At 71.0% G+C, this 54,900-nt stretch carries 52 protein-coding genes and 1 tRNA gene (1 of these 53 only partly in view); 16 read left to right on the top strand and 37 right to left on the bottom strand.

All coding sequences use genetic code 11. The annotated features are described in order from the left end of the window. On the top strand, window positions 1-520 hold the 3' portion of the coding sequence (locus J5Y10_RS07580) for a dipeptidase (protein ID WP_209372361.1). The gene continues 497 nt to the left of window position 1, outside the view; 520 of the gene's 1,017 nt are visible here — the last part of the coding sequence; its start codon lies off the left edge, out of view; the stop codon is at window positions 518-520. Window positions 521-709: 189 nt separating this feature from the next. Here J5Y10_RS07580 and J5Y10_RS07575 read toward each other — a convergent pair whose 3' ends face one another. The 3 genes from J5Y10_RS07575 to J5Y10_RS07565 form a co-directional block, all read right to left on the bottom strand. Further along, a complete protein-coding gene (locus J5Y10_RS07575) occupies window positions 710-3,304 on the bottom strand; it encodes a hybrid sensor histidine kinase/response regulator (protein WP_209372359.1) in 2,595 nt (864 codons plus the stop codon). A 12-nt stretch (window positions 3,305-3,316) separates the two neighbouring features. Beyond that, a complete protein-coding gene (locus J5Y10_RS07570) occupies window positions 3,317-4,441 on the bottom strand; it encodes a TRAP transporter substrate-binding protein (RefSeq protein WP_209372358.1) in 1,125 nt (374 codons plus the stop codon). A gap of 155 nt (window positions 4,442-4,596) precedes the next feature. Continuing rightward, window positions 4,597-5,784: an endo-1,4-beta-xylanase gene (locus J5Y10_RS07565; protein ID WP_209372357.1), complete on the bottom strand. Its 1,188-nt coding sequence runs from the start codon at window positions 5,782-5,784 to the stop codon at window positions 4,597-4,599. Between J5Y10_RS07565 and J5Y10_RS07560 the strand changes: the two genes are divergently transcribed. After that, on the top strand, window positions 5,783-7,117 hold the full coding sequence (locus tag J5Y10_RS07560; RefSeq protein ID WP_209372356.1) for a hypothetical protein: 1,335 nt from the start codon (window positions 5,783-5,785) through the stop codon (window positions 7,115-7,117). The genes J5Y10_RS07565 and J5Y10_RS07560 overlap by 2 nt on opposite strands. A 3-nt stretch (window positions 7,118-7,120) precedes the next feature. On the opposite strand, the gene J5Y10_RS07555 is transcribed toward J5Y10_RS07560, so the two are convergent. The 4 genes from J5Y10_RS07555 to J5Y10_RS07540 are packed head-to-tail and all read right to left on the bottom strand — an operon-like array spanning window position 7,121 to window position 12,015. Then, window positions 7,121-8,473 carry a hypothetical protein gene (locus tag J5Y10_RS07555; RefSeq protein ID WP_209372355.1) on the bottom strand — a complete coding sequence of 451 codons (1,353 nt, stop codon included), beginning with the start codon at window positions 8,471-8,473 and terminating at the stop codon, window positions 7,121-7,123. Next, window positions 8,362-9,108, bottom strand: coding sequence for a WecB/TagA/CpsF family glycosyltransferase (locus J5Y10_RS07550; RefSeq protein WP_209372354.1), 747 nt, complete (start codon window positions 9,106-9,108; stop codon window positions 8,362-8,364). Before J5Y10_RS07550 ends, J5Y10_RS07555 begins: the two co-directional genes overlap by 112 nt. 16 nt (window positions 9,109-9,124) lie before the next feature. After that, a complete protein-coding gene (locus tag J5Y10_RS07545; RefSeq protein WP_209372353.1) occupies window positions 9,125-9,853 on the bottom strand; it encodes a polysaccharide biosynthesis/export family protein in 729 nt (242 codons plus the stop codon). Beyond that, a complete protein-coding gene (locus tag J5Y10_RS07540; protein ID WP_209372352.1) occupies window positions 9,853-12,015 on the bottom strand; it encodes a GumC family protein in 2,163 nt (720 codons plus the stop codon). The genes J5Y10_RS07545 and J5Y10_RS07540 overlap by 1 nt, the downstream gene beginning before the upstream one ends. A 206-nt stretch (window positions 12,016-12,221) precedes the next feature. On the opposite strand from J5Y10_RS07540, the gene J5Y10_RS07535 reads away from it, so the two are divergent. After that, window positions 12,222-13,196: an NAD-dependent epimerase/dehydratase family protein gene (locus J5Y10_RS07535; RefSeq protein ID WP_209372351.1), complete on the top strand. Its 975-nt coding sequence runs from the start codon at window positions 12,222-12,224 to the stop codon at window positions 13,194-13,196. A 5-nt stretch (window positions 13,197-13,201) separates the two neighbouring features. On the opposite strand, the gene J5Y10_RS07530 is transcribed toward J5Y10_RS07535, so the two are convergent. Further along, window positions 13,202-14,875 (bottom strand): GMC oxidoreductase, encoded by a 1,674-nt coding sequence (locus J5Y10_RS07530; RefSeq protein ID WP_209372350.1) that lies wholly within the window; start codon window positions 14,873-14,875, stop codon window positions 13,202-13,204. Window positions 14,876-15,147: 272 nt separating this feature from the next. Here J5Y10_RS07530 and J5Y10_RS07525 point away from each other — a divergent pair, with 272 nt between their 5' ends. Together J5Y10_RS07525 and J5Y10_RS07520 are read left to right on the top strand one after the other, a co-directional pair. Beyond that, window positions 15,148-16,113, top strand: a complete 966-nt coding sequence (locus J5Y10_RS07525) for a hypothetical protein (protein WP_209372348.1) — start codon at window positions 15,148-15,150, stop codon at window positions 16,111-16,113. A 157-nt stretch (window positions 16,114-16,270) separates the two neighbouring features. Beyond that, window positions 16,271-17,662 (top strand): exopolysaccharide biosynthesis polyprenyl glycosylphosphotransferase, encoded by a 1,392-nt coding sequence (locus J5Y10_RS07520; protein WP_209372346.1) that lies wholly within the window; start codon window positions 16,271-16,273, stop codon window positions 17,660-17,662. 37 nt (window positions 17,663-17,699) lie between these two features. Here the strand turns inward: J5Y10_RS07520 and J5Y10_RS07515 are convergent, their stop codons facing one another. The 5 genes from J5Y10_RS07515 to kdpF form a co-directional block, all read right to left on the bottom strand. Further along, a complete protein-coding gene (locus J5Y10_RS07515; RefSeq protein ID WP_209372344.1) occupies window positions 17,700-18,716 on the bottom strand; it encodes a LysR substrate-binding domain-containing protein in 1,017 nt (338 codons plus the stop codon). 128 nt (window positions 18,717-18,844) lie between these two features. Next, window positions 18,845-19,429: a potassium-transporting ATPase subunit KdpC gene (gene kdpC, locus J5Y10_RS07510; protein WP_209372342.1), complete on the bottom strand. Its 585-nt coding sequence runs from the start codon at window positions 19,427-19,429 to the stop codon at window positions 18,845-18,847. Window positions 19,430-19,432: 3 nt separating this feature from the next. Continuing rightward, the gene (kdpB, locus tag J5Y10_RS07505; RefSeq protein WP_408901576.1) at window positions 19,433-21,496 is read right to left on the bottom strand and encodes a potassium-transporting ATPase subunit KdpB; all 2,064 of its coding nucleotides are present in this window, start codon (window positions 21,494-21,496) and stop codon (window positions 19,433-19,435) included. 8 nt (window positions 21,497-21,504) lie between these two features. Then, entirely contained in the window at window positions 21,505-23,202 is a 1,698-nt protein-coding gene (gene kdpA / locus J5Y10_RS07500; RefSeq protein WP_209372340.1) for a potassium-transporting ATPase subunit KdpA, read from the bottom strand. A 16-nt stretch (window positions 23,203-23,218) separates the two neighbouring features. After that, entirely contained in the window at window positions 23,219-23,305 is an 87-nt protein-coding gene (gene kdpF, locus J5Y10_RS28875; protein ID WP_209372964.1) for a K(+)-transporting ATPase subunit F, read from the bottom strand. A 313-nt stretch (window positions 23,306-23,618) separates the two neighbouring features. Between kdpF and J5Y10_RS07490 the strand changes: the two genes are divergently transcribed. From J5Y10_RS07490 to J5Y10_RS07480, 3 genes are read left to right on the top strand one after another with little or no spacing between them, the layout of a single operon-like run. Then, window positions 23,619-23,891: a hypothetical protein gene (locus J5Y10_RS07490; RefSeq protein WP_209372338.1), complete on the top strand. Its 273-nt coding sequence runs from the start codon at window positions 23,619-23,621 to the stop codon at window positions 23,889-23,891. A gap of 48 nt (window positions 23,892-23,939) precedes the next feature. Further along, window positions 23,940-26,654, top strand: a complete 2,715-nt coding sequence (locus J5Y10_RS07485) for a sensor histidine kinase (RefSeq protein WP_209372336.1) — start codon at window positions 23,940-23,942, stop codon at window positions 26,652-26,654. Then, entirely contained in the window at window positions 26,651-27,355 is a 705-nt protein-coding gene (locus tag J5Y10_RS07480) for a response regulator (RefSeq protein WP_209372334.1), read from the top strand. The genes J5Y10_RS07485 and J5Y10_RS07480 overlap by 4 nt, the downstream gene beginning before the upstream one ends. 45 nt (window positions 27,356-27,400) lie before the next feature. Here the strand turns inward: J5Y10_RS07480 and J5Y10_RS28390 are convergent, their stop codons facing one another. The 8 genes from J5Y10_RS28390 to J5Y10_RS07445 all read right to left on the bottom strand — a co-directional run bounded on the left by J5Y10_RS28390 (window position 27,401) and on the right by J5Y10_RS07445 (window position 33,957). Then, window positions 27,401-27,529 carry a hypothetical protein gene (locus J5Y10_RS28390; protein WP_280855171.1) on the bottom strand — a complete coding sequence of 43 codons (129 nt, stop codon included), beginning with the start codon at window positions 27,527-27,529 and terminating at the stop codon, window positions 27,401-27,403. 32 nt (window positions 27,530-27,561) lie between these two features. After that, entirely contained in the window at window positions 27,562-27,783 is a 222-nt protein-coding gene (locus tag J5Y10_RS07475; RefSeq protein ID WP_245214437.1) for a transcriptional regulator, read from the bottom strand. Between the two features lie 300 nt (window positions 27,784-28,083). After that, window positions 28,084-28,159 (bottom strand) — tRNA-Lys (locus J5Y10_RS07470). A 141-nt stretch (window positions 28,160-28,300) separates the two neighbouring features. Continuing rightward, the gene (gene rodA, locus J5Y10_RS07465; protein WP_209372330.1) at window positions 28,301-29,464 is read right to left on the bottom strand and encodes a rod shape-determining protein RodA; all 1,164 of its coding nucleotides are present in this window, start codon (window positions 29,462-29,464) and stop codon (window positions 28,301-28,303) included. A gap of 16 nt (window positions 29,465-29,480) precedes the next feature. After that, a complete protein-coding gene (gene mrdA / locus J5Y10_RS07460) occupies window positions 29,481-31,361 on the bottom strand; it encodes a penicillin-binding protein 2 (RefSeq protein ID WP_209372329.1) in 1,881 nt (626 codons plus the stop codon). After that, entirely contained in the window at window positions 31,358-31,897 is a 540-nt protein-coding gene (mreD, locus tag J5Y10_RS07455; RefSeq protein ID WP_245214436.1) for a rod shape-determining protein MreD, read from the bottom strand. Before mreD ends, mrdA begins: the two co-directional genes overlap by 4 nt. An 18-nt stretch (window positions 31,898-31,915) precedes the next feature. After that, window positions 31,916-32,785 carry a rod shape-determining protein MreC gene (gene mreC, locus J5Y10_RS07450; RefSeq protein ID WP_209372325.1) on the bottom strand — a complete coding sequence of 290 codons (870 nt, stop codon included), beginning with the start codon at window positions 32,783-32,785 and terminating at the stop codon, window positions 31,916-31,918. 128 nt (window positions 32,786-32,913) lie between these two features. Continuing rightward, on the bottom strand, window positions 32,914-33,957 hold the full coding sequence (locus J5Y10_RS07445) for a rod shape-determining protein (protein WP_209372323.1): 1,044 nt from the start codon (window positions 33,955-33,957) through the stop codon (window positions 32,914-32,916). A gap of 226 nt (window positions 33,958-34,183) precedes the next feature. Here J5Y10_RS07445 and J5Y10_RS07440 point away from each other — a divergent pair, with 226 nt between their 5' ends. Beyond that, window positions 34,184-34,426, top strand: a complete 243-nt coding sequence (locus J5Y10_RS07440; RefSeq protein ID WP_209372321.1) for a YMGG-like glycine zipper-containing protein — start codon at window positions 34,184-34,186, stop codon at window positions 34,424-34,426. Between the two features lie 169 nt (window positions 34,427-34,595). Next, a complete protein-coding gene (locus J5Y10_RS07435) occupies window positions 34,596-35,675 on the top strand; it encodes an amidohydrolase family protein (RefSeq protein ID WP_209372319.1) in 1,080 nt (359 codons plus the stop codon). A 35-nt stretch (window positions 35,676-35,710) separates the two neighbouring features. Here the strand turns inward: J5Y10_RS07435 and J5Y10_RS07430 are convergent, their stop codons facing one another. Further along, window positions 35,711-37,324, bottom strand: coding sequence for a 2-isopropylmalate synthase (locus tag J5Y10_RS07430; RefSeq protein ID WP_209372317.1), 1,614 nt, complete (start codon window positions 37,322-37,324; stop codon window positions 35,711-35,713). Between the two features lie 330 nt (window positions 37,325-37,654). Between J5Y10_RS07430 and J5Y10_RS07425 the strand changes: the two genes are divergently transcribed. Beyond that, a complete protein-coding gene (locus J5Y10_RS07425; RefSeq protein WP_209372315.1) occupies window positions 37,655-38,632 on the top strand; it encodes a CHAD domain-containing protein in 978 nt (325 codons plus the stop codon). Between the two features lie 203 nt (window positions 38,633-38,835). Next, window positions 38,836-39,417, top strand: a complete 582-nt coding sequence (locus J5Y10_RS07420; RefSeq protein WP_209372313.1) for a hypothetical protein — start codon at window positions 38,836-38,838, stop codon at window positions 39,415-39,417. Between the two features lie 45 nt (window positions 39,418-39,462). On the opposite strand, the gene ilvC is transcribed toward J5Y10_RS07420, so the two are convergent. From ilvC to miaA, 4 genes are read right to left on the bottom strand one after another with little or no spacing between them, the layout of a single operon-like run. Then, window positions 39,463-40,479: a ketol-acid reductoisomerase gene (gene ilvC, locus J5Y10_RS07415; protein ID WP_209372311.1), complete on the bottom strand. Its 1,017-nt coding sequence runs from the start codon at window positions 40,477-40,479 to the stop codon at window positions 39,463-39,465. A 44-nt stretch (window positions 40,480-40,523) separates the two neighbouring features. Further along, window positions 40,524-41,039: an acetolactate synthase small subunit gene (gene ilvN / locus J5Y10_RS07410; protein ID WP_209372309.1), complete on the bottom strand. Its 516-nt coding sequence runs from the start codon at window positions 41,037-41,039 to the stop codon at window positions 40,524-40,526. Window positions 41,040-41,041: 2 nt separating this feature from the next. Further along, the gene (locus tag J5Y10_RS07405; protein ID WP_209372307.1) at window positions 41,042-42,835 is read right to left on the bottom strand and encodes an acetolactate synthase 3 large subunit; all 1,794 of its coding nucleotides are present in this window, start codon (window positions 42,833-42,835) and stop codon (window positions 41,042-41,044) included. A 60-nt stretch (window positions 42,836-42,895) separates the two neighbouring features. Further along, complete coding sequence (gene miaA / locus J5Y10_RS07400) at window positions 42,896-43,858, bottom strand: tRNA (adenosine(37)-N6)-dimethylallyltransferase MiaA (RefSeq protein ID WP_209372306.1); 963 nt, start codon at window positions 43,856-43,858, stop codon at window positions 42,896-42,898. A 28-nt stretch (window positions 43,859-43,886) separates the two neighbouring features. On the opposite strand from miaA, the gene serB reads away from it, so the two are divergent. After that, window positions 43,887-44,780, top strand: a complete 894-nt coding sequence (gene serB, locus J5Y10_RS07395; protein WP_209372304.1) for a phosphoserine phosphatase SerB — start codon at window positions 43,887-43,889, stop codon at window positions 44,778-44,780. Here serB and J5Y10_RS07390 read toward each other — a convergent pair. Further along, window positions 44,750-45,469: an ArsR/SmtB family transcription factor gene (locus tag J5Y10_RS07390; protein WP_209372301.1), complete on the bottom strand. Its 720-nt coding sequence runs from the start codon at window positions 45,467-45,469 to the stop codon at window positions 44,750-44,752. The two genes, serB and J5Y10_RS07390, sit on opposite strands and share 31 nt — an antisense overlap. 122 nt (window positions 45,470-45,591) lie before the next feature. Between J5Y10_RS07390 and J5Y10_RS07385 the strand changes: the two genes are divergently transcribed. Next, window positions 45,592-46,335, top strand: a complete 744-nt coding sequence (locus J5Y10_RS07385) for a sulfite exporter TauE/SafE family protein (protein ID WP_209372299.1) — start codon at window positions 45,592-45,594, stop codon at window positions 46,333-46,335. 4 nt (window positions 46,336-46,339) lie between these two features. Here J5Y10_RS07385 and J5Y10_RS07380 read toward each other — a convergent pair whose 3' ends face one another. The 5 genes from J5Y10_RS07380 to J5Y10_RS07360 all read right to left on the bottom strand — a co-directional run bounded on the left by J5Y10_RS07380 (window position 46,340) and on the right by J5Y10_RS07360 (window position 50,188). Then, on the bottom strand, window positions 46,340-47,488 hold the full coding sequence (locus J5Y10_RS07380) for a DegT/DnrJ/EryC1/StrS family aminotransferase (RefSeq protein ID WP_209372297.1): 1,149 nt from the start codon (window positions 47,486-47,488) through the stop codon (window positions 46,340-46,342). A gap of 10 nt (window positions 47,489-47,498) precedes the next feature. Continuing rightward, the gene (locus J5Y10_RS07375) at window positions 47,499-48,500 is read right to left on the bottom strand and encodes an NAD-dependent epimerase/dehydratase family protein (protein ID WP_209372295.1); all 1,002 of its coding nucleotides are present in this window, start codon (window positions 48,498-48,500) and stop codon (window positions 47,499-47,501) included. A 97-nt stretch (window positions 48,501-48,597) separates the two neighbouring features. After that, complete coding sequence (locus tag J5Y10_RS28705) at window positions 48,598-49,527, bottom strand: potassium channel family protein (protein ID WP_209372293.1); 930 nt, start codon at window positions 49,525-49,527, stop codon at window positions 48,598-48,600. A 10-nt stretch (window positions 49,528-49,537) separates the two neighbouring features. After that, a complete protein-coding gene (locus J5Y10_RS07365; protein WP_209372291.1) occupies window positions 49,538-49,888 on the bottom strand; it encodes a RidA family protein in 351 nt (116 codons plus the stop codon). An 81-nt stretch (window positions 49,889-49,969) separates the two neighbouring features. Next, window positions 49,970-50,188, bottom strand: a complete 219-nt coding sequence (locus tag J5Y10_RS07360) for a hypothetical protein (protein ID WP_209372289.1) — start codon at window positions 50,186-50,188, stop codon at window positions 49,970-49,972. A gap of 93 nt (window positions 50,189-50,281) precedes the next feature. Here J5Y10_RS07360 and J5Y10_RS07355 point away from each other — a divergent pair, with 93 nt between their 5' ends. Further along, window positions 50,282-50,887, top strand: a complete 606-nt coding sequence (locus J5Y10_RS07355; RefSeq protein ID WP_209372287.1) for a YqhA family protein — start codon at window positions 50,282-50,284, stop codon at window positions 50,885-50,887. A gap of 40 nt (window positions 50,888-50,927) precedes the next feature. Here the strand turns inward: J5Y10_RS07355 and J5Y10_RS07350 are convergent, their stop codons facing one another. From J5Y10_RS07350 to J5Y10_RS28385, 3 genes are read right to left on the bottom strand one after another with little or no spacing between them, the layout of a single operon-like run. After that, window positions 50,928-51,797, bottom strand: coding sequence for a metal ABC transporter permease (locus J5Y10_RS07350; protein ID WP_209372285.1), 870 nt, complete (start codon window positions 51,795-51,797; stop codon window positions 50,928-50,930). 4 nt (window positions 51,798-51,801) lie between these two features. Beyond that, the gene (locus J5Y10_RS07345; protein ID WP_209372283.1) at window positions 51,802-52,530 is read right to left on the bottom strand and encodes a metal ABC transporter ATP-binding protein; all 729 of its coding nucleotides are present in this window, start codon (window positions 52,528-52,530) and stop codon (window positions 51,802-51,804) included. Further along, window positions 52,527-52,652, bottom strand: a complete 126-nt coding sequence (locus tag J5Y10_RS28385) for a hypothetical protein (RefSeq protein ID WP_280855156.1) — start codon at window positions 52,650-52,652, stop codon at window positions 52,527-52,529. The genes J5Y10_RS07345 and J5Y10_RS28385 overlap by 4 nt, the downstream gene beginning before the upstream one ends. Window positions 52,653-52,750: 98 nt before the next feature. On the opposite strand from J5Y10_RS28385, the gene J5Y10_RS07340 reads away from it, so the two are divergent. Beyond that, complete coding sequence (locus tag J5Y10_RS07340) at window positions 52,751-54,055, top strand: DUF445 domain-containing protein (RefSeq protein ID WP_209372281.1); 1,305 nt, start codon at window positions 52,751-52,753, stop codon at window positions 54,053-54,055. A gap of 19 nt (window positions 54,056-54,074) precedes the next feature. Here the strand turns inward: J5Y10_RS07340 and mscL are convergent, their stop codons facing one another. After that, complete coding sequence (gene mscL / locus J5Y10_RS07335; protein WP_209372962.1) at window positions 54,075-54,542, bottom strand: large conductance mechanosensitive channel protein MscL; 468 nt, start codon at window positions 54,540-54,542, stop codon at window positions 54,075-54,077. A 111-nt stretch (window positions 54,543-54,653) separates the two neighbouring features. Next, a partial coding sequence (locus J5Y10_RS07330) for a hypothetical protein (protein ID WP_209372279.1) occupies window positions 54,654-54,900 on the bottom strand: 247 nt, incomplete at its 5' end.

The raw sequence follows: 54,900 nt of genomic DNA, 5'->3' as shown, positions 1-54,900 counted from the left end.
CGCCCTCGGCCGCCGCGCGGTTGAGGAGATGAACCGGCTGGGGATGCTGGTGGACGTCTCCCACGCCTCCCGCGACTCCATGATGCAGGCCGTCGAGTGTTCCCGCGCGCCCATCGTGGCCACCCATGCCTGCTGTGCCGCGCTGCGGCCGCATCCGCGCAACCTGGACGACGCCCAGCTGGACGCATTGCGGGACTCAGACGGGCTGATCCAGATCACCGCCGTGCCCGCTTTCCTGCGAGCCCCCGGCCCGGACGGCCGCTACAGCGCAACGGTCGAGGACATGGCGGATCACGTGGACCACGCCGTGCGCCGCATCGGCCTGCGCCATGTCGGCCTCTCCTCCGACTTCGACGGCGGCGGCGGCGTGACGGGCTGGATGCACGCCGGCGAGACGGGCGGACTGACGGAGGCGCTGCACCGCCGGGGCTACGACCGCGAGGCGATCGGCCTCCTCTGGGCCGGCAACTTCCTCCGCGTCTGGCGCCGAGCCGAGGAGGTGGCGGCAGAGGGGTTCTGATCCGGGCGCGCTCCGAACTCGATCTTCCACAGATCGAAACGACCGCCAAGGGAAATCAGAACCGCTCGAAGCGGGCCCGCAGGTCAGTCTTGCGGGTGCCTGGATCAGGTCCGGGGAGGCAAGCTTCCCGCCCGCGATAGGTCCTTCCTGTCTGCCCGGAGATCGCTCGCCCTTGAGGTGGGCGATCTCCTACTCCGCTGCCGGAGCCGGCGCCTGCGCCGTCCTGAGGCGGGCGGAGCAGGCCCGCTCCAATTCCGCGACCAGCGCCTCCCTGGTCACGGGCTTCGCCAAGTACCCCGACATCCCCGCCTCCCGGCAGGCCGCGTTGTCGCGGTCGAAGACGCCGGCGGTCAGCGCCACCACGGGCACGGAGCGGGCCGCATCCTCCGGCAGGGCGCGCAGGCGACGGGTCGCCTCCAGCCCGTCCATGCCGGGCATTGCCAGATCCATCAGCACAAGGTCGAAGGGCCGGCCGGCCCGGCAGGCAGCCGAAACGGCGTCCAAAGCCTCTGCGCCGCCCGAGGCCAGTTCCGCATCGTGCCCGGCTCGCTCGAGCAGGGCGCGGGCAACGAGCCGGTTGGTCGGCACATCATCCACCACCAGAACCCGCAGCCGTTCCGTCCCCGTGCAGACGGCGGGCGCGACAGGGACCGGGGTGGGCAGCTCCGCGCGCTCCAGCGGGAGTTCGACCCAGAAGCGCGCGCCGGTCCGGCCCTGCTCCACCGCCTCAGGATTGTCGTCCACGCCGATCTTCCCGCCCATCGCCTCCGCGATGCCGGTGGAGATAGCGAGGCCCAGGCCAAAGCCCTCCGCCATCGGGACGTCGGACCCTGGCCGTTCCAGACGCACGAAGTCGCGGAAGATATTGCCGCGCTGGTCGGGCGGAATGCCCGGGCCGGTGTCCAGCACCTCCAGCCACAGCCTCTCGACGCCCTGCTCCACCTTCCGCCGGGAGTTCAGCATCACCCGCCCACCCGCCGGCGTGAACTTCACGGCGTTGGAGAGAAGGTTCAGCACGAGCTGCCGCACGCGCGTCGAGTCCAGCATCATGCCCGGCGGCAGGGTCAAGTCGTGTTGCACCGAGACGGAGATATCCCGTGCGGCAGCGGCCGGGCGGATCAGGTCCACGCAGGTGTCCAGCAAAGGCGCCAGCCCCGCGGGGGCGCGGCGCAGCGGCATGCGCCCGGCCTCCACATGGGCAAGGTCCAGCACGTCGTTCGCCACCCCCAGCAGGTGCCGTCCCGCTGCCTCCAGCATGGCCGCCCTGCCCCGCTGCTCCGGCGTCAGGTTCGGGTCGCTCGCCAGCGCCTGCGCCATGCCGAGCACACCGTTGAGCGGGGTCCGCAGCTCGTGGCTCATCCGCGCGAGGAAGCGGCCCTTGGCGGCGCCGGCGGCAGCGGCCTGATCGCGCGCTTCCGCCAGGTCGGCCGCGGCGCGCTTCTGCTGGGTGATGTCGGTGCGGATGCCGACCGAGCCGCCCCCCGGCACCTGCCGTTCCGTCACAAGAACCCAGCGCCCGTCCGGCAATAGGCGCTCCACCGGTGCCGTGTTCCAGGGGTGGCGGTAATGCGCCACTGCCTCGGCAACGAAGGCCTCCTTGTCCGGCCCGGACTGGGGATACTGCCCGTGCTCCGCGCCGTAGCGCATGATCTCCGTCAGCGTCGCGCCCGCTCGGATGGCCGGTGCGCTCTCGCGGTAGAAGTCGCGGTAGCGGTCGTTGCAGACGATCAGCCGGTCCTCCTCGTCCCACATGACGAAGCCGTCCGACATCGCCTCGATGGAGGATTCCAGCAGCTGTCGACCCCGTGCCCGCTCCGCCTCGGCGGTGTCGCGCTGCCGCAGCATGGCCCAGAGCAGGGCGGCGATCGCGACGGTCAGCCCGGCCAGCCCAGTGGCGGCGTAGAGGATCCGGTTCTCGTTCGCTTCCCAGTCGCGCAGCGCCGGGCCGCTGTCCTGCACCGTGACCACGTGGATACCGGAGTACAGGGTGCGCCGCAGCGCGGTGAAGCGGCCGGGCTCCGTCCCCTCAGTGAGCGGGCGGGCCACGGGGCGGCCGATCCGCGCCTCGTCGTGCGGGGCGCTGGCCAGCAGCACGCGGTCCTCGCTGCGGATCAGCAGGATGCGGAGACCTTCCGTCTCACCCCGGGCGCCGTAGCCGGCCAGCCCGGCCGCCACCACGGGCACGGGAACCTCGGCCACGGCGAGCAGCGGCGGCATTCCCGCCAGCGTCACGGGCCGCGCGAGGAACAGGGCCCATTCCCCCGTGGCCGGATTGGGCACCGGGCCGGCGATGGTGACGCCGCCCCGCGCCCCCGCCACGGCCTGTGGCGGGGCGACCAGGGCCGAGTGCGGCAGCGGCGGCGGCCGGCGTCGGGAGCCCGGCACGGCGGCGGCCAGGGGAGACCCGCCCTCGATTGGCAGAAGAATAAGGTCGCGGAAGCCAAGGCTGCTGTCGCTCAGCCCCATCAGCACGCGGGAGAGCGCGGCGGAACGGGCCGCCGGCGTCATGTCCGGCGCCATGCCGGAAAGGGCGGGGGCGAGCAGGTTCGGCAGGCCGGCCAGGGCGCTGTCCACCGCAAGGAAGCTGCGGTTGATGGAAGCCGCCGCGGTATCCGCCGCATCGGCCACCGCTTCCCCGGCGCTCTGCACCGCCGCGTCACGCCCCTGCCGCACGATGACCTGCGCCACGCCGGCATAGATCGCCAGGAGGACGAGCGTGCCGACCAGGACCGAGAGGCCGATGGAACGGGACTGGACGGAGCGGATCAGGCGGCGGGCGGGCATGGCGTGCCGGGCTTACCGTGTCGCCGTCACGGCAACGCCGAGCGCGTCGCCGGCCCGGTCGTTCCACCCCTCCGCGCAGCCCGGTCCGCAATGGTCGGCCCAGCGCGGCAGGATCACCTCCCGCACGAGCCGACGCCGCAGCGCATCGTCCTCAGGCGTGACCTGCACCAGCGTCATGCGCCCCCGGGAGCGCGGAGAGCCCGATCCGGCAAGGCCCGTCATCTGCTCCGGCGGGCATGTCGGTTGCCCGGTGTTGCAGGCCAGCCCCAGCCCCGTCTCCGCCTCCGAGGCGTCCCAGATCCGCTGTTCCAACTCGCCCAGTTCCTGCCGCAGCGTCTCCTGCAGCGGCGCGGGCAGGCCTTCCCAATAGGCTCGGTTCGCCCCGAAAAGGGAGACGCCCCAGGTCAGCGCCATGGCATGCACGTGGCTGGTCACCTCGTTCAACCCGATCTGCCACCCCGAGAGGGTTCCGGTGATCGCGCATTCCACCACACCTGCGCGGATGGAGGGAACGATATCTGCGAAGGGGATGACGACGGGCACCGCCCCAAGCGCGGCGACCCATTCGGACTGCGCCGCGGAAGATGTGCGGATCCGCCGGCCGCGGAGGTCCAGCAGGCTCGCGAAGGGGCGCGCGCAGAAAAAGACCTGGGCGGGGTAGACGTAGACGGCCAGCAGCTCCGTCTCGTGCCGTTCCCGCAGCATGGATTGCAGCCAGGGCCGGTTGGAGGCGATCACCCGGCGCAGCGTCGCCATGTCCGGGGAGACACCCGGCGTATCGAGGGCGGAGAGCTCAGGCTCCTCCGCCGCGACGAGGTTGAGAAGGGCCGTTCCGAAAGGCGTGACGCCCAGGCGCAGAAGCCGCAGCGCCTCCTGACCGCGGATGCCACTGCGGTCGAAGGGCGCGACATCGGCCGTGACCCGCCCACCGGTGATCTCGGGCAGGCGCTTGGTCCAGAAGGGCTCTTCGAAGCGCGTGTACTGGCTGACGCCCGCCAGCCCGCCGACCACCTGCAGCCGGACGGGACCATCCCCCTGTGGCGCGGCGACGGCCATGGCGGGAAGCAGCGCCGCCGCCCCGGCCAGTCGGACCCCGGCCCGCAGCGCGCGGCGGACGAGATCCAGGAGGGCTCCCATATGATGACTCCGGTTCTGCGCGGACCGGCCCCGGCGAGTCCGGCCCCGCATGTCTCTTATCGCAGAATATTTGGGTCTGCTGCACCTAACGCAACCTGAACGCGAGAAAATCTCCGTCTCCTCCCGCCCCTGGCACGCCAGGTCGAGAGCCTGAATCACCGCGGCGGCGCGGCGCGAAAGGCGTCCGCCATGGCGTGCCATGCCGGCTTCGGGCGGAAGTCCTGGTCGTAGGGGTGTGCCCGAACGGGAAGGCCGTCCTCCCGCCGCGCATTCGGGCTGTCGTTCATCCAGGTGTAGCGGTCGCTGATTCCCCAGACCACCACGACCCGCACGGCGGTTTCCGCCAGCACCGCGTCGAGGAAGGCGCGGTAGCATCGCGCGACCGCCGCGTCCCGCGCGGGGATCTCCGGCGGCAGGCCGCGATCGGTGACGTCGAGTTCCGTGACGTAGACCTCCAGCCCCAGAGCCGCCACATCGCGGATGAAGTTACGCAGGACGGACGGGTCGAAGCTCCGGGCATTGGCGGCCGAGAGATGCGCCTGGATGCCCAGCGCGTGCACGGGCACGCCCCGCGCCCGCATGCCCCGCAGCAGCGCGAGCACCGCCGCGCGGCGGGCAGCGTTGTCCTCTGTCGGCATCTCCAGCCCGTACTCGTTCAGCACCAGCCGGGCGGCCGGGTCCGCCTCGTGCGCGAGGCGAAAGGCCAGGTCGATGTAGCCGGGCCCGAGCGCCCGGAGAAAGGGCGTGTCCCGCAGCCCGTCCGGGCGGCGGTACCAGGGCTCCACCGGCTCGTTGACCACGTCCCAGGAATGCATCCGCCCGGCATAGCGGCCAGCGACGGTGCGGATGTGCCGCTCCAGCAGGGCGCGCATCCCCGCGGCATCGGTCGGCGCGCCGGCGAACCAGGGCGGCAGCGCCTCGTGCCAGACCAGGGCGTGGCCGCGCAGCGCCTTCCTCTGCTCCTCGGCGAAACGGACCATGACGTCGGCATCCCGGAAGTCGAAGCCTTCCGGCGAGGGACGGTGGCCAGCCCATTTCAGCTCAAGCCCCGGCACGACCATGCCGGCATCGGCCTCCACGATCCGGCGCATCTCCGGCGATTCCTCAACCTGCCCACGCGTCAGGGTGGTGCCGAAAACGATGCCGCACGCCGCCGCCAGGGCGCCCAGGCCTTGCGTTTCGGCCACAGCACCTGGAAAGCGCGCAGTAAGGCTTGGCAGGACGGACAAAGGGGCCGCAAGGAGGGGCGCCGCGATCAGCGCCCGGCGGGTGGGCCGCCCTTCCGGCTTGCCGGCGGTGTCGGGGCGGACGAGCTTCGCCCTTCCAGGATCGAGGACAGGCATGCGCAGCCCCTTAGCCCAGAGCGCCGGCCTCGGCGAATTGCCGGCCCGTCCGGCGGCCGGCGCAGGGCGCGCGGGCCCGCCCTGGCCCTGGTTCCTGCTTCTGCCGATGTTCTTCCAGATCTTCTACTACAAGGCGGAGACCAGCCTGCTCTATCCGCTCTCCAAGGGCTGGGCCGTGCTGATGGCACCCCTGCTGCTCTACGGCGCGACGGCGCTGCGCCTGCCGGATGGGCCTCTCTACCTGCTGCTCTGCGCCTACTCGCTGGCGGTCACGCCCTTCCTCTCGATGATCTACCTGCCGAATTCTCTCGTGGATGCCCTGCTCTCCACGATCCGGGCTTGGCCCCTTACCTTCTATTTCTCCTTTGCCGCCACGCTGCTGCTGCTCCGCCCTTCCGAGGAGGCGCTCAAGCGCGGCGCCCTCGCCTTCGGCCTCGCCACCTTCGGGTCGATGGTGCTGCTCTGGTTCACGGTCCCGGAGGCCTGGTACCAGCCCGGCGCCTTCGGGGCGAACCTGTTCTCCTGGGATGACGGGCGCGGGAACTACATCCGCATGCCGATGATGCTGGGCGAACTGGCGCTGTTCTGGATGTGGCGGCGCTTCCTGCTGGAATGGCGGCCCTGGCAGTTCCTTGTCTCCGTCGCCGCCGTCGTCGCGCTCGCCACGATGTACAAGGCCCGGCTCCCGATCGGCGTCTCCGTTCTCATCATGACGGCGACCCTCGTCCTGCGCCTCCCGTCGCGCTGGCTCTGGGGCCTGGGCGCCCTCGCGATGCTGCCGGTGGCCGGGGCGGCCATGGTGTACGGGCCCGGCCTGCCCGAGTTGCTGGGCCACATCTTCGACGAGTCCCTTTTCATCCGGCTCCGCTCCTCCGTCATCGCCTGGGACTGGATCACCTCGGACCCGCTGAAGCTCCTCTTCGGCAGCGGATCCACCTCCTCCTATTCCGAGATCACCATGGCCGATTTCTTCGGCTACGCGGATTTCTGGCTCACCGACATCGGCTGGCTCGGCGTGCTGATGGAGTATGGCGCGATCGGCTTCGCGATGATCGCCGCGATCCATGCCCGCGCCCTGATCACCGCCCGCGCCGCGCGGAACGGCACGGCCTTCCGGTCGGCGCTGATGGATTACGTCGCCTTCGAACTGCTCTGCTCCGTCGTCTATTCCGTGATGTACGCGCCAGGGCCGGTGGTCACCGTCGCCGTGATCGCCTGGTGGCTGCGGATGCGGGACGCGGCGGGGATGGCCGCCGACCAGCCGGGATGGCCCGACACCGCCACGCCGGTCCCGCAAGGCGGACGCATCGGGCTGGAGCAGCCGGCGGGGTAGGCCCTACCGCGCGCCGGCTGCCGCCAGGCCGCGCCGCACGCCCCGCGCCATGAGGGACACCTGCACCACCCCGCCCAGTGCGATGGCCGGAAGGGCACCGGGGGGCCCGAGGAGGTGCAGCAGGAGCGGCATGGCGGCCGCTGCAGTCAGTGCCCCGCCCGTCTCGGCCGCCGCCAGGGCCCGCAGCCGGCCCAGCACGTGCAGCGCCGAAAGTCCGGCCATCCAGAAGCAGCTGATCGCCATCACCACGGCCCAGAGCAGCACCACTCCATCAAGCCCCTCGTAGCGGCCGCCGAAGACATGTTGCGCGACGAAGGGCCAGAGCAGCGCCATGCCCGCGCCGAGCAACAGGGTGACGAGGGCCGGCCCCGTGGCGCCGATCGCCAGCAGCCGCCAGAAGCCCCGGGCATCCCCCTCGTGCCGGCGGGCCGCCAGCGGTGCCCGTGCCGCGGCGCCGAAGGCCCCGGCCAGGAGGGTGGCCGGACGCAGCATCGCCTGCGCGGCCGCAAGCCCTGCCAGCGCAACCGGCCCGAACCATGCCGCGACGAGGAAGATGTAGAGACGGGTGAAGGTCTCGTTCGCCGCCCCCGCCAGCAAGGCCCAGCCGGACCGCCGCGCCATCGCCCGCCAGCGCCGACGCGCCCCCGCCCCGAAATCCGCGGCCCCCTTCCCGGCCAGGCGCAGGATGACGGCCGCCCCGGCAAGCCCCTGCGCCAGCCCGTTCGCGGCAAGCAGGAGCGGCACCGAAGGGGGATCGCCGAGGGCGGACTCCGCCGCCAGCACCGCCGCGACGGCGAGAAAGGCGACGGCGGAGACGGCGGCCGAGAGCCCTAACGCTCCGCGCGAGGCCGCGAGGGAGCGGGCGTGCAGCCCGAGCACCGTCCCTGGCACGAGCAGGACGGCCGTCCAGATCCCGAGGGGCGGCCCGAGCACGGACACCAGCGCCGCCGCGGCCAGCCCGGACAGTGCCGCGAGGAGAAGGTTGGCGGAAAGGATCGCCCGCTCCGACTGCCATCGCCCGCCCGGGCCGGGCGGCAATCGGTAGAGGTGCACGGACGTGAAGGCCGCGACCAGCGTGCCCGCCACGAGCACGAGGTTTGCCCAGAAGACGTAGCTGCCGAGCTGTTCCGCCGTGCCGCGGCGGATCAGCCAGAGCGTGACGCCAAGGGACAGGAGCGACGTCAGCCCTTGCTCGGCGAAGGCAAGGGCGTAACGGAGAAGGCCCGGCCGGAGCAGCCGCCCGATCAGGACCGGCGCCCCCGCCGTGCGGCCAGGGCCATCCGTGCCAGGGGCAGCATGTCCGCCACGTAGCGGCGGCCGAGGCGGCGCGGCTCTGTCCAGGCCCGGTGCAGCCATTCCAGCCCGTGACGCCGCATCCAGGCCGGGGCGCGGGGCGTGAGGTCCACGGCGAAGAGAAGCCCGCTGCCTACGGCGATCCCCACCCCCGTCGCGCGGCCGCGCGCGGCGACGGCCTGCATCAGCCGCTCCGAGCGCGGCGCGCCGGTCGCGACGAAGGTGATGCGCGCAGGGTTCTCCTCGATGAAGCGGATCGCCGCCTCGCGCGCCGCGGCATTGTCGATGTAGCCCATGGGCGGCTCGTGCTGTGCGACGTGCAGAAGGCCGAAGCGCGCCTTCAAAGCCGGCACGAGAAGCGGTCCGCCGCCGATGATCGCGATCGGATCCTCCGGCCGGATCACCCGGTTCAGCAGCGCGGCGCAGAGATCGCTGCCCGCGGCCATCGGCACCCCCTCATCCAGCGCCCAGCGGTGCAGGCGGGCGAGGATGCCGCTGTCGTTCAGCCGGAGCCACGCGCCCGCATGCGCGGCGCGCAGGCCGCTGCGCGGGTCCTCCGCCAGCAGCAGGATTTGCGCGTTGATCGTGACGACATAGGCGAAGGGTTCCGCCGGATCGCGCGCCGCGATCGCCGCCTCGGCCGCGGCCAGGTCCAGCGGCGCCACCGGCGCGCGGCCGAGAAGCGCGATCTCCCGCATCAGCGCAGCCCGCCCATCAGAACAGGTTCCCGGGCGTGTTCTTGTTGATGGCGTAGGAGAAGGACCGGGAGAAGGGGATGATGCGGTTGATCGCCTGGTCTACCCAAAGCCCCACCTCGGACAGGCGGTTGCGCGGCACGAAGACGATGTCGCCCGCCATCAGCGGCACGTCGCCCGTAGGATCGGCGCCGGAGACGAAGGCCTGCAGGTTCACCACCCGCAGCATCGGCCGGTCCTCCGGAGAGCGGCGGATGAGGACGATCTGGTCCATCCGCGCCGCGTCCTCCAGCCCGCCGGCCTGGGCGATCACCTCCGCGATGCCGCGCCGCCCGGTGACGGGATAGGCGCCGGACCGCCGCACCTGCCCGCCGACGAAGGCGACGGAGGAACCGGCCTCGTCCAGCCCTACCGTCACGATCGGATTTGTCAGGATCCGGCGGGAGGCAGCGGCGACCGCCCGCTCCAACTCCGCCGTGGTGCGCCCGGCGGTCTCCACCCGGCCCGCGACGCGGAGAGAGATGGTGCCGTCCGGCGCCACGAGGGAGGTCTCGTTCACCTCCGGCGTCAGCAGGAACTGCACCTTCACCCGATCCCCGGCGCCAAAGCGGTAGGGGGCGGGCGCGTCGGTCCAGGCCGCGAATCCCTCGGGCATCCGCTCCTGCACCCGCACGGACTGGGTGGTGCCGAGATTGTCGGTTCCCGTCGCGCAGGCGGCGAGGAGGAACAGCAGCAGGAGAGCACGCATCAGGCCACCAGTCGTGCCAGCCGGCGCGGCAGCACCGGCCGCTCGCCGCTCATGACGAAGCCCACCAGCCGACCGCCGGCCGAGAGCACGGAATCCCGCGCGGCGCGGACCACGGACTTGTCCGTCCGCTGCGCGCGCAGCGCGAGCACGTTCGCGTCCACCAGCGCGGTGAGACGCCGCATGGCGTAGTCCTCCGCCTCGGTGGGCGCGACGATTACCACCACGTCCAGGTCCCGCCGCAGCCTCGCCAGCAGCGCGACGGTGCGCTCGATCCCGGCATGTGCGTCCCCAAGGATGCTCTGCCGCGCGCCATAGGCGACCCAGAGGCTGGGGATGGCGGTGTTGAAGGCCATCAGGTTGTCGGGATCCGCCGGCTCGTGCACGGGGTGGGAGCCCATGGCCGCCAGATAGGACCGCCCATCCGTCTCCAGGTCCACCAGCAGCGTCCGCAGCCCGCGGGAGCGCGCCATCTCCGCCGCGACGGTAAGCGCGATGGCGCTGCGCCCGTCCTCCTCGTCGGTGGCGACGAACTGGATGACGGCGAGCCTTTCCCCGCCGGAGCGCGCGTCCAGCAGCATCGCGGCCAGGTCCGTGACCTGCGGCGTGGTGGAGCCGCCGACCAGCTTCACGTTCGGCGGGATGGAGGCCAGGCCGGGCAGGCCCAGGCCGCGCGCCGCCTCATCCGTGGTGGCGAAGCTGCGGCGGAACAGGGTGAGCAGCACGGCCGCAGAGGCCGCCGCGATGATCCCGCCGAGCACGCCCGCGACCACGAAGGCAGGGCGCAAGTCCCGCGGCTGCGATGCCGCCACGGGGGCCTGGGCCACGATCACCGAAGGCGAGCGGGAACGGCGGGCGTCCTCCGCGATGCGCGCGCCCGTCTCACGGTTGGCGATCTGCCGGAAGGAGGCCTCCATCGCGTCCCGCCGCCGGCCGAGGTCGCGCAGTTGCGCCTCAACCCGCAGCAGCGATTCCGCACGGGCCCGCGCCTCGGCACGCTGGCTTTCCAACTCCGCCATCTGCTTGCCGGCAGCGTCCGATTCCACTTCAAGCGTCGCGATCCGGAGGGAGACCTGCTCCACCGCGGGGTTCCGCACCTCGCGCACCGTCTCGAAGCGGGTGTTGCGGTTGCCGGCGATGCTCTGCTGCAGGGTGGCGATCCGCTGGTCCAGCTCCCGCAGCGGCGGCCAGTCCGGCGCGTACTGCAGCGCCATCCGGCGCCGCTCCAGGGTCAGCCGCGTCAACTCGTTCCGGCTGTCGTCATTCGGGGCGAGGTTCGTCGTCTCTGCCGCCGCGACGACGCGGGCCGGATAGGCGGCCAAGCGGGACCGCGCGGCGTCGAGTTGCGCGTCGGTGGAAGCCTTGCGCTCGCGAAGCGCGTCGATCCGGGTGGTCGCGCTGTCCAGCCGCGTGTTGGCGATCTGGATATCCTGTGGCAGGTCGAGCACCCGCGCCTCGGACCGCACCCGGGCGATCTCATCGTCCAGGGAGCGCAGGTCGGAGGCCATCCTGTCCGTCTCGACGGAGAGCACCGCCGCGTCGGTCTGGGCGTAGATCTCCCGTCGCTGCGCGACATAGGCGTCGAACACCGCCCGCAGCGCCGCGATGGACCGCTCCCGAGACGGCAGGGCGGCGGAGACGCGGATGAGGTTGGAGGTGGCGGAGGTGAGCGCCATCATCGACTGGCGCAGGCGCTGCGCCGCCCTCGGGATGGAATCCTCCGCCGGCGGCAGCAGGCCGAAGAAGCGGCGCTCCCCCGTGCCCGGCAGGATGGAGCCGGGTGGGGCCGATTCCAGGGCGCGCCGCAACACCACGTCGGAGAGGAGGATCTCCAGCTCCGACTGGACGACCTTCGGCATCTCTACGCTCACCACCGTCGGTCCGGTGCCCGTCAGGTCGGCCGCGCCCACGTTCTCGCGGCTCACCTGCACCAGCAGCAGCCCCTCCGCCGGCCAGCGGGGCCGGATCACCAGCGCGGCGAGGACTGAAAGGGCGACTGGAACGAGGAAGGCCAGCGCGATCCAGCGCTTGCGAATGAAGATCGTGGTCAGGACGTCGCGGGGCGCCAGCGCGAAGCCGGAGGCGGGCGGCGGCGCCTCCGGCAGGGGCGCGCGCGGCAGGGCGGCCGGCGTGCTGGTGCGCCTGGCGCTGGGGACGAGGCTCAAGAACCGGCTCTCCCGATCTGGTGGGGCTGCGCCCGCGCGGGCGGGCCTTGGCGGCCTGCTTCAGTCCTCACGATCGCCAGTCCGATCTGCCCGGGAGAGGGATGAAGCCGCAATACATGGCCCCCGGATAACATGACCTTTACGCTTGGCGATACCGACCTCCGCCGAAGCTGGCCGCCCCGGTGGGTGAATGTTAAGGCCCGCGAATGCCATCACTCGCCACGGAACCTTCCAAGCCGCTGCCGGTGCTCGTCCTCGGGGCCGGCGGATTCATCGGGCGCCACATGGTGGCCGGGCTGGCCGCCGCGGGGCTCCCCGTGCTGGCGGGGCTGCGGCGGCCGGGCAAGGGGCCGGCCGGGGTGGAAGCCCGCCTGCTGGATGCAACCCGCCCCGAGTCCCTCGCCGCGGCGCTGGATGGAGCGGGGGCGGTGGTGAACTGCGTGGCCGCGGAACCGGCGGCAATGCTGGACGGCGTGCGCGCCCTGGCCCAAGCAGCCGGGGCGCGGCGCATCGTCCACCTCAGCAGCATGGCCGTGTACGGCGGGGTCACCGGACTGGTGGACGAGAGCGCGCCCCTTTCCCCCGACGGCGCCTATGGCGAGAGCAAGGCGGAGGCCGAGCGGCAGCTGCGCGAGCACGCGGCTGCTGGCGGAGAGGTGGTCATGCTGCGCCCGGGCTGCGTTCACGGACCGGGATCGGAGGGGTGGACGGCCCGCCCGGCGCGGCTGCTGGGGGCCGGGCGGCTGGGCGACCTCGGGCCGGGCGGGGACGGAACCTGCAATCTCACTGCCGTCGCCGATCTCGTCGGTGCCACCATCGCGGCACTGCGCCGGACGGAGGCTGCAGGAGAAGCGTTCAACGTGTCCGACCCCGATCCGGGCGACTGGAACGCCTATTTCCTGCACCTCGCGCGCGCCATCGGGGCCACGCCGCTGCGCCGCATCCCCGGCTGGAGGCTGAAGGCGGAGAAGCTTGCGGCCTACCCGCTGAAGGTGGCGGAGATCGGCGCCCGCCGGCTGGGGGTGCGGACCCCTGACCCCATCCCCCCGTCCCTTCTCCGACTCTTCGGGCAGGAGATCACCCTCGACCACCGCCGCGCCGATGCCGGCCTGGGCTTCCCCCGCACCCCGCCCGGGAAGGCGATCGCCGAGGCGGCTGCCTGGTTCCTGCGGACCGCCTGAGCAGCCTATCCCACCGGAACCGCGCAGGGCTGCATCTCCCGTTTCAGGTGCGCGGCGAGCCGCAGGGCGAGCGCGACCACGGTGAGGGTGGGGTTCGCCTGGCCTGAAGTGGGGAAGACAGCGCTGCCGGCCACCCAGAGATTGGCCATGCCGTGCACCCGGCACTCCGGGTCCACCACGCCCGTTGCCGGGGTGGCGCCCATCCGGGCCGTGCCGATGTGGTGGCCCCCATAGGCGCCGTCCCGCAGCATATCCGCGCCCACCTCCTCCGGGTCGTAGGAGAGGCTGCCGCGGCCCCAAAGGGCCAGGTCCTCCGCCAGGAGGCGAAAGGAGACCTGCGCCGTGCGGATGTCGCCCGCCGTCGCGCGCCAGTCCACGCGCAGCCGCGGAACGCCCAGCGGATCCGTCGCATCCGCCAGGGTCACGCGGCTCTCGGGGTTCGGCTCCTGCTCCCCGTGAAAGTCGAGGGAGAAGACGTTGCCCGGCGGCCTGACGATGACGGAGGGGAACTTCCGCGCGGCCAGCCGGCGCTTGCGCAGCATGGTCCAGGCAAAACCGGTGGCGCTCAGGGGATCGGCCACGACGTTCCGAAGGTGGCGCAGCACGGAGGGGCGGTCCCCCGGCGTCTCCAGGCGCTTGCGGTACTCGTAGGGCAGCAGGTGGCGGGCGAGGTAGAGACCGGACAGCACCCCGCTGCCATGGGACGGGTCTGGGATGCGGGGAAAGTGCAGCCGGATCACGGCGTTCCCCACCCCCTCGCGTTCCTGTGCCTCCTGCGTCAGGTGCAGGCGCCGGCGGATATAGGTGCCGTCCTCCGCCACCTCGTAGCCCGCGTTCACGGCGTCCCTTGGCACGGCGAGGTGCAGCCGGCCGGAGGTGCCGGCGATGTGGCTCATGTAGTAGCGGCCCACGAGGTCCTGCCCGTTTCCCACCCCCGCCTCCGCCCCAGGCCCGCGGGAGGCGAGCAGGAGGCGCGGCGTCTCCAGCCCGCCCAGCGCCACCACCACCCTCGCTGCCCGGATCGTGGCCCCCCGCCCGGAAAGCGTGCGGAGCCGCAGCGCCGCCACCCGCCCGCCTTCAGGGGCCGTCTCCAGCCCCGTGCAGTTCGCGCCCAGGACCACCCGCACGGATTCACTGGCTGCCAGGCGGTGGGCGTAGCGGCCAGCGAAATCGGTGGGCGTGGAGAAGCGCTCGATTCCGTCCTCCGAGAAGTCGCGGGGCGCGAAGCCCGCGATCATCGGCCGCATTCCGCCGGGGACGGCGATGGCGGCCGAGTAGTCAAATTCGCCGGCCTCGCAGAGGGCGTTGGCGGCGGGGTACCAGGACGCCAACTCCTCCACGCCGAAGGGCCAGCCGGAATGGGGAATCCAGGGCCGGGTGGTGAAATCGATCGGGTCCAGCGGCACGCAGCGGCCGCCCCAGAGCGTCGTGGAGCCGCCGAACCGCCGGGCGCGATAGGCATGGACGGGGGGATGCAGGGCGGGATCCGCAACCTCGCCCTCATACAGGGCTTGGCTCTCCGGGTGCGGCGCGCGTCGGCCTGATTCGACCAGGATCACCCGCCCGGGGCCGCGGAGGAATTGCAGGGCCAGCGTAATCCCCGCCGCGCCACCGCCGAGGATGCAGAGATCAGCCTCCAGCGTCGCACCATCCTCGAGAGATTCGATGTCGAGAATCAACGGGGCGCAGCCTGGCCGGCGAGCTTCCCGGGCGATCTTAGGACCGCTTGCATCCACTCATCTCCGAACACCATCCGCACCAGCAGCCCTGTTCTGTCCGTTCCAGTTGGCCAACCCAATCCTGCTGACGCTGGCGCCCAGACGGGTCTCGCTTCTGAAAACCTTTACCCGGTGCGACACAATTTTCGGATGCAACAACATTTCGTTAACACCGTTGGAATACCACGAAAGCGGCACTGTCAATCTTTTTGATACTGGGATACGCCCGCGCCATGGAAGCGCGACGTGCCCTCGCCCAGTTCGTCCGGGAGCATCCGGCACTTTGGGACCTGCTGCATCCCGGCTACGACTGGATGCGCCAGCGCGTGCGGGATGCCCGGATCCGCTGGCTGTTTTCGGACCGCATGGCCGGAACCGATGAGGCCGGACAGACCCTGCTAGCGCGAGCAATGGAGCGTGGCGGGCCGCTCGGCGTTGGCAAGGTGGGCGGGCTGGAGGGCGAGGCAACCGGCTTCTACCTTGGCCCGCGGCGGCAAGGGGAGAGCTACCCGAAGCGGCTCCGGGCTCAGCTCTTCCTGAATGTCGGCCTTTTTCCCGTGGACGACGCCTCCATCGACCGCTTCTGCGCCGCGCTGGTCGAGGCCGCGTCGCAGCTCGATGTCATGGGTGTGATGGGCTATCCGGGGGAGCCGGAGGTGCTGCTGCACCATGCGACCCAGGCCCGCCTGATCTCGCTGAAGGCTATGGATCCCTGGTATTTCGACGATCCCTGGTCGCGGCACCTAGCCGGGCGCCGGGTGACGGTCGTGTCCCCCTTCGCCCGTACGATCGAACGCCAATACGCCCGCCGCGCGGAGATCTGGCCCGGTCGGGCCGTTCTGCCGGAGTTCAGCCTGCGGACCGTGCTGATGCCTCTCTCCCCCGGCTTGGCGCCTCCGGCGGAGCCGGACTGGGAGGCTCGGCTGGCGCGGGTGACGGAAGCTGTGGAGGCCGAGCCCTATGACGTGCTGCTGGTGGGCGCCGGCGGCCTCTCCATCCTGCTCGCGGCCCATGCGAAGCGGATGGGCCGGATCGGCTTCCACATGGGCGGCCCCACCCAGGTCCTGTTCGGCATCCGCGGACGCCGCTGGGACAAGGAGCCCTTCTTCCAGGCGGCGATGACCCCGGCCTGGGTCCGCCCGAGCGGGGAGGAGGCGCCGCCCGCGTCCCAGCAGATCGAGAGGGGATGCTATTGGTAGGCCTCGCGATCCGATGCATCCCGCCGCTCTTCGGCCAGCCTGTGCGGACAGCATGGCCGCTACGATGAGGGACTTTGCCGGGCCCGCCGACGCGGAGTCGGACCTGCTTGCCTCGAAGGGCGGATCCACGCCCTCCTTCGTTCGATGGACGCAGGGCATGATCAACCGGCTGGTCGGCGTCTCGGATTTCGTCCTGTTCCTGATCGCGGCCGCCCTCCTGGCCGACCCGCCGGTGCCCGTGCTGGCAAGTGGCCTCCTGCTCTCGCAGATCGTGGTGATCGCGCTGGCGGAGGTGCTCGTCTACATCGCCGTGCTGGAGCGCATCGGCGGCTACAGGGTGGAGCGCTACGCGGACCCGGTCGCCGCCTTCTTCTTCCTCATCGCCGGGCTGGCGCCCGCCCTGGTGCTCAGCCTCGTCCTTCTCTGGACCTTCCTGCCCTCAGCCCTCTGGCAGGCGCAGTGGCTGCTGGCCTGGCATGTCCTGCTGCTCGGCATTCTGATGCTGGGGCGGCTGCTGCAGCGCTGGCTGATCGGGCTGGCGACGCGGTGGAGCCTGCTGCGCCGTAGGGTCGTCGTGGTCGGAACCGGTCCGACGGCGGAGGCGGTGGTCCGGTCGCTGGGCGAGGATCCGGTGGGCTACGACATCCGCGCCATCTACCGCCTGGACAACGAGCCGCGGGCGGAGTCCGTGGCCGGCATCCCCGTGATGGGCAACCTGGACGCGCTCGGGGGCTATGCCACGGCGCATACGATCGATGTCGTCGTCCTCGCCCTTCCCCTGCCCAGGCTTTCAGAAGCGATCCGCCTCGTGGAGTCCGTGAGCTGGATCGCGGCGGACGTGGTGATCCCTTTTGAGCGGCCCGAGACGAGCCCGAGCTTCGCCGCCATCATGCCGCTGGGCCGCCTGCGGTCCCTGCAGGTGCTGAGCCGGCCTTTCAAGGGCACGCAGGGATTGCTGAAGGTGATGGAGGATTACGTGGTGGCCTCCATCGGCCTGCTGGTGCTCAGCCCGCTCATGCTCGTCGCCGCCCTGGCCATTCGTCTGGAGGGGCCGGGGCCCGTCCTGTTCCGGCAGATGCGGCCCGGCTTCGGCCGGCGGCCTTTCTTCATTTACAAGTTCCGCACGATGAAGGTGAACCCGGACGACGACGCCACGGTCGGCACCACCGGGCCAGCGGATCCGCGCGTGACCCGGGTGGGCAGCGTGCTGCGGCGGCTGAGCATCGACGAGCTGCCGCAGCTGCTGAACGTCCTCAAGGGTGAGATGTCCATCGTCGGCCCGAGGCCCTACGTGGCTAACATGCTCGTCGAGAACGAACGGTTCTCCGACCTGGTGAACCAGTACGCGGAACGGCACCGGATCAAGCCGGGGCTGACGGGTTATGCCCAGGCGCACGGGATGCGCAGCTACGCCCTCCGCTCGCCGGAGAACGCGCGACGAAGCATTGAGATGGACCTGCACTACATGACGCACTGGTCGCTGTGGCTGGACGTGAAGATCATGGTGCGGACCCTGCTGGTCGGGCTCGCCGGGCGGAACGTGTTCTGATCCACCGCTGCACCCAACCTGGCGCGGCGCTGCGGAGCTAGCCTGCCCCGAGCGAGCGCGTCTGCGGGTGGCCGTGCACCCGGATGGTTCCAAGGGAGGCGAGTGCGTCGCGGATCACGTCCCGCAGCAGGCGCACCTCGCGGATGCGGCCGAAGCTCGGGCGGTGGAAGAGCGAGATGTCGCGCCCGGGCAGGGTGGGATCGCGGATCAGGCGATAGGCGACCATATCGTCCAGCAGCGTGCCGACCTGAACTGCGAGCTGCGGCAAGAAGGAGAGCCCGATCCCCGCCCCGATCATCTGCCGCAGCGTCTCCAGGCTCGTCGCCTGCATGGCGCCGCCGCCCTGCGCGGCGCGCTGGCCGGCGGAGAAGAGGGCGATGGTCTGGTCGCGCAGGCAGTGTCCGTCGCTGAGCAGGATCAGCTCGCCCGGGGGAACGTCGTCCATCGTCACGCGCTCGATCACCGCCAGCCGGTGGTCGCGCGGCACGGCCAGGACGAAACTCTCATGGAAGACCGGCAGCTCGGACAGCTCGATGCCCCGGATGGGCGAGGAGGCGAGCAGCGCGTCCAGCTCTCCGGCCTCAAGCCCGCGCACGAGGCCGTTCGCTGTCCCGTCCACCAGATGCAGCCGGAGCTTCGGGAAGCGTTCCCGCAGGGGGCTGAGGATGATGGGGGCGACATAGGGCGCCAGGGTTGAGATGACGCCCAGCCGGAACTGCCCGCCCAGCGGTTCGCTCCGGGACTGAGCCATCTCCAGCAGGCGCCTGCCTTCCGCCAGAACGGCGCGGCACTGGGCCAGCACCTCGGCGCCCCGGTCGGTGACCATGACACTGCGGCTGGCTCGCTCGAAGACCTGGATGCCGAGATATTCCTCGAGCTTGCGGACCTGGGCGGAGAGAGTGGGCTGGCTAACCGCGCAGGCCGTGGCGGCCTTGCCGAAATGCAGGTGGTCCGCGACGGCGACGAGATACTCGATGTCGCGAAAGCTCAGCCCGGCCAGGTTCATCGCGCGCCATCCCCCATCGCCGTAGGACGGCGGCAGGGCGCGGTCCACAAGAGGCCACGCGAGGTCATGCCCCCGACCTCCCCACGGGCAGCAATGCCGCCCGCGCCGCGCGCCCCGTTCATTCCGCCCTTATCCCACCGGGCCGCCGCTGGGGGCAAGCGGCCCGGCGGCGGGGCTCAGCGCGCCTCGTCGAGAGCCAGGTTGAGCCGCAGGACATCCACCCGCGATACACCCAGGATCCCCAGCGACGGGCCGCTCGTAGCCGCCTCTACCATCGCGCGCACCCGCTCCTCCGGGATGCCGCGCGCCTGCGCCACCCGCGCCACCTGGCGGGCCGCGTTCTCCGGGCTGATGTCGGGGTCGAGCCCTGAGCCGGAAGCGGTGACGGCATCGGCCGGCACGGGGGCGGGCCCGGCTTCCGCCATTCGCTCCTTCACCGCGTCCAGCAGAACCTGGCTGGCCGGCCCGCGCTGCGAGGCGGCTGAGGCGGCGGCGTTGTAGGGCGCATCCGCCGTCTTGCTGCTGTCCTGCGGGTCGGCCGCGCTGGTGGCGGAGGGGCGCGGGTGGAAGTACCGCTCCGCCGTGAAGTTCTGACCAATGAGCGCGGAGCCGATCACGTGGCCGTCGCGCTCGATGAGGGATCCGCCGGCCTGGCGCGGCATCACCGCGCCCGCCACCGTGGTCATCACCGCCGGAGCGGCGAGGCCGAGAAGAAAGGTGAAGCCGACGACAACGGTCGCGGCGGGACGAAGGATGGACATGGCTCAGGCAATCCCGAGGAGCTGGAGGATGACGTCGATGATCTTGATCCCAACGAAGGGCGCGACGATCCCGCCCAGCCCGTAGATCAGGAGGTTCCGCCGCAGCAGCGCCGCCGCGCCCACCGGCGTGTAGCGCACGCCCCGCAGCGCCAGGGGGACCAGGGCCACGATGATCAGCGCGTTGAAGATCACGGCGGAGAGGATGGCGCTCTCCGGGCTCGCCAGGCGCATGACGTTCAGCGCCTGCAGCTCCGGGTATTGCAGCACGAAGATGGCGGGCAGGATGGCGAAGTACTTCGCCACGTCGTTTGCGATGGAGAAGGTGGTCAGCGCGCCACGGGTGATGAGGAGCTGCTTGCCGATCTCCACCACCTCGATGAGCTTCGTGGGGTCGCTGTCCAGGTCCACCATGTTCCCGGCCTCGCGCGCGGCCTGGGTGCCGGTCTGCATGGCCACGCCGACATCGGCCTGGGCGAGCGCCGGCGCGTCGTTGGTGCCGTCGCCCGCCATGGCGACAAGGCGGCCCTCGCCCTGCGCGTCGCGGATGTACTGCAGCTTGTCCTGCGGGGTCGCCTCCGCGATGAAGTCGTCCACCCCGGCCTCGGTCGCGATCGCGGCGGCGGTCAGGCGGTTGTCGCCCGTCACCATCACCGTGCGAATGCCCATCTTGCGAAGGGCCGCGAAGCGCTCGCGGATGCCGGGCTTGACGATGTCCTTCAGCTCGATGGCGCCGAGGATGCGGTTGTCCTTCGCCACGACCAGAGGCGTGCCGCCCACGCGGGCGATACGGTCCACCGCCTCGCGCAGCGCGGCCGGGGCTCCGCCGCCCGCGGCACGGATCAGGGAGTCGGCCGCGCCCTTGCGGTACTGCGCGCCGTCCATGTCCAGGCCGGAAATGCGGGTCTGAGCGGTGAAGGGCACCACCGTGGCGTGGGCTGGCAGCGCCGGCGGGGTAATGCCGTGACGGTCGCGCGCGAAGGCGAGGATGGACCGGCCCTCCGGCGTCTCGTCCGCGAGGGAGGAGAGCACGGCGGCCTCCGCCAGGTCGCGCTCGGCCACGCCCGCCACCGGCACGAAGGCGGCGGCCTGGCGGTTGCCGAGGGTGATGGTGCCGGTCTTGTCCAGCAGCAGCACGTCCACGTCGCCCGCCGCCTCCACCGCGCGGCCGCTCGTCGCCATCACGTTGAAGCGGACGAGGCGGTCCATGCCGGCGATGCCGATGGCCGAGAGCAACCCGCCGATGGTGGTGGGGATCAGCGTCACGAGCAGCGCGGCCAGCACGGGCACGGAGGGCGGCTGGCCGTTCCAGCTCGCCAGCCCGACGACGCTGGCCACGGCGATGAGAAAGATGATCGTCATCCCCGCCAGCAGGATGTCCAGCGCGATCTCGTTCGGCGTCTTCTGGCGCGATGCGCCCTCGACGAGGGAGATCATGCGGTCCAGGAAGGTGGATCCGGGCGCGGCGGTGATCCGCACCACGATCCAGTCGGAGACGACGAGCGTGCCGCCCGTGACGGCGCTGCGGTCGCCGCCGCTCTCGCGGATCACCGGCGCGCTCTCGCCCGTCACGGCCGCCTCGTTCACGCTGGCGATCCCCTGCACCACCTCGCCGTCCGAGGGGATGAGGTCGCCGGCCTCGACGAGCACGAGGTCGCCCACATGCAGCTCCGTCGCGCCGCGCGGCTGCCAGAGGGAGCGGTCATCGGCGCGGATCAGCACCTTGGCCTGCGTATCCGTGCGCGCCTTGCGCAAGCTCTCCGCCCGCGCGCGGCCGCGCCCCTCCGCCACCGCCTCCGCGAAGGTGGCGAAGAGGACGGTGAACCAAAGCCAGACCGCGATCCCGGCCTGGAAGCCCCAGGGTTCCCCCCGCCCGGCGGCGCTGCCCGCCAGGACCGTGACGAGGATCGAGACGACCTCGGTGACGAAGATCACGGGGTTCCGGATCAGCGTCGCGGGATTCAGCTTGCGGAAGGCGTCCCCGATCGCCCGCGGCAGCAGTGCCGGGTCGAGCATCGGCGGGCGGGCGCGCGTGTTGGTCGCGCCCAGGCCTGTGGTGGTGTCGAGCATCATGGACCTCAGAAGGTCTTGCCGGTGAGGAGGCTGAAGTGCTCCGCGATCGGCCCGAGGGTGAGGGAGGGCAGGAACTGCAGCCCGCCGAGGATGAGGATCACGCCCGCCAGCAGCCCGGCAAAGAGCGGGCCATGGGTGGGGAAGGTGCCCGCGCCTTCCGGCGCGCGCGGCTTGGCCGCCAGCGATCCGGCGATGGCCATGACGGGAACGACGAAGGCGAAGCGCCCGAGCAGCATGGCAATGCCGAGGGTCGTGTTCAGCCAGGGCGTGTCGGCGGTGAGGCCGCCGAAGGCAGAGCCGTTGTTCCCCGCGGCGGAGGTGTAGGCGTAGAGCATTTCGGAGAGGCCGTGCGGCCCGCCATCCTGGATGGACGAGATCGCGGCCGGCAGCACCAGCGACACGGCGGTGAAGCCGAGGATGGCGGTTGGCAGGATCAGCACCGCCAGCATGGCCAGCTTGATCTCCCGCGCCTGCACCTTCTTGCCCAGGTATTCCGGCGTGCGCCCCACCATCAGCCCGGCGACGAAGACCGCCAGCAGCGCGAAGACGAGCATGCCGTAGAGGCCGGAGCCCACGCCGCCCGGCAGGACCTCGCCGAGCTGGATCAGGAACAGCGGCACCATCCCGCCCAGCGGCGTGAAGCTGTCGAACATCGCGTTCACCGCGCCGCAGGAGGCGCCCGTGGTGGTCGCGGTGAAGAGCGCGACGAGCGGCAGGCCGAAGCGGACGTCCTTGCCCTCCATGTTGCCCATGGCGGGATCGACGCCCATCGCCGTCATCAGCGGATTGCCTGCTGCCTCGGCGGCGTAGATGGCGGCGGTTGCCACCACGACGAAGCCGAGCATCACGGCCAGCAGCGCGCGGCCCTGGCGGATGTCGCCGACGATTCGCCCGAAGGCGAGGCAGAGCGCGAAGGGAATCACGGCCTGCGCCATGATCTGCAGCGCGGTCGCGATCGCGTCCGGCCCTTCGAAGGGGTGGAGCGAGTTCACGCCGAAGAAGCCGCCGCCATTGGTGCCGAGGTGCTTGATGGCGACCTGGAAGGCCACGGGGCCGAGCGGGATGGTCTGCTGCGCGCCCTCCAGCGTGGTGGCCGTGGCGTAGTCCGCCAGGGTTTGCGGCATGCCGAGCGCGACGAAGGCGAAGCCCAGCACCACCGCCATGGGCAGAAGGACGTAGAGCGTGACCCGCGTGAAGTCCGCCCAGAAGTTCCCGAGTTCCCGCAGCCCGCCGCGCGCGAAGGCGCGGGACACGGCAAGGGCCAGCGCGATGCCGGTGGAGGCCGAGAGGAAGTTCTGCACCGTGAACCCGGCCATCTGCGAGAGGTAGGACGCAGCCACCTCACCCGAATAGGCCTGCCAGTTCGTGTTGGTGACGAAGCTGACCGCCGTGTTGAAGGCGAGCCAGGAGGACATGCCCGAGGCGCCCTGCGGGTTCAGCGGCAGCACGCCCTGCAGGCGCAGGATCGCGAAGAGCAGCACGAAGCCCGCCGCATTCGCAGCCAGCATCGCCAGCGCGTAGCCGCGCCAGTCCTGCCCGCGCGCGGGGTCGATCCCGCCCACGCGGTAGAACAAGGTTTCGACCGGCCGGAGCCAGGTCACGCGGCCGTCGGCGACGGCCGCGATGTAGCGCCCGATCGGCACGGCGGCCGCAACGGTGAGCGCGAGGACGAGCGCGATCTGCGCCCAGCCGAGGAGTGTCATGGGTCAGAGGTCCCCGTCACAGGCTCTCGGGGCGCAGCAGCGCCCAGAGAAGATAGGCCAGCAGGCCGGCGGAGACGGCGCCGCCGAGGATGAGGTCGAGCATGGTGCCTCAGACCCGTTCGCAGGCGGAGGCATAGGCCGCGAGCAGCGCGAAGCTGCCCAGGCCGAGTGCGAGGAGGAGGATGTCGAGCATGGCGGTTCCCTGCCGGCACGGGCCGGCGACCGCAGATGGATTCAGTCCCGCGGGCGTAAAAACGCCATTCCGGACAGGCGGCAGGCGCGTAAAAACGGCATAAATGGGCCTACGCGAGGTGCATTTTTATGCGGCCTTTACGCGGGGCACCGCATCCGATCATCGCGCCTTTACGCGGGCTCCGTCACATTGGTGCCGCAGCCACGCATTGGGGAATGGGAGCATGTCGGCCGCGATCTCACCTTTGCCGGGCCTGCACCGCACGGCCCAGCTTCCGGACCGGCGCCTGACCCGCATTCGGCGCTTGCCGCCCGGCCGCGTCGGGATGCTCGGCTTCCTCGCCCTGCTCCTCTGGGCCTTCTTCGGCTCCTTCGCCATGGGTCTGAAGGGACGGGCCGTCGATCCGGCGGCCGCGATGTTGTGGCTGGCCGGCGCGGTGGCGATTGCCGCCGTCGCCCTCGCCTTGGGTCTTCTGGCGGGCCATGCGAAAGCTTGACCACAGGGGCACAAGGCCCCGCCCTGCCCGCACCGCCTGACCCGGACCATGCCCTCCGCCACCCGCCCCGCCGAGCCGCCCCGCCCGGACCCCGATGCCCTCCTCGACGCGGCGCGTCGGGAGGGACGCGGGCGGCTGAAGGTGTTCCTCGGCGCCGCCCCTGGCGTAGGCAAGACTTACGAGATGCTGACCGAGGCCCGGCGCCGCGCGCTGGGCGGCACGGACGTCGTGGTCGGCCTCGCGGAGACGCATGGGCGCGCGGAGACGGCGGCGCAGCTCTCGGGGCTGGAGGTGCTGCCGCGCGCCCGGCTGGCCTACCGTGGCCAGGTGCTGGAGGAGTTCGACCTGGACGCCGCGCTCGCCCGCCACCCGGCGATCCTCGTGCTGGACGAGCTGCCGCACAGCAACGCGCCGGGCAGCCGCCATCCCCGGCGCTGGCAGGACGTGGAGGAGCTGCGCGCCGCCGGCATCGAGGTCTGGACGGCGATGAACGTCCAGCACCTGGAGAGCCTCTCGGACGCCGTGGCGCGCATCACCGGCGTGCGCGTGGCGGAGACGGTGCCGGACCACGTGCTGGCCGAGGCCGACGCCGTGGAGCTGATCGACATCCCGCCGGCGGAGCTGCTGGAGCGGCTGCGCCAGGGCAAGGTCTATCGCGCGGACCAGGCGGAGCGCGCCCTGCGCGGCTTCTTCCGCGAGGGCAACCTCGCCGCCCTGCGCGAGATGGCGCTGCGCCGCACGGCGGAGCGGGTGGATGCTGATGTCACCGGCTACATGCGCGCCAACGCCATCGCCGGCCCCTGGCCGACCGGCGACCGCGTGATGGTGCTGGTGGGCGGCGATCCCGCCGCGGAAGGCGTGGTGCGCCACGCGCAGCGCATCGCCGCCACGCTGCGCGCCCCCCTAGTTGCCCTGCATGTGGAGCGGCCGGGCGCGGCGCGGGGCGACCCGTCCGCCGCGCTGCGCTTCGCGGAGACCTTGGGCGCCGAGACGGAGACGGTGGTGGACACCGACGTGCCCCGCGCCATCCTGGCGGCGGCCGCGGAGCGGAACGTGACGCACCTCGTGCTCGGCCGCGGGCGCCCTTCCCTCTGGCGTCGCCTGACCGGCCGAACGCTCTCCGCCACCCTGCTCCGGCGGGCCACGGATTTCGCGCTGCACCTCGTGCCAGATCCCGTCGGCACGGGGCGGCGCACCGCCCCTCCCCCGGCCCGTGCCGTTCCGCCATGGCTTGGGCGGGTCTCCGTGCCCCTGATCGTGCTGGCCGCCACGGGGATCGGCTTCGGGCTGGACGGGATCGTGGCGGAGGGGGCGCTGGGAATGGTGTACCTGGCGGCCACCGTGGCCTCAGCCGTCGCCTTCGGGCCCGCGCATGGCGTGGCGGCGGCCGTGCTCTCCTTCCTCGCCTGGAACTACCTGTTCATCCCCCCGCGCTACACCCTCACCATCAGCGGGCCGCAGGAGGTGGTGGGCGCCGTCGTCTTCAGCCTCGTCGCCCTGCTCATGGCCGGCACGGCGGGAAGGTTGGGGCATTCCGTGCGGGCGGCGCGGGCGCGGGTCTTCGGGCTGCGCCGGCTCGTAGAGTTCAGCCGTCGCCTGGGCGCCCCGATGAGCCGCGGCGACCTCCTCACCCTCATCGCGCAGGAGGCGGAGCGGGTGGCGGGCTGCCCCTGCTGCGTGCTGATGCCCATCACGGGCGGGGACCTGCCCGGGCTGGGGCTGGATGCGCCGGGTTCCCCGCAGGAGGCCGACCTGGTCGTCCGCGCCGCCGCGCCCGCCGATGCACAGCCGGACGATGCTTCGATGGCCGCCGCGCGCTGGGCCTCCGCCCGGCGGAGCGCGACGGGATGGGGAACGGACACGCTGCCGGCGGTGCCCTGGCAGTTCCAGCCCCTGACGGCCGGTCAGGGCCCGGCGGGCCTTGTGGGGCTGCGCTTTGCCGTGCGGACGGAGCCGCTGGACGCGGAGCGCGCCCGCGCGCTGGACGCGCTGCTCGACCAAGCCGCCGTCGCGTTGGAGCGCGCCGACCTGATGGAGGAGCGGGCGCGCGGCGCGGCGCGGGCGGAGGCGGACTCGCTGCGGACGACGCTGCTCACCTCCCTGGGCCACGACCTGCGAACGCCGCTGACGGGCATCCGGGGATCGCTGGAGACGCTGCGGACCATGGGCGATGCCCTTTCGCCGGAGGCGCGGGCCGACCTGATCCTGGCGGCCGAGGAGGAGACGGCGCGGCTGGCACGCTTCGCGACGGACGTGCTGAACATGGTTCGCGTGGAGGCGGGCGCGGTGACCCCGCGGCGGGAGCCGCTCGACCTGCCTTCCGCCATTGAGGCCGCCGCGGAGCGCGCGGAGCACGCGGCCGGGCGATCGCTGGAGCGCCGGCTGGACGGGCGGCTTCCCACGCCCTCCCTCGATCCCGTGCTGTTCGACGGAATCCTCTCCAACCTGTTGGACAACGCGATGAAGTTCTCCGGCTCTGACGGGCATGTCGTCATCTCGGCGCGGCGCGAAGGCGCGAACGTGCTGGTGCAGGTGGAGGATGACGGGCCGGGCATCCCGCGGCAGGATCTCGTGCGGATCTTCGACCCCTTCTTCCGGGCCAGCCGCACGGACCGCATCGCCGCCGGCACGGGGTTGGGCCTCGCCATCGCCCGCGGCCTGACGCGCGCGATGGGCGGCGAGATCGCGGCCGAGAGCCCGCTGCGCGACGGCCGGGGGACACGCATGTCGCTGCGGTTCCCCATCGTCGGAGCTGGGGCATGAGCGGCGCGGACCTATCCCGGCCTCGGGTCCTGGTTGTGGATGACGAGGCGCAGATCCACCGTTTCCTCGGCCCCGCCCTCGCCGCCTCGGGCTATGAGCCGCTGCGGGCGGAGAACGCGGCGGAGGGACTGCGCCTCGCCGCCTCCTTCGCGCCGGCCGCGGTCCTGCTCGACCTCGGCCTGCCCGACATGGACGGGCAGGCCGTGATTCCCAGGCTGCGGGGCTTCACGGAGGCGCCGATCATCGTCCTCTCGGCCCGGGACCGGGAGGAGGGCAAGGTGGCGGCCCTGGATGCCGGCGCGGACGACTACGTGGAGAAGCCCTTCGCCCTGGGGGAACTGCTGGCCCGGCTTCGGGCTTCCCTACGCCGGGCTGCCGCGCGTGGCGGGACCACGGCGGAGGTAGTGGTCCGGGTGGGGCCGCTGGAGGTGGACTTGGCCGGGCGCATGGCCACCCTAGACGGCGCCCTGCTACGGCTGACCCCGCGCGAATGGGACCTGCTGGCCGCCCTGGCGCGCGCGGGCGCCGGCCGGGTGGTCACGCAGCGGCAGCTTCTTCTCGCGGTCTGGGGCCCGGGGCACACGGAGGACGCGCAATACCTGCGCGTCTATATCGGGCATCTCCGCCAGAAACTGGGCGAGGCGGCGAGCCTGATCCGGACGGAGCCCGGCGTCGGCTATCGGCTCGGGTCGGCGGAGTAGACGCGGGCAGGCGTCCGGGAGCCCGGAAGCGCCTGCCCCGGCCGCTCAGCGGGGATCGGACGTGTCGTCCTGATCGGTCCGCTCCGGCGCGGCGGCCAGCTTGGCATCCCTCTGCTCAAGCTTCTTCTGTTCCTTGGCCTGCGCCTTCGCGGCCTTGTCCCGCTCGCGCTGCATGCGGTCCTGGCTGTAATTGGGCTTCCGCAAAATCAATCCTTCCCGTTGCTGTTCGCAGGGGATGCGGCCTTCCGCAGCCGAACCCCCGGCCCCTCGCCGTTTTCCGGCATGAAGATCACGCCCGCCGCCTCCAACACCTGCTGGAAGGCTGAGAGGGTGCCAGTGTTAACCGGCTTTTCCGCCACCACCCGGACCACCGTATTCGGCGCGACGGAGGATCGCTCCGCCAACTCCGACACAGTCAGCCTGAGCATGGCCCGTGCCCCCCTCACCTGGGCACCCGAAACCATTTGCGTCCCTATCGCAGAACCATGGGTGAAAATCGCATTTCACCCGAGCGATCAACGTCGCAAGGTTCGTTTTTTTTATCGCAGAAGCAGAGGCTTCGGCAACCTCGCTTTCCCGTCATCCCATCGCCGAAGTCGGCCGTCCGCGATACCTGGATCTGAAGGCGGAGAAGCGGCAGGCTACGTGCAAGCTGAGAAGGACAACGCGCCACGGCCCAGGAAACTGACTGGACGAACTCGTCGGGGATGTCGCGATCTGCGGGGCGATGGTGGGCGCAGTAGGGCTCGAACCTACGACCCGCTGATTAAGAGTCAGCTGCTCTACCAACTGAGCTATGCGCCCATCGCACCGGCGATCCAGGGGGAAGCGCCATACGCTGCCGCCCGGGTGGCGCCTTCTAGCCCATCGCGCAGAGAGGTCAACCCCCTTCGCGCCCTCCCCGTCCCCCGTTCCCGCCGCGTACCGGACCTGCCGGAACAGCCCTCACTCCCGCGCCGCCGCGAACTCCACGTCGCGGTGGACATAGGCGCTGCCGAGCAGCCCGAAGCCGAGCATGACCGTGAGCACGGCGGAGCCGCCATGGCTGATCAGCGGCAGGGGCACGCCCCCCACGGGGATGCTGCCGGTGACCATGGCGATATTCACGAAGACATAGAGGAAGAAGTTCGTCCCCAGCCCCAGAGCCAGCAGGCGCCCGAACTGGTGGCGGCAGCGCAGCGCCGTGAGCATGGCGAAGATAATCACGAGCGCCAGCAGCCCCAGCGTGCCGAGCGCGCCCACCAGTCCGAACTCCTCCGCGATCATGGTGAAGATGAAGTCGGTCTGCTTTTCCGGCAGGAAGTTCAGGTGGCCCTGCGTGCCCTGCAGGAAGCCCTTCCCCCACATCCCGCCGGAGCCGAGGGCGATCTTCGACTGGATGATGTTATAGCCGGCCCCCAGCGGGTCGCTCTCCGGATCCATGAAGGTCGTGATCCGGGCCTTCTGGTAATCGTGCAAACGCTCATAGGCGATGGGGGCGATGAAGCCGACGCCCGCGAACAGGATCGCGAACTTCCACCACCGCACCCCGGCGGCCCAGAACATCGACGCCCCGATCATCCCGGTGATCAGGGCGGTGCCGAGGTTCGGCTGCTTCAGAATGAGCGCCACCGGCACCAGCACGGCCAGCGCCGGCGGGATGAGGAAGAGCGGGTTGCCCATCCTCTCCCAACTGGCCCGGTGGAACCAATGGGCCAAGGCCAGGCACAGCATGATCTTCATCAGCTCGGAGGGCTGGAGCTGGATCGGGCCGATATCGATCCAGCGCTGCGCCCCCTTCCCGACATTGCCGTGGACCAGCACCAGGACCAGCAGCGCCACTCCGGCGGCATAGCCAACCCAGGCGAAGCGGGCGATCACCCGGATGTCCACCAGGGAGATGGACAGCATGATGACCAGCCCGAAGCCGAAGCGCAGCGCGTGCTTGCTGGCATAGGCGTCCGGCGTGCCGCCGCCTGCGGAATAAAGGGCGACGTAGCCGATCGCCGCCACCCCGCAGAGCATCAGCACGAAGAGCCAGGGGATCTGCCAGAGCTTCTCGAGAATGCCGAAGCTGTGCTGCTTCATCAGCAGCCGGCGCTCATACACAGCCGGTTCGCGCAGCATCATGGCGGGGATACCCCCCTCACTGGTTCCGTGGCGCCGCCGCCTCGGCCACCCGGGCGGGCGGGGCGTTCACCGGCTGGCGGAAGCGATTGATGGTGTCGATCATGATGTCGCGTGCGATCGGGGCGGCGGCACCTGCGCCGGAGGAGCCGTGCTCCACGATCACCATGACCACGTATTGCGGGTTGTCATAGGGCGCGTAGGAGACGAACAGCGCGTGAGGCCGCCACTCCCGCGGCATGGCCTCCACCCGGAACCCGCGCTCGCGCTGCTCACGGCTGACGCGGCGGACCTGGGTGCTGCCGGTCTTGCCGGCCAGCTGTCCCATCCCGGCGGGCAGCTGGGCGACCTTCGCGGTGCCGCCCGTCTCGTTCACCACGGCCCACATCCCCTCCCGCACGACGCGCAGGTCGCGCTCGGGGATGCCGAGGGAGGGCCAGTCCTCCGGCCGCACGCCCTTGATCGGGCGGCCGCCGATGGTCCGGGTCAGGTGCGGCTGCACCGCCCGCCCCGTGGCCAGCCGCGCCGTCATGGTGGCCAGGGACAAGGGGGTGAGCTGGTAGAAGCCCTGCCCGATCCCGTGCACCACCGTGTCGCCGAGGTTCCAGGGCTTGCCCTGGGCTTGGCGCCAGGCGCGCGTCGGCACGAGGCCACGGCGGGTTCCCGGCAGTTCGATTTCCAGGTCCACCCCGAGGCCGAAGCGGTTCGCCATGGCCGCGATCCGGTCGATGCCCGTGCGCTTGGCCATCTCGTAGAAGTAGCAGTCGCAGGAGTTCTTCAGCCCGCCCCGCATGTCCAGGCTGCCATGGCCGTACTTGGACCAGCAGTGGAAGCGCGTGTCGCCCAGGTCGTAGTAACCGGGGCACGGCACCCGGTCGCCGGGCGTGCAGACCTTCGCCTCCAGCGCGGCGAGCGCCACGATCATCTTGAATGTGGAGCCGGGCGCGTAGAGGCCGTTGGTGCATTTGTTGATCAGCGGCGTCTGCCGCTTGCTCGTCCACTCCCTCCACTGCGCCGCCGTGACGCCGGCGTTGAAGAGATTCGGGTCGAAGGAGGGCTGGGTGGCCATGGCCAGCACCTCGCCGGTCCGGGCGTCCAGCACCACGGCGCTGGTCCCCTCCTCGCAGCGGCCTCGGACGGTGCGCTGCAGCTCCGCGTCCACGCTGATCTGCACGTCCTGGCCGGGCTGGCCCTCGCGCCGGTCCAGCTCCCGGATCACGCGGCCGACGGCGTTCACCTCCAGCCGGATGGAGCCGGCGCGGCCGCGCAGCGTCTTGTCGTGGTGCTTCTCGATCCCAGCGCGGCCCACGCGGATGCCTGGCAGCTCCAGCAACGGGTCCTCGCCCATGTCCGCCTCGGCCGGGGGCGCAACATAGCCGACGATATGGGCCAGGTGTTCCTTCTCCGGATATTCCCGGGTGGTCCCGACATCCACGGAGATCCCCGGCAGGTCCGGCGCGTTCACCTCGATCCGCGCCATCTCCTCCCAGGAGAGGAATTCGCGGAGGACCACAGGAATGAAGCGGCGGCGGCGCCGAACCTCGCGCTCGATGCGCGTGCGCTCCGTATCCGTCAGGGGGACGATCTTGCTGAAGGTGTCCAGCACCGCCGGCACGTCCCGCGCGTCCTCGGCCACGATCAGGGCGCGCCAGTTCAGCTGGCTGCCCGCGATCACCTTCCCCTCCCGGTCCAGCACCCGGCCGCGCGGCGGGGCGACGAGGCGGGCGGAGATCCGGTTCTCCTCTGCGAGGGTCGCGTAGCGCTCCCCCTCCTCCACCTGCAGCTTGTTCAGCCGGAACCCCAGGAAACCCAGGGCGCCGAGCTGGATGCCGCCGAGGACCAGGGCGCGGCGGGTGAAGACGCTCCGCCGAGCCTCCTCCTCTTTCCTGGCGGCGCTCATGCGAGCCCCTCCGCGCGCTGCATGCCCCGGTGCGCCCAGCTCATCGGCAGGGCCAGGATGGGGTAGAAGCCGATCGCCAGCCCGACCTGCGCCACGGCCGGTGGGGTTGGCGGAACGTGCCAGCCCAGCAGGGCCTCCAGCACGTAGCCCAGCCCCACCGCGAGTGCCGCGAAGCCACAATAGGCCAGCCAGACCAGCAGGAAGGATTGCTTCGCCAACACGCGCCGCACCCGAAGTGCCGCGCCATGGACCAGGAGCAGCGTCAGCACGCCGATGCCGAGGGGGGTGAAACCCAGCAGGTCCTGCAGGAGCCCCAGGCCGAAGGCGGCAGGCGCCGGCATGGAGGCCGGGCGGAAGAGGCTCCAGAAGAACACCCCGGCCAGGGCCACGGCCGGCACCAGGGTCGGCATTCCCACGGGCGCGGCGGCAAGCACCATCACGGCCATGGTGGAAACGCTGGGCGCGGCCGCGCGGGCCAGCGCGTCCAGCCGCGCCAGCAACCCGGGAGCCGAGGCGGGGCGGCCGCGGCGTGGCATCCACATACCCAGGCGCCCCTAGTGCCGCGGCCGGACGGAGGGGTCCGGGCGGGTCACGGCCTCGGGCGGGAGGATGCCCGCGAGGCCGAACTCGAAGATCCGCAACAGGTCCAGCCGGTCCAGGCGGGCGTAAAGCTCCACCTCCGGCCATCCCGTCTCGCCGAGATGGACGACGCCCACGGGCAGTCCGGCAGGGAAGGTGGCGGATTCGGCTGAAGTGACCACCCGGTCCCCGTCCTGCGGCTGCATCCCGGCGGGCCAGTGCTGCAGCCGCGGGCGCGCGCCGTTAGTGCCGACCATCATGGCGCGGGCACGGGACCCCTCCAGCACCACGGGGATGCGGCTGTTCATGTCCGTGACCAGCAGAATCCGGGCGGAGCGCCCGCCTACCTCCGTCACTCGGCCGGCCAAGCCGCGCTCATCCAGCGCCACTTGGCCCTTCTGGACCTGAAGGAAGGGGCCGGTCGCGATCAGCACGGCCTTGGCGTAGGTGCCGCCGGCATCGGCCACCACGCGCGCGGTGTGGAATTGCGGGGCCGGATCCGGCACGAAGGTGAGCTGCCGGCGCAGCAGGGCGTTCTCGGCCTCCAGCGCCAGGGCGGCGGCCTGCCAGCGGTGCAGGCGCTCGTTCTCCTCGCGGAGGCGGGCCGTCTCCTCGCGGAGGTTCAGCAGGCCCTGGACCTCCGTCACGGCCTCCCGCACCGCCCCGATCGGCTCCGACGCCACGGAGTAGAGCGGGGCGAGCAGGTCGGCCAGCGCCATGCGGGTGCGCTCGACCAGCACCGTGTCGGCCTTGCCCAGCAGCATCGTCCCGAAGGCGGCGGCGATCAGCACGGGCACGGAGAGGCGCGCCAGGGCCTGACGGAGCGGGACGCTCAGACGAATCATGCCGACCTCCCCCTCTCCGTAAGCTGTTGGCCCCTCGCCCCATATACGATGGAACCGGTCTAAAAGCCTGATCGTGAAGAAATTTTATAGAAGGAGGGGCCGATCGAGCCCCTACCCCCCGTGGCAGGTTAATACATAGAGGAGAGAACGTGCCGGAGTCGCTTCATCTCCTCGAGCGCCCGGCCGGTTCCCAGCGCAACGCAGGAAAGTGCTTCCTCCGCCACGCTGACGGGCAGGCCCGTTGCTTCGCGCAGGACGTTGTCCAGCCCGTATAGAAGCGCCCCGCCGCCCGTCAGCACGATTCCCTTGTCGACGATGTCGGCGGCCAGCTCCGGCGGGGTGTTCTCCAGCGCCACCTTCACTGCCTCGACGATCTGGGAAACCGGCTCGGCCAGGCTCTCCGAGATCTGGCGCATGGAGACGTAGACCTCCCGCGGGACCCCGTTCATCAGGTCGCGGCCCTTCACCTCGATGATCGGCCCCTCCTCGCCCCCTTCCGGCTGGGCGGCGGCGCCGATGCCCATCTTGATGCGCTCGGCCGTGCTCTCGCCGATCAGCAGGTTAAACTGCCGCCGGATGTAGGAGATGATGGCCTCGTCCATCTTGTCTCCGCCGACGCGGACGGAGCGGGCATAGACGATGCCGCCGAGCGAGATGACCGCCACCTCGGTCGTGCCGCCGCCGATATCCACGATCATGGAGCCGGAGGGCTCGGTGACGGGCAGGCCGGCGCCGATGGCAGCCGCCATGGGCTCCTCGATCAGAAGGACCTTCCGGGCGCCCGCGCTCTCCGCGCTCTCCTGGATCGCCCGGCGCTCAACGGCAGTGGAGCCGGAGGGAACGCAGACGATGATCATGGGGGAGGCGAAGGAGCGGCGGTTATGCACCTTGCGGATGAAGTGCTTTATCATCTCCTCCGCAACCTCGAAGTCGGCGATCACCCCGTCCCGCAGGGGGCGGATGGCGGCGATGTTGCCGGGGGTGCGGCCGAGCATCTGCTTCGCCTCCTCCCCCACGGCCAGGACCTGCTTGCGGCCGCGGATATCGGCGATGGCCACGACGGACGGCTCGTTCAGGACGATCCCGCGGCCCTTGACGTAGACCAGGGTGTTCGCGGTGCCGAGGTCGATGGCCATGTCGGCGGAGAGGAAGCCGAACAGGCGAGAGAACATGCGGAGCGGACCTCGGAGCTGGAGCGGGGGGTCTGGGCGGACATTGACGGGCCGACGGCCGGGAGCCGGGCGCGGAGGTCACTAGCCCCAAGGAAGGGGCCGCTCAAGCCGGAAACGCCCATGGGGCGCGCATGCCCCGTACATGCCCATGTTAATGAAGTTGTCGCAACCGGCCCGAAGGCTTCGCGTTGAGGACGCATAGTTGAAGCAAACGGGAAAGCCGACCATGCGCAAGACCTCTCTCGCCCTCCTCGCCATCGCCGGTCTCAGCCTCGGCGCCTGCGGCTACAGCACCGGTGACCGTGCGGTCTCGGGCGGCCTCCTCGGCGCCGGTGCCGGCGCGGGCGTCGCGGCCATCACCGGCGGCAATGCCGGAACGGGTGCCCTGATCGGCGGCGGCGCCGGCGCTCTCGGCGGCGCGCTGACCAGCGGCAATGACATCAACCTCGGCCGCCCCGTCTGGCGCTGAGCTGACTTCCCGGCCATTGGCCGGGCCCTGACGGAATAGGGCGCCCCTGCGGGGGCGCCCTTTTTCGTGTCCGTCACCCGCTCCGGCATTGCGCGCCGCCGGGCCGGCGGCGTTCCATAGCCGCTCGAATCCGCCGGGACAGGTGGGCGGTTGGGATGGGAGCGCGACCATGCAGAACCTTTGGTGCGAGCCGGCGGGCCATTCGGGTTTCGCCTGTGCCTGCGCGCTTCCGCGGCGGGGCTTGATCCGCGGAGCCCTGGCCGCCGGGGCTGCCGCCCTGATCCCGGCCTCCCTGCGGGCTCAGGCCCCCACCCTTCCCCGGCGCCGCCGGATCGATGTCCACCATCACCTGACCCCGCCCGCCTACAAGGACGCGGTGCTCAGGCGGATGGATTTCTTCCCCCTGCAGCGGGACTGGACGCCCCAGCGGACGATCGCCGACATGGACGCGGCCGGGATCGACGTGGCCATCCTCTCCGTCACCACCCCCGGCCTTGCTTTCGCCGAGGGCGACGAGCGGCGCCGGCTGGCACGCGCCTGCAACGAGTACGCGGCGGAACTGATGCAGCGCTTCCCCGGCCGCTTCGGCTCCTTCGCCGCCCTGCCGCTGCCGGACGTGGAGGGCAGCCTCGCCGAGGCCGCCTATGCGCTCGACGTGCTGAAGGCGGACGGCGTGCTTCTCTTCACCAGCTATGACGGAAAATGGCTGGGCGACCCGCTTTTCCAGCCACTCTATGAGGAACTGAACCGGCGGCGCGCGATCGCGGCCACCCATCCCACCTCGGCCCCCTGCTGCACCAACCTGCAGATGCCGCTCTTCCCCGACCCGCTGATCGAGTACGGAACTGACACCACCCGGACCATCGGCAGCCTTCTGTTCAGCGGCACGGCGAAGCGCTTCCCGGAGATCCGCTTCATCTTCTCCCATGCCGGGGGCACGGCGCCCTTCCTGATCGAGCGCTTCGAGTTCCAGGCGCGCATCCCCGCCTCCGGCGCGCAATTGGCGGGCGGGGTGCGGCCGGCGCTGGGCCGCTTCCTCTACGACACGGCGCAGGCGGCCAATCCCGTGGCGATGGGCGGGCTGCTGCAGGTGGTGCCCGCCAGCCAGGTCGTGCTGGGGACGGACTTCCCCTACCGGACCTGCACGGAGCAGGTGCAGGGTCTCGCCGGGCTGGGACTGGAGGACGCGACCCTCCGGCGGATCGAGAGCGGTAATGCCGAGGCGCTGCTTCCCCGCCTGAAGGCGTAGCGGCCGCACCCGGGGGGGGGCGCGGCCGCCCCTCCTCAGGCGGCCGGGGCCGCCATTTCCGCCGGCGCCGTCCGCTCGCGCTTCACCAGCAGCTTGTTCAGCGCGTGGACGTAGGCGCGGGCGGAAGCGACGATCGTGTCGGTATCCGCCCCCTGCCCGTCGACAAGCTTGCCCTTCTCCTCAAAGCGCACGGTCACGCGCGCCTGGGCATCGGTGCCGCCGGTGACGGACTGCACGGCGTAGAGCTTCAGCGCCACTTCGTGCGGGAAGGCCGCGCGAATGGCGTTGAAGGTGGCGTCCACCGCACCGTCGCCGGCCGCGATGCCCTCCTGCTCCTCGCCGTCGATCTCCAGCTTCACCGCCGCCATCGGCCGGGTGTTCAGGCCGGAGGTGACGGTCAGTGCCGTGATCTTCACCCGGTCGTTCTGGCGGATCACCTCGTCATCCACCAGGGCCGAAACGTCCTCGTCGTAGACGACCTTCTTGCGGTCGGCGAGGTCCTTGAAGCGGCGGAAGGCGTCGTTCAGCGCGTTGTCGCCCAGCTCGTAGCCCAGGGCCTTCAGCTTGTCCCGGAAGGCCGCGCGGCCGGAATGCTTGCCCAGCACCAGAGAGTTGGTGGCCCAGCCCACGCTCTCCGGCGTCATGATCTCGTAGGTGGAGGCGTCCTTCAGCACGCCATCCTGGTGGATGCCGCTCTCATGCGCGAAGGCGTTGCGGCCGACAATCGCCTTGTTCGGCTGTACGTCGAAGCCGGTGATGGTGGCCAACAGGCGGGAGGTGCGGAGGATGTTCGGCGTCTGGATGTTCGTGGTGCGGGCGATGGCGTTGCCGCGCGTGCGCAGGGCCATCGCCACCTCCTCCAGCGCGGCATTGCCGGCGCGCTCGCCGATGCCGTTGATGGTGCACTCCACCTGCCGGGCGCCCGCGCGGATGGCGGCGATGGTGTTCGCGACCGCCAGGCCCAGGTCATTGTGATTGTGGGTGGAGAAGATGACAGCATCCGCGCCCGGCACGCGCTCCTGCACCTCGGCGAAGATGCGGGTCATGTCCTCGGGCAGGGAATAGCCGACGGTATCGGGAATGTTGATCGTCGTGGCACCTGCCTTGATCGCGGCTTCCACGCAGCGGCACAGGAAGTCCATATCCGTGCGGCTGCCGTCCTCGGCGGACCATTCCACGTCGTCCGTGTGATTGCGGGCGAGAGCGACGCTGCGGGCGACGGCCGCCAGCACCTCCTCGTTCGACATGCGCAGCTTCACGCGCATATGCAGTTCGGAGGTGGAGATGAAGGTGTGGATGCGGCCGCGGGCGGCGGGCTTGATCGCCTCGGCCGCGCGCAGGATGTCAGCATCGGCCGAGCGGGCCAGGCCGCAGACCACCGGGCCGTCCTTCGCGAAGCGCTGAGCGATGGAGCGGACGCTGTCGAAATCGCCGGGGCTGGCGATGGGGAACCCGGCCTCCAGCACGTCCGCGCCCAACTCCGCCAAGCTTTCCGCCATGCGCAGCTTCTCCTCCAGATTCATGGAGAAACCGGGAGACTGCTCGCCGTCGCGCAGCGTGGTATCGAAGATGATGACGCGGTCTTCCGCAATCGTGCCGAAGCTCGGGTGGCTGAACTTGGTGGGATTCGTCGTGGAATTGGGGGCCATTGGGCCGTTCCTTCGATTGCCGTGTGATCCGTCAGGCGGGCGCGTTGCCCGGGGAACCCCCTGAGCGATGCCGGCCTGTCAGCCGCGCGTCACGCCCAGGGGCGGCGAAGTCGAAGGAGAAGCGGGAGAAGGGCGATGGCAGGGCGCGCGAGGAAGCCAGCCGGAATGCCGGACAGGATAGGCGCGTTACGGGCGGTGGTCGCCTGCATGCCTCTACACTAGGCCGTGTGGCAGAGGTGGGCAAGCCGCTTCGCGCCTTGATGCTGCTGACCTGTTCACCAACATGGCGGAGCCTTCCATTAAGCCCAGGCCACGAGGAGCGTGCCGTCCATGCCGACCGACGGGTCCGGAACCGAGTCCGCCGCCGCCCCCGTGATCCAGGAGGAAGACGCAACGGCGCCGCGGCCGAGGTTGCCTGATGCGGCGAACTGGCCGCCCGGGGCCACCGGCGGCGAGGCCTTCCATTATATGGTCGAGGCGACCCTCGCCGCCCTGACCGATCACCGCCCCGCCGCGGTGGCTTGTGAGGCAGAAGGTGTCCACCAGATGCGCGTGGCCGTCCGCCGCTTGCGCGCCGTCCTGGCAACCTTCGATCCCGACCTGCCCGGGGAGGCGGAGGACCGGTTCAAGGCGAGTCTCCGGCGGCTGGGGCGAATTCTTGGCGAGGCTCGAGACTGGGACGTGTTCATCACAGAGGTACTTCCGGCCGCTGCCGTGGACGGCGTGCCCATCCAGGACCTTGCCCGGCTGGAGAAGGCGGCGCGCCAGTTCCGCGCCGCTGCGCAGCCTTCCCTGCGTGCCGCGGTGAGTGGTCCGGGCTTCGCCAACACGGTGGAGAGCATTTCCGCCTGGGCGCAGGATGCGGCCGATCCCTCTTCCCCACAGGGGCGCGGTAGGCTGGCCCGCCCAGCCCGCAAGCTGGCGCCGCGGTTGCAGAAGCGGCTGGCCCGGACGGTGCTGCAGCGCGGCCGGCATATTCGCCGGCGGTCCGAGACGGAGCTGCACGAATTGCGGAAGGCGCTGAAGCGGCTTCGTTACGGGGTCGAGCTGCTTGCTCCCCTGCACGAGAGCGGCCGCAAGACTTTTCGCCGCGCTTGCCAGAGCCTGCAGGAGAAACTCGGCGCGCTCAACGACGCCGTGGTGGCAGCGGAGCTGACCCGGCGGCTGGAGGCGGACGATCCGTCACTCGCCCCGCAGGCGAAGGCACTGCGCGCCTGGACCCGCACGCGGCGCGAGCGCGCGATGGCCGGCACACCGGCGGCATGGAGGGTCTTTAAGAAGGTGGAGCTGCCGCGACTCGCCGTGTGAGGGCATGAAGACGCGGCAGGTTTGCGGACTTCCCACTCAACCCTCGCCCGGTTCTGCTTCAAGCTAAATGCAGCATCGCCGCAACGATTGGTGCAGCGGCGACCCGTGGCGCAAGCAGATTGTTCCGCTGCTGCATTGTCCGCAATCGCTGGGCACATTAGGGTTATCGAACCAAGCAAGCCTCAAGCCCAGAAGGCAGACCGATGCTCAATGCGACGCTCTCGCGCGCCGACTTCTACAAGCTCAGGAAGTCCGACCAGGGGGGCTTTGCCAAGTGGCGGATCGAAACGCTGCCCGCGGGCATGCAACTGTTCAAGCTGACCAAAGGCGACGCACCCGACGGCAAATGGGGCGTCTCGCCGTGGTGGTCCGCCGTGAAGCCCTTCAAGGAGGACGACGAGGGCGCAATCGGCCGGTATCTCCAGGCGAAGCTCAACGGCATCAGCATGAGCGCGATGGTCCGCTACATGTCGGCCGTGCGGATCGACTGGAACGACCTCGACAACTATGTGCAGGTGGAGCTTCTCACCCCTGCCAAGGCTTTCTGGGGCACCTTTGCTCCACAGCTCAAGTGGAGCCCGGAAAGCTACAATCTCGGGGATATCCGCGCCCGCAAGGCGACCGAGCAGCAGGTGTCCGGCAATGCCATCCTGCCGGACGTGCTGGGCGTGCTTGAGGCATGGCAGCTCTTCGTCCCGAACCTAAAGGACGAACACATCAAGCGCTCCTCCGTCATCCCCGCGCACGACATGGCCGCGCTCGGGCTGGCATTCGGCACGGCCTGAAGGCGCGACCCCGTCCCTTGCCGGGGCGGGGTCGGCCTGCCGACCTCAGTTCTTGGCCTGGTCGACGAGCTGGTTCTTCTTGATCCAGGGCATCATGGCGCGCAGCCGCTCGCCGACCTGCTCGATCTCGTGCTCGGCCAGCTTGCGGCGGGTGGCCTTGAAGCTGGCTTGGTTCACCTTGTTCTCCAGCATCCAGTCGCGGGCGAACTTGCCGGTCTGGATGTCCTCCAGAACCTTCTTCATCTCCGCCTTCGTCTGCGAGGTCACGATGCGCGGGCCCGTGACGTACTCGCCGTACTCGGCCGTGTTGGAGATGGAGTAGTTCATGTTCGCGATGCCGCCCTCATAGATGAGGTCGACGATCAGCTTCACCTCGTGCAGGCACTCGAAATAGGCCATCTCCGGCGCGTAGCCGGCCTCGACCAGGGTCTCGAAGCCCGCCTTGATCAGTTCCACGAGGCCGCCGCAGAGAACCGCCTGCTCGCCGAAGAGGTCGGTCTCGCACTCCTCCTTGAAGGTCGTCTCGATCACGCCGGAACGGCCGCCGCCGATGGCGGAGGCGTAGGAGAGCGCGATCTCCATGCCGTTGCCCGAGGGGTTCTGGTGCACGGCGACTAGGCAGGGCACGCCGCCGCCCTTCTGGTACTCGCCGCGCACCGTGTGGCCGGGGCCCTTCGGCGCGATCATGAACACGTCGATGTCCGGGCGCGGGTCGAGCAGGTTGAAGTGGACGTTCAGCCCGTGCGCGAAGGCGAGGGCCGCGCCCTCCTTCAGGTTGGCATGCAGGTGCTCGCGGTACAGGTCGCCCTGGCCCTCATCGGGGGTCAGCACCATGACAACGTCGGCCCAGGCGGCGGCCTCGGCCGGCGGCAGAACCTTGAAGCCGGCGGCCTCGGCCTTCTTCGCGGAGGCGCCGGGGCGAAGGCCGATTACCACGTCCTTCACGCCGGAATCGCGCATGTTCATCGCGTGGGCATGGCCCTGGCTGCCGAAGCCGATGACCGCGACCTTCTTGGCCTTGATCAGGTTCACGTCCGCATCGCGGTCATAGTAAACGCGCATTCCAGCTTTCCCCTCTGGGTCTCAATGCAAGTTACGCGGCCAAGCTACGCAGCCAAACTGCGCGGCCCGCGCGCGATGGCGACGGCGCCCGTGCGGGACACCTCCGCCAGACCCAGCGGCCGCATCAGCGCCACGAAGGCGTCGATCTTCTCGGCCGTCCCGGTCATCTCAAAGGTCGCGCTCTCATGGCTGGCATCCACCACGCGAGCGCGGAAGGCGTCACCGAGGCGCAGCGCCTCCATGCGGGTCTCGCCACGGCCGACCACCTTGATGAGCGCGAGTTCCCGCGTCAGGTGCGGACCGTCCAGCGAGAGGTCAGAGACCTTGTGGACCGGCACCAACCGGTCGAGCTGCGCCTTGATTTGCTCGATGATCATGTCCGTGCCGGTGGTTACGACGGTGATGCGGGACAGGCGCCGCTCCTCGTCCACCGGGGCGACGGTCAGGCTCTCGATGTTGTAGCCGCGGCCGGAGAAGAGGCCGATCACGCGCGCGAGCACGCCCGCCTCGTTCTCCACGAGCACGGCGATCGTTGCCGTGCGCTGCATCTCGTCGGACATGCTCAGACCAGCACCCTGCCCTCGTCGGTGACGCCGGCCACGCCGCCTGCCTGCCCCGCGCCGAGGATCATCTCGTTATGCGCGGCACCGGAGGGGATCATCGGGAAAACGTTTTCCTTCTGGTCCACGCAGATATCGGCGATAACGGGGCCGGGATGCGCGATCATCTCACGAATCACGTCGTCGAGCTGGCTGGCATCCGTCGCGCGCAGGCCGCGCGCGTGGAAACTCTCGGCCAGCTTCACGAAATCCGGCAGCGCGGCGGAATAGCTCTCCGAGTAGCGGGATCCGTGCAGCAGCTCCTGCCACTGGCGGACCATGCCCATGTACTCGTTGTTCAGGATGAAGACCTTCACGGGCAGGCGGTACTGCGCCAGCGTGCCCATTTCCTGGATGTTCATCAGGATGGAGGCCTCGCCGGCGATGTCGATCACCAGCGCGTCGGGATGCGCGATCTGGACGCCGGCGGCGGCTGGCAGCCCGTAGCCCATCGTCCCCAGGCCACCGGAGGTCATCCAGCGGTTCGGCTTCTCGAAGCCGAAATACTGGGCCGCCCACATCTGGTGCTGGCCGACCTCCGTGCTGATGAAGGTCTCGCGCCCGCTCTCGCGCGTCAACTCGTAGAGCCGCTTCACCGCGTGCTGCGGCTTGATGATGGAGCCGCTCTGCTCGTAGCGCAGGCAGTCCTTCGCGCGCCACTCGTCGATCCGCTTCCACCAGTTCGCCAGCGCCTCACGGTCCTGCTCGGCGTCGTCCGCTTTCCAGGCCTCGATCAGCGCGCGCAGCACCTGGCCGGCGTCGCCGACCACGGGCACGTCCACCTTGACGTTCTTGTTGATGTTGGACGGGTCGATGTCCGCATGGATCTTCTTGGACCCCGGCGAGAAGGCGTTCAGCCGCCCCGTCACCCGGTCGTCGAAGCGCGCGCCGATGTTGAACATCACGTCGCAGCCATGCATCGCGAGGTTCGCCTCGACCGTGCCGTGCATGCCGAGCATGCCAATGAAGCGCGGGTCGCTGGCCGGGAAGACGCCGAGGCCCATCAACGTGTTCGTGCAGGGCATGTTCGCCATACGCACGAACTCCGTCAGCAGCTCGCTCGCTTCCGGCCCAGCATTGATTACGCCACCACCGGCATAGACCACCGGCCGCTTGGCACCCTTCAGCAGCGCGACGGCCTTGCGGATGGACTCCGCGTCCGGCCGTGTCTGCGGACGGTAGGAACGGTGCTCCTCCCGCGGCGCCTCCTCGTAGGTGCCTTGCGTGAGCAGGATGTCCTTCGGAAGGTCCACAACCACCGGGCCGGGGCGGCCGGAACGGGCGACGTAGAAAGCGTCGTGCACCGTGCGCGCCAGGTCCCCGATGCGCTTGACGAGGTAGTTGTGCTTCGTTGCCGGCCGCGTGATGCCCGTGGTGTCCGCCTCCTGGAAGGCGTCGTTGCCGATCAGATGGGTGGGCACCTGCCCGGTCAGGCAGACGATGGGGATGGAATCCAGCAGCGCGTCCACGAGCCCCGTCACGGCATTGGTTGCGCCGGGACCGGAGGTGACGAGCACGCAGCCCACCTTGCCGGTGGAGCGCGCATAGCCCTCAGCCGCATGCACCGCGGCCTGCTCGTGCCGAACCAGGATGTGGCGGATGGCGTTCTGCTGGAACAGCGCATCGTAGATCGGAAGCACAGCGCCGCCGGGATAGCCGAAGATGACCTCGACGCCCTGCTCCTTCAGCGCGCGGAGGACGATCTCCGCGCCCGTGAGGGTGCGGGATTCGTTCTGGGCCGGAGCGGTAGCGGACATGCGGCGTTTCCTCGGGGAAAGTTTCGCGGGTGGGTGATCTACGGGCGCCACCCCCGCCCGTCAACCGGCCAATTTTATAAATGATATGATTTGAGGCATCTGGCATTCCGAAAGTTGCTCGTCATCGACGATACGCGCATTGATGATATGCGTAAGGCTCGGGGCAGCGAGTGTTTGGTGCCGAAACCAGGTCGCCTGCCGCTTCGTGTACTGCCCGACGGCCAGCGTCGCCCGCCGGCCGGCCTCCTCGGGTGAGAGCCGTCCTTCCAGCACCGCCGAAAGCTCGGGCACCCCGTGGGCGCGCATGGCCGGCAGCGCCGGATCCAGTTCCAACGCCCGCAGCGCCCGCACCTCGTCCATCGCACCGGCCCGCAGCATTGCCGCCCAGCGCACCCCGATCGCTTCGCGCAGCGCGTCGCGCGGTGGATCGATCAGCACGGCGCGGAAGGCGTAGGGCGCGGGTCCGGTGGCGGGCGCGTCGGCCTGCCACCTCGCAATGCCACGGCCGGTCGCACGCCACACCTCCCAGGCGCGGGCGAGGCGCTGGCTGTCGCTCGGACGCAGCCGCGCGGCGCTCTCCGGATCGGCGGCGGCCAGCCGCGCGTGCAGGGCCGCCGGGCCGTCCTCCGCCAGCAGGCGGCGCGCCTCCTCCCGGGCCCAGTCCGGAACGGGCGGCATCTCGGAAAGCCCGTGCGTCAGGGAGCGGAAGTACAGGCCCGTGCCGCCGCAAAGGATCGGCAGCAGCCCCGCACGCCGCGCCTTCGCCATCTCCGCCAGCGCCGCGTCCCGCCACCAGGCGACGGAGGCGGCCCGGGCCGCGGGATGCACGCCGTAGAGGGCATGCGGCGCCATCACCTCCTCCTCCGGCGTCGGCCGGGCGGTCAGGACCCGCAGCTCCCGATAGACCTGCATCGAGTCGGCATTGATGACCACCCCGCCCAGGCGACGGGCCAGTGCAAGGGCGAGCGCGGACTTGCCGGAGGCGGTGGGTCCGGCGATCAGAAGGGCCTCAGGTTGCTCCATGGCGGGTCCGGGGGCATGAACCCGGCCCATGTCGCACGTCCTCACCATCGTCGCACCCCCGGGCCGGCTCTCGGCCGAGACGATCCTTCCGATCCGAACGACCCTGCACGCCCTCGGCGCCGACCTCGGCGCCGTGGACTGGCTTTCCCCAGGCGAGGCGGCGGACCTGCCCTTCTCCCTTCTCAACCCCGACCAGGCCACTGCCGCGGCCCGAACAGCCCTGGGCGACGCGCCCGTGGACGCCATTGCCCAGCCGGCCGAGGGGCGCCGCAAGCGCCTCCTCATCGCCGACATGGACAGCACGATCGTCACCAGCGAGACGCTGGACGAGCTGGCCGCCTATGCCGGGCTAAAGGAGAAAGTCGCGGAGATCACCCGCCGCAGCATGAACGGGGAACTGGACTTCGCCGCGGCCCTGCGGGAGCGGGTGGCGATGCTGAAGGGCCTCTCCCTCGGCGCGCTGGAGGCAACCTGGAAGCAGACGGAGCTCATGCCCGGCGCCAAGGCCCTGGCCCGGACCATGTCGGCCAACGGCGCCCACTGTGCCCTGGCCTCGGGCGGCTTCACCTACTTCACCGGGCGCGTCATGGCGGCATGCGGCTTCCAGAGCCACCACTCCAACGTGCTGGTGGACAACGGTAAGGTCCTGGCCGGCCGGGTGGAGGAGCCGATTTTCGACCGTGAGGCGAAGCTGGCCACCCTCACCCGGCTCGCGGCGGAGAAGGGGCTCCCCATGGCCGCCACCATGGCCGTGGGCGACGGCGCGAATGATCTGGCGATGATCGGTGCGGCCGGACTGGGCATCGCCTACCACGCCAAGCCGGTCGTGGCCGCCGCGGCCCGGGCGCGGGTGGACCACAACGACCTGCGCGCCCTCCTCTTTGTCCAGGGCTACCGGGCGGCGGAGATCGTGGAGGACTGATCCGCACGGTCCAGACCGAAGGCCTGCCGTAGTCCCAGGCGGCCGGCCGGCGTCACGTCCAGCGCGCGTGAGGCCGGGACCCGGCGCATCCAGCCGAGATCCAGGCAGCGCAGGCAGAGGGCGGCCCCCAGCGCGCCCGCGAGATGCGGGCGGCGCTCGCTCCAGTCCAGGCAGGGGCGGCAGAACGGGCGCCCGCGGGCGACGGGAACAGGGACGCCCAGGCCCTGCAGGAAGTCGGCCCCGGCATCGGTCAGGGCGCCGCCATCGGGCGAGAGCTGGATCTGCCCGCGCGCGACCATCGCGTCCGCCATGCCCACGGCCAGCCGCCCTGCCAGATGGTCGTAGCAGGTGCGGGCCTCGCGCAGCGCCGCGTCGCGCGGGCCGGTCCTCAGGGCGCGGCGGGGCGCCGGGCGCGCGGCGGAGAGCGCCATCAGCCCCTCGAGCACCCGCGCCACCTCCGGCGAGGCCAGGCGGTGGTAGCGGTGCCGGCCCTGGCGCTCCACGGCCAGAAGCCCAGCCTCCAGTAGGCGCGACAGGTGGCCGCTCGCGGTGGTGGGAGCAACCCCCGCCACCGCGGCCAGCTCCCCCGCTGTCAGCGCCCGCCCGTCCATCAGCGCGCCCAGCATCGCCACCCGTGCGGGCTCGCCCAGCGCGGCGGCGGTCTCGGCAAGGGCCGATGTGCTGACCATGGCACGTCCCCGATCGTTCCCCTGCCGGATACCTCCCCCGCCCGCCCCATGCTACGGGCGCCACCGAAGCATCCCGCGGCGCCCCGGCGCAGCATGACGGGGCGCTGCACGGGAGAGACGCTTTGGACATCACGCTGATCGCCGTCGCCGCGGTCACATTCACCCTGGCGGGCTTCGTGAAAGGCGTGATCGGGCTGGGGCTGCCCACCGTCGCCATGGGGGTGCTCGGTTCGGCCATCCCGCCGGCGCAGGCCGCGGCGCTGCTGCTCTTCCCCACCATCGTCACCAACGTCTGGCAGATGGCTACAGGGCCAGGGCTGGGCCCGCTGCTGCGGCGCCTTTGGCCGATGCTCCTGGCGGCGGCTGTCTGCACCTGGCTGTCCTCCGGCCTGCTCACCGGGGGCAACCCGCGCATCGCCCTCGCGGGGCTGGGCGCGGCGCTGATCGTGAACGCGGCGATCGGCCTGCGCCCCCGCCCCTTCCCGCGCCTGCCGCCGCAGCATGAGGCCTGGGCCGGCCCCCTGGCGGGCGCCGCCACGGGGATCGTCACCGGGGCCACCGGGGTCTCCGTGATTCCCGTCGCGCCCTATCTCGGCGCGCTTGGCCTGCCGCGGGACGAGATGGTGCAGGCGCTCGGCCTTGCCTTCACCGTCACCATGTTCGGCCTCGCCAGCGCGCTCGGGCAGGCCGGCGTCTATAGCGGCGGGCTGGCGGGCGCCTCCGCGCTCTGCCTTATCCCCGCCAGCATCGGGATGATGCTCGGCAACGCCGCGCGGAAGCGGATCAGCCCGGAGACCTTCCGCCGCTGGTTCTACTTCGGGCTCCTGGCCCTCGGCGCCCAGCTCATCGCGCGCGGCTTCGGCTGACGGGTCAGAGGGAGCGGAGGGCGGCGCAGACCTTGTCCAGCTGTCCCTCCGTCATCTCCGGGAAAACCGGCAGGCTCATCACCTCCGTCGCGGCGCGGGAGGTCTCCGCGCAGCCGGCCGGGCCCATCGCGATCCGTCCGGCATAGGCGCCCTGCTCGTGCACGGGCACGGGGTAGTGGATGGCCGTCGCCACGCCCTGCGCCCGCAGCCGGGCCATCACCGCCTCGCGCTCCGGCACGCGCAGCACGTACTGGTGGAACACGTGCTCCGTCCCCGGCGCGCGATAGGGCGCGGCATAGGGGGCGTTCGCCAGCGCCTCGTCATAGGCCGCGGCGATCGCCTGCCGGCGGGCGTTGTTGGCGTCCAGAACCGTCAGCCGCACGCGCAGGATGGCAGCCTGCATCTCGTCCAGGCGGGAGTTCACGCCCGGCTCGTCCGAGATGTAGCGGGTGTGCCAGCCATATTGCCGGATCGCGCCCATGCGCTTCGCCAGCGCGGCATCGGACGTGGCGGTGATGCCGGCATCGCCTAGCGCGCCGAGGTTCTTCGTGGGGTAGAGGCTGAAGGCCGCCGCATCGCCGATGGTGCCGATCATCCGGCCGCCCAGCCGCGCGCCATGCGCCTGCGCGCAATCCTCGATCACGGCCACGCCGGCCTTGCGGCAGGTCTCCAGGATCGCGTCCAGGTCGCAGGGATGGCCGTAGATGTGCACGGGGATCACGGCCCGGATCGGGGGCAGGCCCGGCGGCGGGGCGGCCAGCACCGCCTTCAGCTCGTCCATGTCCATGCAGAAGGTGCGGGGGTCGATGTCGATCAGCACCGGCGTCGCGCCCACCATCTCAATCGCCGCGACCGTCGCCACGGCGGTGTGGGATACGGTGGCCACGGCGCAGCCCGGCCCGATGCCGAGGCCGCGCAGGATCAGGGCGATGGCATCCGTGCCATTGGCGCAGCCCACCGCCTGCATGGCGGGCGCCCCCTGCCCGGCGGAGAGCCAGGCAGCATATTCCCCCTCGAAGGCCGCCCCCTCCTGGCCGAGGATGTACCAGCCGCTGGCGAGCACCCGGGCCACTGCAGCGTCGATCTCCTCCTTCTGCGCCCGATACACCGCGCCGAGATCGGCCTGGGGAACGATGATGTCCTGCGCGTTCATGGGGCGGTCCTCAGCTGGCGTCGGAGAGATAGTCGGAGAGGCGGGGGCGGAACCAGTCCACCGTGCGGCGCAACCCCTGCGCCAGGGGAACGCTCGGGGCCCAGCCCGTCAGGGCGCGGAAGGCGCGGTCATCGGCGTGATAGGATCCGATGTCGATGGAGGCGCGCTCGGCCGGGAAATCGCGCAATACGTAGCGCCCCTCCCCCGCCGCGGTCACCATCGCGTCGCCCAGGGCCTGCAGGCTGATCGGCGCGTCTCCGCCGATGTTGAAGGCGCGGCCCGCGACCTCCTCCGGGCGGCTCTCCAGCGCCTCCGCCACGGCCATGAAGGCGGCCACCACGTCGTCGGCGTAGGAGAAGTCGCGCAGCTGCGCCCCGCCCCAGACCTCGAAAGGCTCGCCCTCGAGCACCCGCCGCACCCAGATGCCCAGGAAGGTCTGCCGCGCATCCATCACCCGCATCCGCGGGCCGTAGCAGTTGGTAAGGCGCAGCGCCGCCACCGGGCGACGGTGCACCCGGGTCTCGAGGAGCCAGTACTGCTCGGCCGCGAACTTGGAGATGCCATTGGCATCCGGCGGCACGATGGGATGACTTTCCGGCACGGGCAGCATCTGCGGGCGCCCGTAGAACTGCCGGGTGGAGGCATGCACCACCCGCGCGCGCGGTGAACCGCGCCGCAAGGCCGCGATCAGCCGCAGCTGCGCGTGGCCGTTGATGGCCAGGTCGGTGAAAGGGTCGGCCATGCTTCCGGCATGGCTGGTCTGCCCGGCCATGTTGAACAGCACGTCCAGGCCCTCGGCCAGCCCGTCCAGCTCGATGTCGCGCAGGTCGCCCTCCGCCAGGCGGACGCCGCTGCCCTCCAGATTAGCCCGCCTTGCGCCGGTGCCGGGCAGCAGCGCGTCCAGCGCCACCACCTCCGCCCCCGCCGCGCCCAGGGCGTGGCACAGCGCCGAACCGAGGAAGCCCGCGCCGCCCGTGACGAGCACGCGCCTTCCGCGCCAGCTCCCTTCCATGCCCAACCTCCGTCGTCCCGCAGGGCGCACCGCCTAGAACCAAGCGGCGGCGAAACGGGGACGCAAATGCGGCGGTGGGCGGGCGGCTGTCCAGCCCCTATCCCTCCTTGTCCTCCCCGTTCCGGTTGTCGGAGAGGCGGTCCCGCGTGATCTCGTAGAAGCCGAAAAGCAGGAGGATCTGCCCTGCCAGCACCTCCACCGCGGCCAGCAGCCGCGCCCCGTCGTCGGTCGGCCAGATGTCGCCGTACCCGACCGTGGAGATGGTCACGACGCTGAAGTGAAGGGCATCCCGGAAGCCGAGCCGGATGGGTCCCTGCGGCCCCGAAAACAGCGGGTGCCGGGACAGGCCCTCGGCGACGCGGAACAAGCAGGCGAAGACGATGGTGATCAGGGAAAACAGGGCGGCGTAGGCGGCGATCGGCACCACCAGCGCCTTCGCCCTTCCGTTCAGCGCATCCATCAGCTGCGCCATGTCCACCAGCAGGCGAACGAGTTCCCGTACCGCGCGGGCGGTCAGCCCGCCGATCACGGCCGAACCGCCGATCATGGCGGCATCCTGCCAGCCCGGCCCGAGCCGGTTGGCCGGAAGGGAAAGGCTGGCAACGGCAATGAGCGCGAGCAGCAGCAGCACCCGCCCGATCCGGCGCAGGTGGAGCTCGTCTGGCGTCTCGCCGCCCTCCACGATCCGGCGCAGCCGGTTCCGGCGGCGGATCACGGCCAGCAGGAACGCCAGCACCGGCAGCAGGAAGGCCGCCCCCACCGCGGTATCCGACGCGTCAGGGAAGGCGGAGCGGCCGATGACGGTGAAGAGCGCGGCGTAGGTCGCGAAGCCGATCCCCGCGCCGAGGGCGAAGTCCAGCCCGCGCGGGAACAGGCGGAAAAGCACCCCGAAGCCCAGCCCCGCCGCGGCCAGCACGGTGAGGGAGAACCAGGCGCCGCCATCCCCCACCCCGGCCGCGACGAGCGCCGCCAGCCCCATGGTGGCGAGAAAGGGGCGGCCCCAGCTGCCCTCGGCCGCGATCTTCACGCGCGGACCGTCATGGTGCGCGGGCGACGCCGGTGATCTCCACCTTCCAGGCCGGGTTCACCAGCGGGGCCTGGATCGTCATCCGCGCCGGCTTGGCGGAGCGGTCCAGCCAGGCGTCCCAGGCGCGGTTCATGGCCGGGGCATCGGTGATATCGGCCAGGATCACCTGCACTTGCAGCAGCGCGCGCTTGTCCGTGCCAGCCTCCGCCAGCAGGGCGTCGATCTGGGCCAGGATGTCGGCGGTCTGTCCTTCCGCATCCAGCGTGGCGTTATCCGCCACCTGCCCGGCCAGGAAGATGAAGCCGCCGGAGACGACGGCACCGCTCAGGCGCTCCTCCTCGGCCAGCCGGCGAATATCCATGCGAATCTCCTCGATTGTTCGGGACGGCAAGGTGGCACGGCCCACCCAACGGGCAAGGTGGCCGGCCTCGCCAGGGTGGCGTCAGACCAGCGGGGAATCCTCGACGCTGCTCTCGTCGCGATAGCCCACCCGAACGCCGTCGGCGGGCTGACGATCGATCTGCGGGGTGAGCCCGTGGCGGGCACCGACGGCCCGCGCGGCCGCTGCCACCTCCTCCTTGTCGCCCTCGCCGCAGAGGATCGCCACCGTCCCCCGCGACTGCGCTGCCCGCTCCAGCATGCTGTCCCACTTCGTCGCCATGGTCTTGTCCCCGCACAACACGGATGGGAACGCAGGGGAGGCCCGGACGATGCCGGTCCTGTGCCTGCCCCTCGTTGCCTTGCCAGGGAGCGCGTGCCAGCACGGCACATGGGCGAGCTGCTGAACCGAGTCATCCTGGCGAGCCGATTCGTGCTGGCAGCCTTCTATATCGGGCTGGTCGCGGCCCTCGCCGCCTATGCCGCCGCCTTCGTGAAGAAGGTCTGGGACTTCGCGTCCAAGGTCCTCGTCTCCGAAGACCACGACAACCTGCTCGCCATCCTCTACCTGCTCGATTCCGCCCTGGTGGCGGCTCTCATCGTCACCGTTGCCCTCTCCTCCTGGGACACGCTCGTCTCCCGCCTGAAGACCCAGGCGGAGCAGGAGAACATGAGCTGGGTCGCGAAGGTCGATCCCGGGAACCTGAAGATTAAGCTGGCCACCGCGCTGGTCGCGATCTCCGGGATCAACCTCCTCCAGCTTTTCCTGGATATCCGGGAGACGGAGGACCGGGTGCTCTGGTGGGCCATCGCCATCCACGGCGCCTTCCTGGCCGCGGTGCTCGTCCTCGCCATTGCCGACCGGCTGGAGGGAACCTCGGAGGGCAAGCCGCGCGCCGAGGTGCCGACGGGGCAGAAGGAGGGCGCGCCGCCCGGCCACCCCCGGCGGCGGGAGACCGGCCCCGGCGATGCCGAGGCCTGATCGCCCCGCCCGACCGCGACCCGGCCGCTCAATCAGCCCCTTAACCGGCCAGATGCCGCCGGCGCAGCAGCCGTGCCAGGACCCCGTCCACCGGACCGGCCAGCACGGAGATGGCCCAGGCCAGCCCCGCCGAGAGCACCACCGCCGGCCCGGTCGGCACGTCCAGGTGGTAGGAGACGAGGATGCCGGCGAAGGATGCGAGGAAGGCGATGCCGCAGGCGGCATAGGCCATGCCGCCCACGCTCCGCGTCCAGTGCCGGCCCGCCACGGCGGGCAGCATCATCAGGCCCACTGCCATCATCGTGCCCAGCGCCTGAAACGCGGCCAGCACGTTCAGCACCACCAGCGCCATGAAAAGCAGGTGCCAGGTTCCGCCGCGGGCACCTTCCGCCACGGCGAAGGAAGGGTCGAAGCACTCCAGCACCAGCGGGCGCCAGGCGAGGGAGAGGGCCAGCAGCGTCAGCGTGGCCACGCCCGCCATCATGAACAGAGCCGGGTCGTCCACGCCCAATACACTGCCGAAGAGAAGGTGCGTCAGCTCCACCGAGCCCGCCGAGGCCGAGACCATGGTAACGCCCAGCGCCAGCGCGACAAGATAAAGCGCGGCCAGCGCCGAATCCTCCCGCCCGCCCGTGGCGCGGGAGATGGCGCCGGCCCCGAGCGTGACCGCCAGCCCCGCCACCAGCCCGCCGGCCGACATCGCCGTGACGGAGAGTCCTGCCAGAATGAAGCCCGCCGCCACCCCGGGCAGGATGCCATGGGCCAGCACGTCCGCCGTCAGACTCATCCGCCGGAGCATCAGGAACACCCCCAGCGGCGGCGCGGCGACCGAGAGGGCCAGGCAACCGACCAGGGCGCGCCGGAGAAAGCCGAACTCGGCGAAGGGACCGATCAGTAGGTCGTAAAGCAAGAGGTCAGGCCGCGCGGTCGCAGGCCGCCGCGGCCTCGTCCCAGCCCTCGGCCATCATCCGGGCGCGCAGGCGGTTGGAGGCGGCCAGCGCCTCCTCCGTGCCGCACCAAGCCACTGGGTCGCGGGCGAGCAGCAGGGTCTCCGGGAACTCCCGGCGCACCAGCTCCAGGTCGTGCAGAACGGCGACCACCGTGCGCCCCTGGCCGTGCCATCGGTGAACCAGCCGCAGCAGGTCGGCGGCGGTGCGGGCGTCCACGGCGTTGAAGGGCTCGTCCAGCAGGATCACCGGCGCGTCCTGCACCAGCAGCCTGGCGAAGAGAAGGCGCTGGAACTGCCCGGCGGAGAGGCTGCCCACAGGACGACGCGAGAGGCCGCCCAGCCCCACCGCCTCCAGCGCCGCCTCCGCCTGCGCACGCCCGGCGGGGGCGATGGCGCCGAAGGCCCCGCAGCGCCGCCAGTGGCCGAGCATTGCCACGTCCAGGCAGGAGATCGGGAAGCCCCGGTCCAGCGCCGACATCTGCGGCAGCAGCGCGATGCGGGCGGGCCGCTCGATCCGGCCCTCGTCCACGGGATGCAGGCCGGCGATGGCGCGCAGAAGGGTGGTCTTACCTGCCCCGTTCGGGCCGACGATGGCCGTCAGGCTTCCCGGCGCGAACTCGCCGGAGATGTGGTGAACCGCCGGGTGGCGGTCATGCGACAGGGTGACGTCGCGCAGCCGGATCGCCCCGCTCATGCCGCCATCGCCCAGAGCACCGCCCCCCAGAGAAGCGCAGAGACGAGCACCGCCCAGCCGAGCCTGGGCAGGGCGCCGGCCGAGAGGGCCAGGGGATCGGTGAAGGCGGGAAGGGCTCGCATGCTGTTACGACATAACATACCGCTCGGCCACGAAGGCTTCAACGGCCCTGCCCTGGAGAAGCTGCGCGCTGATCGCCACTCTCCCCGATACGATGGACATGTCCCCCCCGCCTGCCCTGCTCCCCGGCAAACCCCGCCTTGCCACCGATGAGGCGGAACTCCGCGCCCGCCTCTCCCGCCACAAGTCCCTGGCCACTGGCCTCCTGGCCGGAATGGCGGGCGTCACCCTCGGCTCCTACGCCCTGCCGCCGGGCTACTGGACCGATCTCCTGCAGGCCTCAGCCAAGGCCGGCCTGGTTGGCGGGCTGGCGGACTGGTTCGCGGTCACGGCCCTGTTCCGGCACCCGCTGGGCCTGCCCATCCCGCATACAGCCATCATCCCCACCCAGAAGGCACGGCTAGGCCAGGGCCTCGGCCGCTTCGTGGCGAACCACGTGCTGACGGAAACGGAGGTGCGCCGCGTGTCCGGGCGGATCGACGCCCCCGCCCTGCTCCGCCGCTTCCTCTCGGACCCCGAGAGCGTGCGCCCCGCCGCAGAGGCCCTCGCGGCCTCCCTGCCCCGGATTCTCCGCAGCCTGGAGGACGGGCGCGCCCGCCGGTTGCTGCTGCGACTGCTCCCCCGCATGGTCTCCGGCCCCGCGGCCGCGCGGATGGTGGCGCGCGCGCTGCGCCTGCTGGTCCAGGGCGGGCGCCACCAGGAGGTGTTCGGCCTTGCCCTCACCCAGATCAAGGTCCTGGTCGCGGCGAAGCAGGACAGCCTGAAAAGCGCCGTCGCGGAGCGCGTCCGGGCGGAAGGCGGTGCGCTGGTGGGGTGGGTCGCCGGCGGGGCCGTAGCCCGCCGCGTCCTCTCGGCGCTGAATGCCGAGTTGGAGAAGATGGAGCCAGGCGACAGCGACCTGCGCGCCGCCTTCGATGCCTGGGTGGAAGCGGAGATCGATCGGCTGGAGAACGATCCGGCGCGGGCCGAAGCGATCGGGGCAGCCCTGCGTGGCGCCCTGGCCCACCCCGCCGTGGCCGCCTGGTTGATGGACGCCTGGTCCCGTCTGCGCGGCGCGCTGGAGGCGGACGCGTCCCGGCCGGAGGGGCGGACGGTTTCCCTCATTGCTGGAACGCTCGCCAACCTCGGCGACCTGCTGGAGGCCGACCCCGCTGCCCGAGCCCGCGTGGACCGCTTCATCGAGACCACCCTGCTCACCGTCTTGCCGGCCGCCCAGGGCCGCATCTCCGGCTTCATCGCGGAGGTCGTTGCGGGATGGGATACCGAGACGGTGGTGGACAAGATCGAGCTGCGGGTGGGGCGGGACCTGCAATACGTGCGGATCAACGGCACAGTGGTGGGTGCGCTGGCGGGCGGGGTGCTCTTCGCCCTGCTGCACGCCATCTTCGGCCGGGTGGCCTTCTAGCCCGGGCGGCGGGGCTGGCTCAGGGAGCGTCCGGCCCCACGGGCTGCCCACCCCTCGCGGCGCGCAGCTCATCCCGGATTTCCCGCAGCAGGACCTGCTCCGGCGTCGGGCCCGCAACCTTCTCCGGCGCGGTGTAGAGCCTGCGGACCAGGCGCACGAGCCAGAAGACGGCGAAGGCGACGATGACGAACTTGATGACCGCGTTGATGAACTGGCCGAGGGCGAGCACTGCCGCGCCGGACTGCCGCGTGGCGGCAAGTGAGGGCCCGCGCTCCCCGGAAATGACGACGAAAAGATTGGAGAAGTCGATCCCACCCACCAGCAGGCCGATGATCGGGTTCAGCAGATCCTCGACGAGGCTGTTGACGATCGCGGTGAAGGCGGCCCCGATCACCACGCCGACCGCGAGGTCGATCACGTTGCCCCGGGCGATGAAGGCTCGGAACTCGTCCAGCCAACCCGGCTTGCGTAGGGGCGGCAATTCCATCAGCATTTACGGGCTCTTTCACCCGCCCTTCTGTTCCGATACCCGGCCACATACCCGGTTTAGGCGGAGGCTTGGTCACTCACAACCGGCACCTAGCAGGATTGCGCGGCCTCATAATGGTGTCCACTCAAACCCAACCCCGCCGCCCGGCTTCGCCACCACGTTCAACAGCGGATCCCGCGCACTCGCCGCCGCGTCGGTGAACGGCGGGTTCAGTGCTGCCAGCTTCTCCCGCGCTTCCGCCGCGCCGGGGATGCCCAGGTCAGCTAACCCGGCCAGGGTCGCCAGCCCGAGCGCCCCGTAGTCCCCGCCGCTCTTGTCCCAGCCGCCCAGGTTGGAGAACCCGCGCGCGACATTC

Origin of the sequence: Roseomonas indoligenes (assembly GCF_017813365.1) — a bacterium.
In the GTDB taxonomy this organism is placed as follows: domain Bacteria; phylum Pseudomonadota; class Alphaproteobacteria; order Acetobacterales; family Acetobacteraceae; genus Roseomonas; species Roseomonas indoligenes.
The sequence above is the reverse complement of the archived record's forward strand: the minus strand, read 5'-3'. Positions and strand labels throughout refer to the sequence as shown.

Excerpts from the sequence above, each read along its gene's own strand:
- J5Y10_RS07430 (WP_209372317.1), bottom strand. The coding sequence starts at position 37,324 with ATGGCCCCCAATTCCACGACGAATCCCACCAAGTTCAGCCACCCGAGC.
- J5Y10_RS07365 (WP_209372291.1), bottom strand. The coding sequence starts at position 49,888 with ATGGATATTCGCCGGCTGGCCGAGGAGGAGCGCCTGAGCGGTGCCGTC.
- serB (WP_209372304.1), top strand. The coding sequence starts at position 43,887 with ATGTCGCACGTCCTCACCATCGTCGCACCCCCGGGCCGGCTCTCGGCC.
- J5Y10_RS07555 (WP_209372355.1), bottom strand. The coding sequence starts at position 8,473 with ATGGCTGCACCGGGCCTGGACAGAGCCGCGCCGCCTCGGCCGCCGCTA.
- kdpF (WP_209372964.1), bottom strand. The coding sequence starts at position 23,305 with ATGCTCGACCTCATCCTCGGCGGCGCCGTCTCCGCCGGCCTGCTGGCC.
- J5Y10_RS07545 (WP_209372353.1), bottom strand. The coding sequence starts at position 9,853 with ATGCGTGCTCTCCTGCTGCTGTTCCTCCTCGCCGCCTGCGCGACGGGA.
- kdpC (WP_209372342.1), bottom strand. The coding sequence starts at position 19,429 with ATGTCCATCCTTCGTCCCGCCGCGACCGTTGTCGTCGGCTTCACCTTT.
- mrdA (WP_209372329.1), bottom strand. The coding sequence starts at position 31,361 with ATGAGCGCCGCCAGGAAAGAGGAGGAGGCTCGGCGGAGCGTCTTCACC.
- J5Y10_RS07520 (WP_209372346.1), top strand. The coding sequence starts at position 16,271 with ATGATCAACCGGCTGGTCGGCGTCTCGGATTTCGTCCTGTTCCTGATC.
- J5Y10_RS28385 (WP_280855156.1), bottom strand. The coding sequence starts at position 52,652 with ATGCGAGCCCTTCCCGCCTTCACCGATCCCCTGGCCCTCTCGGCCGGC.
- ilvN (WP_209372309.1), bottom strand. The coding sequence starts at position 41,039 with ATGTCCGACGAGATGCAGCGCACGGCAACGATCGCCGTGCTCGTGGAG.
- J5Y10_RS07490 (WP_209372338.1), top strand. The coding sequence starts at position 23,619 with ATGTCGGCCGCGATCTCACCTTTGCCGGGCCTGCACCGCACGGCCCAG.
- J5Y10_RS07340 (WP_209372281.1), top strand. The coding sequence starts at position 52,751 with ATGTCCCCCCCGCCTGCCCTGCTCCCCGGCAAACCCCGCCTTGCCACC.
- J5Y10_RS07575 (WP_209372359.1), bottom strand. The coding sequence starts at position 3,304 with ATGCCCGCCCGCCGCCTGATCCGCTCCGTCCAGTCCCGTTCCATCGGC.
- J5Y10_RS28390 (WP_280855171.1), bottom strand. The coding sequence starts at position 27,529 with ATGCAGCGCGAGCGGGACAAGGCCGCGAAGGCGCAGGCCAAGGAACAG.
- J5Y10_RS07570 (WP_209372358.1), bottom strand. The coding sequence starts at position 4,441 with ATGGGAGCCCTCCTGGATCTCGTCCGCCGCGCGCTGCGGGCCGGGGTC.
- J5Y10_RS07360 (WP_209372289.1), bottom strand. The coding sequence starts at position 50,188 with ATGGCGACGAAGTGGGACAGCATGCTGGAGCGGGCAGCGCAGTCGCGG.
- J5Y10_RS07345 (WP_209372283.1), bottom strand. The coding sequence starts at position 52,530 with ATGAGCGGGGCGATCCGGCTGCGCGACGTCACCCTGTCGCATGACCGC.
- mreC (WP_209372325.1), bottom strand. The coding sequence starts at position 32,785 with ATGATTCGTCTGAGCGTCCCGCTCCGTCAGGCCCTGGCGCGCCTCTCC.
- J5Y10_RS07440 (WP_209372321.1), top strand. The coding sequence starts at position 34,184 with ATGCGCAAGACCTCTCTCGCCCTCCTCGCCATCGCCGGTCTCAGCCTC.
- J5Y10_RS07420 (WP_209372313.1), top strand. The coding sequence starts at position 38,836 with ATGCTCAATGCGACGCTCTCGCGCGCCGACTTCTACAAGCTCAGGAAG.
- kdpA (WP_209372340.1), bottom strand. The coding sequence starts at position 23,202 with ATGACACTCCTCGGCTGGGCGCAGATCGCGCTCGTCCTCGCGCTCACC.
- J5Y10_RS07480 (WP_209372334.1), top strand. The coding sequence starts at position 26,651 with ATGAGCGGCGCGGACCTATCCCGGCCTCGGGTCCTGGTTGTGGATGAC.
- J5Y10_RS07445 (WP_209372323.1), bottom strand. The coding sequence starts at position 33,957 with ATGTTCTCTCGCCTGTTCGGCTTCCTCTCCGCCGACATGGCCATCGAC.
- J5Y10_RS07560 (WP_209372356.1), top strand. The coding sequence starts at position 5,783 with ATGCGCAGCCCCTTAGCCCAGAGCGCCGGCCTCGGCGAATTGCCGGCC.
- rodA (WP_209372330.1), bottom strand. The coding sequence starts at position 29,464 with ATGATGCTGCGCGAACCGGCTGTGTATGAGCGCCGGCTGCTGATGAAG.
- J5Y10_RS07405 (WP_209372307.1), bottom strand. The coding sequence starts at position 42,835 with ATGTCCGCTACCGCTCCGGCCCAGAACGAATCCCGCACCCTCACGGGC.
- J5Y10_RS07525 (WP_209372348.1), top strand. The coding sequence starts at position 15,148 with ATGGAAGCGCGACGTGCCCTCGCCCAGTTCGTCCGGGAGCATCCGGCA.
- mreD (WP_245214436.1), bottom strand. The coding sequence starts at position 31,897 with ATGCCACGCCGCGGCCGCCCCGCCTCGGCTCCCGGGTTGCTGGCGCGG.
- mscL (WP_209372962.1), bottom strand. The coding sequence starts at position 54,542 with ATGGAATTGCCGCCCCTACGCAAGCCGGGTTGGCTGGACGAGTTCCGA.
- miaA (WP_209372306.1), bottom strand. The coding sequence starts at position 43,858 with ATGGAGCAACCTGAGGCCCTTCTGATCGCCGGACCCACCGCCTCCGGC.
- J5Y10_RS07375 (WP_209372295.1), bottom strand. The coding sequence starts at position 48,500 with ATGGAAGGGAGCTGGCGCGGAAGGCGCGTGCTCGTCACGGGCGGCGCG.
- J5Y10_RS07380 (WP_209372297.1), bottom strand. The coding sequence starts at position 47,488 with ATGAACGCGCAGGACATCATCGTTCCCCAGGCCGATCTCGGCGCGGTG.
- J5Y10_RS07435 (WP_209372319.1), top strand. The coding sequence starts at position 34,596 with ATGCAGAACCTTTGGTGCGAGCCGGCGGGCCATTCGGGTTTCGCCTGT.
- ilvC (WP_209372311.1), bottom strand. The coding sequence starts at position 40,479 with ATGCGCGTTTACTATGACCGCGATGCGGACGTGAACCTGATCAAGGCC.
- J5Y10_RS07390 (WP_209372301.1), bottom strand. The coding sequence starts at position 45,469 with ATGGTCAGCACATCGGCCCTTGCCGAGACCGCCGCCGCGCTGGGCGAG.
- J5Y10_RS07485 (WP_209372336.1), top strand. The coding sequence starts at position 23,940 with ATGCCCTCCGCCACCCGCCCCGCCGAGCCGCCCCGCCCGGACCCCGAT.
- J5Y10_RS07425 (WP_209372315.1), top strand. The coding sequence starts at position 37,655 with ATGCCGACCGACGGGTCCGGAACCGAGTCCGCCGCCGCCCCCGTGATC.
- J5Y10_RS07535 (WP_209372351.1), top strand. The coding sequence starts at position 12,222 with ATGCCATCACTCGCCACGGAACCTTCCAAGCCGCTGCCGGTGCTCGTC.
- J5Y10_RS07475 (WP_245214437.1), bottom strand. The coding sequence starts at position 27,783 with ATGCTCAGGCTGACTGTGTCGGAGTTGGCGGAGCGATCCTCCGTCGCG.
- J5Y10_RS07565 (WP_209372357.1), bottom strand. The coding sequence starts at position 5,784 with ATGCCTGTCCTCGATCCTGGAAGGGCGAAGCTCGTCCGCCCCGACACC.
- J5Y10_RS07550 (WP_209372354.1), bottom strand. The coding sequence starts at position 9,108 with ATGCGGGAGATCGCGCTTCTCGGCCGCGCGCCGGTGGCGCCGCTGGAC.
- kdpB (WP_408901576.1), bottom strand. The coding sequence starts at position 21,496 with ATGCTCGACACCACCACAGGCCTGGGCGCGACCAACACGCGCGCCCGC.